Below are 57,671 nucleotides of genomic sequence, written 5' to 3'. Positions count from 1 at the left end.
GTACATCAATGATTTGATGACCGTTATGAAATCGAGACAGCCGGATATTCATGCGGCTCTTTTGCCGGTGCTTGGCTCTCTGGTCCCGCTTTTCGAGGCGTGGCATGATTTGCCCACAGCACTTTGTCAGGGTGATTTCCATCCACTCAATATTCTCTGGCACGGTCGTAGCGTGGGGGCTGTCATGGACTGGGAATTCATGGGAATTCGTCCAGCCCTGTTCGATGTTGCCAACTGTCTGGGATGTGTCGGGATTGAAGAGCCTCACGCCCTGGTCACTGGTCTGGCTCCGGCATTGCTGACCACCTTGCGAAATTCGGACGCTCTGGATGCCGCTGGTTTTCATGTTCTGCCTGAGATGATTCTTGGAATGCGTTTTGCCTGGATGTCTGAATGGCTCAGGAAAAATGATCACGAAATGGTGGCACTGGAAATGAAATATATGCACCTGCTTTCCCGGAGTATCGACACTTTGCTCCCGGCCTGGAAGATCCTGCTGGAGCGATGAATGCGATTTGATACGAGTATTTTGCAGCTGCCCGAGATTTTTTTCAAACGTGTTGCCCCGGTGCCTGTCCGTGATCCATACCTGATCAGGTTGAATCGTCCCCTTGCTGCCGAGCTTGGCCTCGACCTGCCGGAAGATCAGGAAAAACTGGCAGGGCTGTTTTCCGGAAATACCCATTGGTCGGGCAGTGATCCAGTGGCTTTGGCATATGCTGGACACCAATTCGGGCATTTTGTCCCAGAATTAGGTGATGGCCGTGCCGTATTGCTGGGGGAAGTCGTTACTGACCAAGGAGAGCGTTTTGACATCCAACTCAAGGGGGCCGGGCAGACGCCGTTTTCCAGAAATGGAGATGGACGCTCCCCGTTGGGACCGGTTATTCGTGAATATGTGGTCAGCGAGGCCATGCACGCCTTGGGAGTTCCCACCACACGCGCCCTTGCCATGGTCGGGAGCGGCGAGGAGGTGATTCGTGAAACCATCCAGCCGGGTGCTCTTTTTACGCGTGTTGCAGCCAGCCATCTCCGGGTGGGGACTTTTGAATATTGTGCCTCGCGCGGGGACTCTGAGTCCGTGCGGCGACTTGCAGATTACGTCATTGATCGCCATTACCCGGAAGTTCGGACAGCGGCCAATCCCTATGCCGCGCTGTTTGAAGCCGTCTGTCATGCACAGGCGCGTCTCGTGGCCCGATGGATGAGTGTCGGGTTCATTCATGGTGTCATGAATACTGACAATACAACGCTTTCCGGCGAGACCATCGATTTTGGTCCCTGTGCTTTCATGGATGCATACGACCCGACGGCGGTCTTCAGTTCCATCGACCATCAGGGCCGATACGCCTATAATAATCAACCCACCATTGCTCAATGGAATATGGCCTGTCTGGGGGGATGCCTTTTGCCGCTCCTGCATGAGAAAACTGACATGGCTCATGCCGAAGGAGAACGGATTCTCGGAACGTTCGCACCTCTTTTCAAGGACGCCTATGAGGATGGCATGTGTGCCAAGATCGGGGTGGATGCCTTGGATGAAAAGGATTTTGATATGGTGCGCTCTCTGTTGCGGCTCATGCACGCTGATGGCGTTGATTTCACCTTGGCATTCCACCGGTTGACCAATGATGTGCAGGCTTTTGTTCAATTGTTTGCCTCGGGACAGGCAGTGGAATCGTGGCTGGCCGTTCGTGAAAGTCGTTTAGCGGAACACACTCTTTCCAGTGACCGGTCATTGGCGATGATGCGTCAGGCGAATCCCGTGTTCATCCCGCGGAACCATCGGGTGGAGGAAGCCATCCGGGCCGCAGAGGATCATGATGATTTTTCGCTCACTCACAGGTTGATCGAGATTGTCTCCCATCCGTATGGGAGCCAGCCGGAGCATGCCGAGTATATGGACCCACCCCGGCCAGAGGAGCGGGTTCGTCAGACCTTTTGCGGAACCTGAAAAACGGGAAAGGCCGGAGCATGATCATGCTCCGGCCTTTTTCCTATTTGAAGGTTGCTCTATTCCGGTGTGACGACTTCTATACCGCCCATGTAGGGTTTGAGGGCATCGGGGATGACAATAGAACCATCTGCCTGTTGGTAGTTTTCCAGTACGGCAACCAGGCATCGACCCACGGCCAGGCCGGAACCGTTCAAAGTATGAACGAACTGTTTTTTCTTGGAGTCGCGGGGTTGGAATTTGATGTTGGCTCGGCGCGCCTGGAAATCCTCACAGTTGGAGCAGGAGGAAATCTCACGGTATTGATCCTGACCGGGCAGCCAGACTTCAATGTCATACGTCTTGGCCGCGCCAAATCCCATGTCACCGGTGCACAGTTCTATGACACGGTATGGGATGTTGAGCAGTTGCAGAATCCTTTCGGCTGCGGCTGTCATGTCTTCCAGTGCTTCATAGGAGTGCTCGGGGTGGGCGAAGTTGACCATTTCAACTTTGTTGAACTGGTGCTGTCGAATCAGTCCCTTGGTGTCCTTGCCATATGATCCTGCTTCGGAGCGGAAGCAAGGGGTGTGAGCGCAAAATTTAACGGGGAGCTTTTCCTCGTCGATCACTTCCCCGGCGTAGATATTGGTCAGTGGCACTTCAGCTGTGGGGATCAGATAAAATTCACGATCATCATTGAGCTTGAAGAGATCTTCCTCGAATTTGGGCAATTGACCGGTGCCGGTCATTGTCTTGCGATTGACGATGACTGGTGGAATGACTTCGGTATATCCGTGCAGACTCGTTTGGGTATCCAGCATCAATTGCGCCAGGGCTCGTTCCAGCCGGGCACACCAGCCATAGCTGATGGAAAAACGCGCTCCGGCAAGTTTGGCCGCGCATTCGAAATCCAAGCCGCCCAGGTTGGTTCCCAATTCCCAGTGCTCTTTGGGAGCAAAATCCAGTTCGGGTTTTCCACCCCAGTATCGCAGGACAGGATTGTCCTCTTCACTTGTCCCTAACGGGACAGATTTATGGGGGATATTCGGCACGGACATCATCCAGTCCTTCTGCGCCGATTCAACTTGAGTCAACTCACTGTCGAGTTCCTTGGTGCGGGCAGAGACCTGTCCCATCTTGGCCAACAGATCCGAAGCATCTTCTCCGGCTTTTTTGCGCTTGGCTATTTCCGGTCCCACGGCATTTTTTTCAGCCTTGAGGGATTCAACTTCGCCAATTAACGCCTTCCTGCGCGTATCAAGATCAATAAATTCCTGAACATCTATTTTCGAGCCACGTTTTTCCAGGCTCTCCCGAACCACGTCCGGATTTTTCTGCATCAACTTAAGATCAAGCATGAATATGTCTCCTTGCTACATTCGCTTCTCGTACTAAAGGAAAAGGGCGGAGATGAAAAGCCCGGTTTCCAGGATGCCAGTCACGGTTTTATCCTGCCGGTCCCTGGCGCGTTCCAACCTTGACCTTTGCTGCTGTTCGGCTTGAGGGAGAACGTGTACGCACATGTTTTTCATTTTAGCCACATGTCTGCTTGTATTTATAGAGTATATACTTGCGGGCGAGGAATGAGAATCTTTGCCGGGGTGGTCAAGGGAGACAGATACATGTATGGTGAGTGAATGTGTGGACGATTTGCTCTTGGGATTCCCAAAAAACAGTTGGCTGAGGCTTTGGAGGTTCAGGTTCCAGAGAACTATGACCCCCGTTTGAATGTGGCTCCGGGGCAGGAAATTCATACCCTGGCCAACATGGGTGGGAAAAGATGTTGGTCAACCCGCTGGTGGGGATTGGTCCCTCACCGGGCTGAAGAAAAAAAAGCCGGATACACCATGATTAATATCAGGGCGGAAACCCTTTTTGACAAACCGTCATTTGGGGAGTCTGTCCAGCATGGAAGATGTCTCGTGCCTGCGCAGGCTTTTTACGAGTGGCAGCGGTTGGGCCATGGGAAGCAACCCTATGCCGTGGGGTTGCTTGATAACGAAGTTTTCTGCATGGCAGCTCTTTCCGCGAGTTGGCAGGATGCAAAGATCGGCGAGGTTGTCGATTCCGTCGCTATTCTGACCTGTGAAGCCAATGCGGTCATGAGTCCTCTTCATGAAAGAATGCCGGTGATCGTGCCCCATGAAAAATGGGATCAATGGCTCGATCCGGAAAATATTTGGCCGGAAACGCTACGGGATATGCTTGTTCCATATCAGGGGAATGATATGCGTGCTTGGCTGGTTTCCTATGCGGTGAATGATCCTGGTCATGAGAGTGAGGACCTGCTCGACTCGATTTCAGCGCCGAGACAGGGAAGGCTGCTCTAGTTTTTTTCTAGAGTTGTGTGCATGTTGAAAAGCGTGGCTCGAACCCTCTGTGGCCTTGACTATCTTGCGTTTCTGGCTTAACAAACCCCCTCTTTGCCCACGCTGGATGGGTATTTTGCGCGTGGACACCGATAGATTTTAGGGAGATAGGACACTTGTTCGAAAGCCTGCAAGAAAGACTTGGCAATGCCTTTCAAAAATTCAAGGGCCAGAAGCAACTCACCGAAGACAATGTCAAGGAAGGGTTGCGTGAGGTCCGTTTGGCGTTGCTTGAGGCGGATGTCAATTTCAAGGTCGTCAAAGGCTTTGTCGATCAAGTAAAAGATCGAGCTTTGGGCGAAGAGGTCATGAAAGGCCTCGATCCGGGGCAACAGATCATCAAGATCGTCAATGACGAATTGATCGAACTGCTCGGCGGAGAGCAACAGGGCCTTGATATCAAGGCCAAGCCGCTCAAGCTGATGATGGTTGGCCTTCAAGGGTCGGGTAAGACCACCAGTTCAGGTAAACTCGCGCTCTATTTGCGCAAGCAGTATGACAAGAAGCCGTACCTTGTTCCTGCTGATGTTTACCGCCCTGCCGCCATTGATCAGTTGACGACGTTGGCCCGGCAGCTTGATGTGCCTGTCTATCCGTCTACCACGGATATGAATCCGGTGGATATTTGTCGGGATGCGCTGGCTCAGGCCGAAGAGATGGGATGTGATCTCATCCTTTTCGATACAGCGGGTCGTCTGCATATCGATGAAGGGTTGATGGACGAGCTTGAGAATATCAAGAACGCCTGTACCCCCCAGGAAATTTTGTTTGTGGCCGATGCCATGACCGGCCAGGACGCGGTGACCGTTGCCGAAGCTTTCAATGAGAAGCTGGAGATTTCCGGTGTCGTTCTGACCAAGATGGATGGTGACGCCCGTGGTGGTGCAGCGCTGTCCATCAAGACCGTGACCGGTAAATCCGTCAAATTTGTCGGTGTTGGTGAAAAACTTTCCGAATTGGAACTGTTTCACCCGGATCGTATCGCCTCTCGCATCCTCGGAATGGGCGACATGATGACGCTTATCGAGAAGGCACAGAGCGAAATTGACGAGGATGAAGCCAAGGCCATGGCAGAGAAGATGGCCAAGGCCGAATTTGATTTTGAAGATTTTCGCAGTCATATGCGCAAGATCAAAAAACTCGGTTCCATGGAAGGCTTGCTCAAGATGATTCCCGGTATGGGGAACATCATGAAGCAGATGGGGCAGGACGCCCTGCCGGAAGATGAAATGAAGCGCACTGAGGCGATCATTTCCTCCATGACCATGAAAGAGCGTCGTCAACCCAAGCTCATCAACCAGAGTCGCAAAGAGCGTATCGCTAAAGGTTCTGGCGTGAAGGTGGCGGATGTCAACGCGCTGATGAAGAATTTCAAGCAGATGAGCAAGGTCATGCAGGCCATGATGGGCGGCGGTAAAAAGAAAGGCAAATTCGGTTTGCCCAAGTTACCCGGTCTTGGTGGTGGCATGCCTGATCTGAGCGCACTGGGTGGCATGGACGGTATGCCCGGCATGCCTCCCGGAATGGGAATGCCCGGTATGGGAGAGGAAGAAGGCACCAAGCGCACCATCTCGAAGAAAACCCTCAAGGCCCGCAACAAGAAAAAGTTGAACAAGCAGGCCAAGAAGAAGAAAAAGAAGAAAAAGTAGCGGTGTAAAGTTTGCCCGGCCCCAGGCAGGGGCATGACCGGTGATCTTTATAATAGATATCAACTTGCCAAGTAGTGTGCAAAAACGTATTAAACAATTATTGGGAGTATAAGTACCATGGCTATGAAAATCAGACTGACCCGGATGGGTTCCAAGAAGCGTCCCTTCTACCGCGTCGTGGCTCTCGACAGCGCCACACGTCGTGATGGACGTCCTGTTGAGTTCCTCGGACATTACAATCCGATGGTCGAACCTAACGACATCGTGCTCGATATGGAAAAGATTGAAAAGTGGCTGGCACAAGGCGCCGAGCCTAGTAATACTGTTCGTTCCCTGCTGAAAAAGGCCGGCAAGCAAGCATAGTGCTTTCAAGGTCCGGTTTTTCGTTTGGCAGCTCAAGTTCACGGCGCGCGACGACGCGTCGACACCGGAGGTAGACGTCATGCTGAAAGAGATGATTGAGTACATTGCCAAGTCCCTGGTGGACAACCCGGATGAAGTGCACGTGTCTGAAGTCGAAGGCGAACAGACCTCGGTTATTGAGCTGAAGGTGGCCAAGGAAGACCTTGGCAAGGTGATCGGCAAACAGGGCCGCACGGCTCGGGCCATGCGTACCTTGCTTGGCGCAGCCTCCACCAAAGCACGCAAGCGCTCCGTTTTGGAGATTCTTGAATAACATCTGAGCTTAATGACAACACGCCGTACCGACGGGTTTATCCAAGTTGGCGGAGTGGCGAAGCCGCACGGAATTCGCGGGGAGTTCTGCATAAAGAGTTATGCGGACTCCCCGTCGCTTTTCGGGAGCGTGGCTGCGCTGTTCCTTCAGGATGGCAATAAACCGCCAAAACCGTTTGTTCTCCGTTCCTGGCGAGAGCACAAGGGGCTTGTCCTCTTGAAGTGCCAGGGAGTGGATGATCGCGATGAGGCTGAAGCCTTGCGCGGCTTTGCCGTGCTCGTGCATGAGGACGATCTGCCTGCACCCGAAGAAGGTCAGCATTATCTCTATGAGATGCTTGGCTGCCGGGTGCGTTTGCAGGATGGGGCAGACCTCGGCACTCTGGAACAGTTCTTCGAAACAGCCGAGCAGGATACCTGGGTTATCATCACTGATGATGGCAAGGAGATTCTTCTGCCTGCGGTTCCCGAGTTTGTTCTTGATGTGGATTTGGATGAAGAAGTGATTCTCGTTGATCCGCCCGAAGGGTTGATCGATCTTTATCTCAATCCAGAGCCACCCCAAAAAAAGAAACCGCGACGCCGGACTTCGAAGAAAAAACCGCGTCCGCCCAAGACGCCTCAGGCAGAGTGATCATGAATTTTCACCTTGTCTCCATATTTCCTCATTATTTCGAGTCTCCGTTTGCTTCGGGGCTGATGGGAAAAGCCGTTGAAAACGGCTTGGTGGCCTTCGACCATGTCGATGTGCGCCATTTTGCCGGGGGTATCCACAAGTCTGTGGATGATCGGCCATTTGGCGGTGGGCCGGGGATGTTGCTCAAGCTTGATCCCATGGCCAAGGCGCTGGATTCCATCGAGTCACCGGGGCGCATCCTGATGCTTTCTCCGCGCGGCAAGCCTCTGACCCAAGCTCGAGCCCGCGAATTATCCGCCGAAGAGGATTTAACCCTTATCTGTGGGCGATACGAAGGGATTGATGAGCGCCTGCTCGATCTTTATCCCATCGAGATGGTCAGTGTGGGCGATTTTGTTCTCAATGGAGGGGAGGCCGGGGCCGTCTGTCTCGTAGAGGCCGTGGCACGGTTGCTTCCCGATTTCATGGGGCATACCGATTCCGGCGAGGAAGAATCTTTTTCCGCAGGATTGCTGGAGTATCCGCACTATACGCGACCTGATGACTATCAGGGACTTGTGGTGCCTGAAGTGTTGCGGGGCGGCAACCATGGCAAGATTGAGGAGTGGCGGCGGGAGTGCTCCCTTGAGAGCACCTTGAATGACCGCCCCGATGTACTGCCCGAGGCAAGCCTGACTGTTGAGGATATCGATTTTTTGCGAACCCTGTCGCGAACTCGCTTGGGGCGTAATCTCTACATTGCCTTGTGCCATTATCCCGTGGTCAATAAATTTGGAGAAAAGGTAGCCGTCTCCGTCACCAATCTCGATTTGCATGATATGTCTCGCGTAGCAAGGAGCTACGGTCTGGGCGGATTTTATGCCACCACCCCCATCGAGGATCAGAAAGCCCTGGCAGAGCAGCTGCTCAATCACTGGAAAAAGGGGGCAGGAAGTATCGCCAACCCCGATCGGGCCGAAGCTTTTTCCAAGGTCAAGGTTTTTGACGATATAGAGGCAGCGGTCCTTGACATTGAAACGCAAACAGGGCAATGTCCCCGCCTCGCGGCTACGTCTGCACGACTTGATCGCCGCAAGCACGCTGAACCGGCTCTCACCTATGCTGATGTGAGAAAATGGTTAGAAATTTCGCCGGTTTTACTTGTATTTGGAACCGGTCATGGCCTTGCCGAGGAAGTTCTCGCAAAGGCAGAGGGGATTCTGCGCCCCATCCGATTTTTGGACGACTATAACCATCTGTCCGTGAGAAGTGCGGTCGCCATCATAGTGGATCGGCTCATAGCAGATGAATATTAGAATAGTTTTTGAGGATTAAGGAGATTATCATGAGCATCATCAAGAAGATCGAAGCCGAACACATTCGTCTCGACGTTCCCGCATTCAAGGCCGGTGACACCGTCAAGGTTCACTATCGTATCATCGAAGGCGAGAAAGAACGCATCCAGGTTTTCCAGGGTGCTGTCCTGCGTCGCCGTCGCGGTACGACCAACGCTACTTTCACTGTTCGCAAGATTTCCGATGGAATCGGTGTCGAGCGCGTGTTCCCCATGAACTCCCCCTTCATTGATCGCGTCGAAGTGGTCTCTGAAGGAAAGGTTCGCCGGAGCCGCATCTACTACCTGCGTAACCTGCGCGGTAAGGCTGCTCGCATCAAGTCCAAGCAGATTTGGGAATAGTTTCGGATCAGCGACGCCCTGTCCTGTCTTCAGTTGTCGGATTCATTGTGTGATGTGAATCATCGTGGTCCAGTTTTGAAGTGAGACAACAGATCGTCATTGACTGAAGATTTTCAATCTTCTCGTGGGAATATTTGCCCGGAGCGTTCAACGCTCCGGGCTTTTGTGGTGTGTGCTATGGTGAACATGTCGATGGGGACAGTTCCCTTTGATGTGGATATCGTGCAGGGTTGGTCAGGGAGGAAGAATGAGCCAGGGAAGTCTTTTTTGTGCCAGCGGATATCGAGTCACCGAGATTGCGGGGGTTGACGAAGCCGGGCGAGGATGCCTGGCCGGGCCTGTCGTGGCTGGGGCGTGTATTTTGCCAGCCGAGTATGACCTGCCCGGCCTGACGGATTCCAAACAATTGACAGCTGCCAAGCGAGCAGTCCTTTACGACCAGATACGGCAACAGGCTGTCTGCTGGGCTGTTGGTGTTGCCTGGGCACCGGAAATTGATGCCATCAATATTCTTGAGGCTACGTATCAAGCCATGGCGCGGGCAGTACGCTCGCTTAAGGAAAAGCCCCTGTTCCTCCGTATTGACGGCAACAAGACTATCCCCTCCTATGCACTCCAACAAGATATTGCCCAGGAATATGTCATCAAGGGCGACGGGAGTGTGCCTGCCATCTCTGCTGCGTCAGTCATGGCCAAAACCTTTCGGGATAGGCTGATGATCAAACTGGCCAAACGGTATCCGGGCTATGGGATCACCAAACACATGGGATATGGAACCAAAGTCCATATGCAGGCTCTTCGGGAACTTGGTCCAAGCAGGATTCATCGTCTCACTTTTCGCGGTGTCAAAGAGGAGCAGCCCATACAGAAACAAGGCAGCCTCTTCTAGCCGCACCTGCCTTCATCCAGGAGCAAAGGGGGGATGCTGTACCAGTCCTGAAAACATACCACTCGAGAATCAATTGATCTCCTGCCAAAGAGTTTCGCGGCGAGAACTTTCCACACATGCTTCAATGAAGCGAATGCCTCGAAGTCCATCTTCACCATCGGGAAAGTCCGGCTTTTCCCCATACTCTATGGTGGCGCAGAATGATTTGTAGAGATTGGCGAATGCGAGGAGCCAGCCCTCCGGGTGACCGGGTGGGGTGTGGGAAAATCTTTGTGCCCCCGGCAGCATGGCTGGAGACCCGCGAACAATGCGTTGAGTCGATTCATTCAGAGGCATGTAATACAGATGGTCAGGCTCCTCCTGAAACCATTCCAGCCCACCTTTGTCGCCAAAAATTCTGAGTTTCAACCCGTTGACCGTGCCTGTGGCGGCTTGAGAATACCAATACATGCCTCGTGCCCCGGTATTGTATTCGGTGAGAATAGTTCCGTTGTCGTCCAGTTCGCGCCCCTCGACCAGAGTATCCAGTCGGGCAGCCAGCCGGGTGACAACCAGGCCGGTGACGTGGGGAACGAGGTGCTCGATATGACTTCCCACGTCTCCAAGAGAGAGAATGCCACCGCTTCGCTCAGGGTCCGCCCGCCATTCAGCTTGCGGGTGTCCCGTTGTTTCGACCGCTTCTGCCAGCCAGCCCTGAGGATATTCACAATTGATGAATCGGATTGTCCCGATGTCACCTCGTTCGATCATCTCCCGAGCCTGCCTGATCATGGGGTAACCTGCATAGGTGTATGATATTCCAAGGTGCAAGCCCTTGTCTCGTGCCATTTCCACCAGTTCAACCGCTTGGTGAGAGGTGTGCGTGAACGGCTTGTCACACATGACATGGATGGAGTTCTCCAGGCATGTTTTTACATTGGGGTAGTGGGCTTCATTGGAGGTGACGACCACGGCGAAATCGACATCGCCGGCTTCAAGCCGGGTCAATTCTTCCGGCGTGGCGTAAAGCCGGTCTTCATCCAGTCCCAGCTCCAGGCCAAGGCGTTTTGTTTTCTCCAGGTCGCGGGAAAAACAGCCTGCCACTAATTTCGCCTGTCCGTTCAGGGCTAAAGCGCGTCTATGGACTTGACCGACAAATGCGCCGGGACCACCGCCGATCATGGCATATTTGAGCATGATATTTCCTCCATGCTTCAGACTATCGTATTGGGCTGTCGGGGGGAAGGGGGAAGCCTTGCTATGGCTTCTCAATCTCCCCTGTGATATCACCTCAAGCCATGGGATTGATTTCGAAGATCATACCGACCAGACGACGTGGAGATCTGGGCGAACAGGCTGCTGCGCGGTTTCTGCTGGCCAAGGGCTTTCGCATACTGGAACGGAATTGGCGCTACCGGCAGTGGGAGCTGGACCTTGTATGCCGGGATGGTGATACTATCGTCTTCGTCGAGGTCAAGACGCGGCGAGCTGGGACCATGACGACTCCGGCCGATGGGCTGAATCGGAAAAAACAGACCCGGCTGGTCAAGGCTGCCAGTCACTATCTGACGAAAAACGATCTGTGGGACGAGCCGTGCCGATTTGATCTGGCGGCAGTGATCGACACCGGCCATGGTCTGGATGTCGAGCATATGGAAAACGCATTTGATGTGAGCGGGATGAATATATGAGCAATGGGAAACTGTGGGTGGTGGCGACACCACTGGGTAATGCGGGTGATTTGTCGCCTCGCGCCCGCACCATCCTTATGGATGCGGATATCATTTTGGCTGAGGATACGCGTCGGGCCGGGCTGCTTTTCAAACGTCTGGAGTTGGAGCGTCATGGTCGTCTAATTTCATTTTTTGAGCACAACGAAGACAGGCGGATTCCCAAGGTACTGGCTCTTTTGGAAGAAGGGCAGAGCGTGGCTTTGGTCTCCGACGCAGGCACCCCGTTGCTGTCTGATCCGGGGTTTACCCTGGTTCGTTCATGTCGGGAGGAGGGGTATGACGTGTCTCCCGTGCCTGGTCCCAGTGCGCCTGTGACTGCTTTGTCCGCTTGCGGTTTGCCACCGCTTCCATATACCTTTTTGGGCTTTACGCCTCGCAAGAAGTCGCAGACGGAGCGTCTTTTCAGGCAGCATGGGGCAACAGGAGCGACGCTGGTCTTTTTTGAGCGCAAGTCCCGGCTGCCTGGAACGCTCGAAATCGCCAGTGAGGTCTTGGGCAACCGTGAATTCTGTGTGGCTCGGGAATTGACCAAGGACTATGAGGAATTTCTGCGTGGCGAGTTGGGGCGGCTTGATGTCTTTGATTGCGATCTGCGCGGGGAGTTGACTGTTATCATTGCTCCTGCGGGTGATGAGGGGCAGACCTCAGACTCTGTCCTGGCCGGAATTATTGACGAGGAAAGGGCTGTCGGCGGCAAACCCAAGGACGTCGCCCGTCGGGTGGCTGACAGGGTCAATGGCTGGACAGCCAAGGAAGTGTATGCTTTTATGCGCTTCTCATGAGCCTGAAAGCCATTTATCGCAAGGCCCTCGCCGGAACCAGTCTTGCCGAATCCGATATTCGCTACATCCAGCATCTTCCTGACGACCGGCTTGGGGAACTGCTTGAGTATGCCCATTCCATCAGAACAGCCTGCTTTGATTCGACGGTTGGTTTGTGTGCCATAGTCAATGCTAAATCCGGCACCTGTTCCGAAGACTGTGCATTCTGTGCCCAATCCGGGCATCATGGAGGGGAAAGCCCGGAATACCCTCTCCTGCCGCCCGAACAGATAGCAGCTGCCGGGTTGGCTGCCAAACGTCATGGCGTGACGCGGTTCGGCGTGGTCGCCAGTGGCAAGATGGTTGGAGAAAGTGATCTTGCCGGGTATGCCGAGGCTGTGCGAAGAGTGGCGGCTCAGGGACTCAAGCCTGATCTCTCTCCAGGAATTCTAGATTGTTCTCAGTTGAAAGCACTCAAGGCCGAAGGGCTTGAAGGGTATCACCATAATCTGGAAACATCGGCCAGTTATTTCCCGAAAATCTGTACGACCCATGCCTACGAAGAGGATATCCGTGCCGTCAGAGCCGGATTGAAAGCCGGGTTGTATGTCTGTTCCGGTGGCATCTTCGGCATCGGGGAGAGTTGGGATGATCGGGTTGAGTTGGCGCTGCTGCTTCGTGAGTTGGGCGTGCCTTCCGTGCCCATGAATTTTTTGCATCCTATTCCAGGCACTCCTCTTGAGGGCAAGGAGGTGCTTTCGCCCGAGGAAGCTCTCAGAATTGTGGCCTTGTTTCGTTTTCTGCTGCCTGATCGAGCCTTGCGCATCTGTGGCGGGCGGGTGACTGTCTTTGGTGAAAAGCGGAAACGGGAACTCCTGCGTTCGGGGGCCAATGGATTGATGGTCGGGGATTATCTGACGACCAGAGGAAGTGATGTCGTTTCCGACCTGACTGAGATCGACCAGGCCGACCTTGTGCCGGAATGTTCTGTCGGGAAAAGGGAGAGCGGATTATGACACACAATTCTTTGACGGATTTGCACAGACTTATTTGGACTTCGCTCATGGCCGCTTCCATTGGGGTCGGAGCCTATCTCATCGTGCCCATCGGCCCGGTTCCTGTTTCTATGCAACCTTTTTTTGTCTTTTTGACCGGGTACGTGCTCGGTCCACGGCGCGGTGTGATGGCTGTGGGGCTTTATCTCTTGGCCGGGATCATCGGCTTGCCTGTCTTTGCTGGAGGACGATCTGGCCTGGGGCATCTTTTCGGCCCTACCGGGGGCTATCTCTTCGCATGGACGTTGGGGGCATGGTTTTGTGGGCTGGCCAGAAAAAACAACTTTGTTATTCCATGGTTGAGAGGGGTTGCCTTCGGCGTCGCAGGGCTTATCTCCATATATCTCGTGGGTGCGGTCTGGCTCAAATTCGCCTTGTCCATCGATTGGGGCAAGGCGGTGATAGTCGGTGTGGTTCCGTTCATTGCCTGGGATGCCATCAAGATCGTCTTGGCACTCCTGGTCAGCCGGTATCTCTCCTCCCACGGGTTGTTGCCCGGCCAACGGTGAGTTTGATCGGGCTTTATTGACAGGCAACACGGAATACGGAAGGCATCGCAGATTATGCAAAAGGCACCGTCCTCAGCCAGAGAGAGCCATACAATGGCATTCGTGCGCAGCTTCATGCGTTGCTATCTGGCCGGGGCCGGGTTCAATACTCGGGGAATGCAGAACCTGGGGTTGATATATGCCATGCTTCCTGGGTTGATCGCGATCCACCGTGAGCCCAAGATGCTCCGGGCTGCACAAAAACGGTATGTCAGGCATTACCAGTCCCATCCGTTCTGGCTTCCATGTCTGGTGGGGATCTACCTCAATGTCGAGGGTGCTATTGCGGCCAACAGATTTCCTCCGAAGATGCTGGCAAAGGTGAAGGATACCACGGCATACACCTTATCCGCCATTGGTGATTCCGTCTTTGCCGGAAGTCTGCTCATTTTCTGGGCATTGTTGAGTGTCTGTCTGGTCTTGTCGGGACAAACAACGGCAGCTCTTGTTCTTGGCGTCATTTTTTTTGTCGGTCTGCAGGGCTTCAAGGCGTACACCTATGTTTGTGGTTTGCGTCAGGGGTTCAAATTTCTCGATCGACTCAAGCGCTGGGACCTCATCAACTGGGGGCGGCGTATCAAGTATGTCAATGCCGCCCTGATTATCTGGCTCTGGGCCTTGATCTGGCCTCGGCCGGTGGACTGGTGGGAATGGTTGCTCGGCGTGGGAATGTTGATGGTGCTCGGGCGTTTTGTCCGATTCGGCGTGATGTCCAGAGTCTTTGCCGCCGCCGCATTTGTCGAGCTTATTGATGAGTTCCCTTTGGTTGAAGAGTGGATAAAAAGTTTCCTTTAACTTGTTATTTTCGTAAAAATAGACATATAAACGGCTGGAAGAGTAGGTATACATGACGTTTGACAATCAAACCCCTGGTGCAGAGAGTGGAAAAACGGAATCACGCCAGGTTGTTGTTGCCAACGAGCACGGGTTGCATGCCCGGCCCGCTGGAAAGCTGGCGCAGAAGGCGCAGGCTTTTCAGGCAGACATTCTCATTGTACATGATGAACAGGTTGTGGATGCCAAATCCATTCTTGATGTGCTAACGTTGGCCGCAGGACCGGGCGAAGTACTCGAAATTCGTGCTACGGGTAGTGACGCCGCAGAAGCGGCTGATGTTCTTGAGGCGTTGTTCAAAAACAACTTTGAAGAGTAATCATGGCGGACAAGATTCTCACAGGTATATCGGTTGCCACGGGTATTGCCATTGGCAAGGCCTTTTTTATCAACCGAAATCATAAGGCCCATCTGCCCCGGCAGATCGTGGCCGCGAGTCTCGTTCCCCGCGAGATTGACAAGCTTCATGAAGCTTTTACCGCCGTGGAATCGGAATTGTCCGCGACCAGAGAGCATGTCCCGGCAGAACTCAAGGATTACGGACTGCTCATTGAAACACATATTCTCATGCTCAAGGACCCCAAATTATCCGGGGCGGCGGCAGACTATATCAAGACCCTGGGGTTGAACGCGGCATGGGCTTTGGAAAAAGCCGTATCTGATCAGGAAGACGCTTTCGGGGCGATCAACGATCCTTACATCAGGGAACGCATGCAGGATGTTCGAGTTGTGGCTGACAAGGTTCAGGCCAAGCTCATCGGCAAGGAAACCGATCTGACCGGCATGTCCGGTCGGGCCATTATCATGGCGCATGACTTGACCCCGGCTGACACAGTCGAACTTCAGGTGGACAAGATCATGGGATTTGCCACGGTCTGCGGCGGCAAGACGTCACATACAGGCATCATGGCTCGCTCCCTTGGTATCCCTGCCCTTGTAGGGGCTGACAGGCTGGAGGACAGCGTCCGGGACGGTGACCTCGTCGTGATTGACGGGTTGTCAGGAAAGATTGTTGTCAACCCCACTGAAGCCGAACTGGAAGATTACAACGAGCGTGCCGCCTTTTTTGAAGAGTATTCGCGCAAGATCAAGCGACAGTGCCAGTTGCCAGCCGAGACCTTTGACGGGTCCAGGGTTCAGGTCATGGCGAATATCGAGTTGGTGGAAGAGGTCGCCTCGGTCATCGACAACGGTGGCGAGGGGATTGGTCTGTACCGGACAGAGTATGCGTACCTGAACCGGACAGATCTGCCGGATGAGGAAGAGCTGGCTGAAAAATATATTGATTTGGCGTCGGTCATGTCTCCGCGCAAGGTCGTGTTCCGCTCCCTGGACCTGGGGGCGGACAAGTTTATCTCGGCTTATGGCGAGTTGAATGAGACCAATCCGGCCATGGGCCTTCGGGCAATCCGTTTTTGCCTCAAGAATCCCCAGTTGTTCAAAATACAGCTCCGGGCCATTTTGCGGGCTTCAGCGTACGGAAATGTTTCACTGATGTTCCCCATGATTTCCGGGGTCAAGGAAGTCCGTCAGGCCAAAGCGTGGCTGGCTCAGGCCAAAGCAGAGCTGCGTCGTGAAGGCGTGGCCTATGACCCGGATATGCCTGTGGGTATCATGATCGAACTGCCTGCCGCAGTGATGATTGCCGAGTATCTGGCTCATGAGGTGGATTTCTTTTCCATCGGGACCAATGATCTGATCCAGTACTCTATAGGGGTGGATCGGACCAATCATCATGTCTCCTATCTGTACCAGCCTTTGCATCCAGCCACTTTGCGGATGATAAAACTGGTAGTTGACGCCGCCCATCAGGCGGGCATAGAAGTTTCGTTGTGCGGTGAAGTGGCCAGTGATCCGTTCTGCGTGCCGATCCTGCTGGGCATGGGGATTGATTCCATTTCGCTCACGCCGCAGGCCATCCCCGGCATCAAGCGCATTATCCGGCAGACCAACATGCACGACTGCCGAAATCTGCTCAATGAGGTCCTGGCGTGCAGGACAGTCAGTCGGATCAACAACTTGGTGATGGAAAACATTTTTAAGTATTTCCCTGACGAGGTGACTTTTTTCACCTCTCTTCTTGAAAACGACGAAGCCGCCTCCTAGGGCACCCCATACCTATATATCATGGCAAAGAAGAAACAGAAGAAGGTGTCGTCCAATACCATCGGCACCAATAAGAAAGCCCGGCACCTCTATGAAATCCTCGAAATATTCGAGGCGGGCATTTCCCTGCTCGGCTCCGAGGTGAAATCCCTTCGAGGCGGGCATGTGTCGTTCAAGGACGGGTACATCAGCTTTCATGATGGTTCCGCGTTTCTTGTGGGCGTGCACATCGCACCCTATGATCAGACCGGTATGTACGACCAGCATGACCCGGAACGGAGGCGACAGTTGCTCTTGCACAAGAGTGAAATTGAAGTGCTGCAATCCAAAGTGGACCAGAAAGGGCTGACCGTGGTTCCCATGAAAATGTATTTTTTGCGGGGCAAGGTCAAATTGCAGATCGGCCTTGGGCGGGGCAAGAATGTCCATTCGAAAAAGCAGGATTTGAAGGATCGCGATATCGCCCGCGATACAGCCCGGCAATTGTCGGCATACAAATAATAGTTTCGGGAATAAACCACTCGCACAGTGGTTTTTCGTGAGTATCATGCTGCGTACATATGAAGAACTCATTGAAGCCTGTCTGGAAACGGGGCATCCTCATCATATTCTGTATGTCTATGTGAAGATGACGGACGCCCTCCCTGCTGAGGATATGAAATTGCTGTTCCCGGATCAGGATATCGGGGATGTCAGCAGCCTCAGTTCCATTGTTTTCGATGCCCATGAGCCAGTGCATGCTGGCTTGACCTTTGAGGGGATGGTTCGCAACGCCGACGGGTTCTGCCCTGAATGGGATGTCGTTTTCATCATGACTGCTCGCAATGCCTATGATTCCCCGATCACGGAAAAGCAGGCCAAGGGTTTCCTAAAAGACATGCGAGGGAAAATAGCATCAGGGACTTTCCCGAAGGGCGCTCCCATTTTTGACCGATCCGGGACGCTGAAAGGTATTGACCGAGCTGAACCGCTTCACACCCGAGGCATGGGGCAGACGATCAACTGACCTGTGCAACTGGTGCAGCCCATTGACACTCTTTGTTCCGGGTCGTACTTTCTGCCAATGACCACCTATGCCGAATCTCTGACCAGAGCGCACGAACGTTTTCTGTCCGGGCTTTTTCCGGGCGATGACTGTCTGCTCGCACCGGAAGCCCTGGTGCCCTTTTCCGCTGATGCCAGCCAGGAACGGGCCATGCCATGGGCCGTGGTGCGTCCTGAAACGCGAGAACAGGTTGAGGAATTGCTCCGATGGGCCGATACCGAACGACTTCCCGTCTACGGACGTGCTCGGGGGACCGGTCGGGTCGGAAACGCGGTGCCGACCTGTGGCGGTGTGGTCGTTTCCATGCTCAAGATGGACGCGATCATTGATATTGACGAGAATGATTTTGTGGCTGTGACCCAACCCGGTATTATCACTGCGGCATTGCAGGCCAAATGCGCCGAGAAAAATCTTTTTTACCCTCCTGATCCCGCCAGCGTTCGCATTTCCTCTGTGGGGGGCAATATAGCGACCTGCGCCGGAGGACTCAAGGCAGTCAAATACGGTGTGACCCGTGACTGGGTGCTGGGTCTGGAAGCCGTCTTGCCCGGAGGCGATGTCCTACGGGCGGGCGGACGGTCTCACAAGGACGTCGTCGGTCTGGATCTGATCCGACTTTTTGTCGGTTCCAATGGCAAGCTGGGCTTGATGACCGAGGTCACTGTCAAGCTTATTCCCATGCCGGAGACGTCCGCTTCGGTGCTGGTGGGATTTGGCGATTTGCGGTCATCCCTTCAGGGAGCTGGCGCGGTTTTTCGGGCAGGGGTGCTGCCTGCTGCCTGCGAGTTTATGGATAAGGTCACACTGGAAGCGGTTCGTCGGGGTGGGGAGGCCATCCCCATTGCTCCTTCGGCAGAAGCCGCTCTTCTCTTTCGTGTTGACGGAACGGAACAGGGTGTTGCCGCTGAAGTTCGACAATTGACCAGTGCTTTGTCTCCCTTGCGCCCCGTCTCTGTGGAGATAGGGCGAGGCGCGGATGAGGAGCGCATTTGGGACGTGCGTCGCGGTATTTCTCCCGCAGCATTTCGGATCAGGCCGAACAAGGTGTCCGAAGATATCTCCGTGCCTCGAAGCATGGTCCCCGACGCTGTGGAAGGTGCCCATGCCATTGGAAAGAAACATGGGTTGACCGTGCTTTGTTTCGGGCACCTGGGCGACGGGAATATCCATGTGAACATCATGCATGATGGCGACGTGGAGGCCGATGTGCTGGCTGCTCATCGAGCCAAGGATGACATATTTCGCCTGGCCATGACCCTCGGTGGGACCATCTCAGGTGAACATGGCACCGGTCTGACGAAGGCTTCTTTTGTGCCGGAGCAGCTCTCGCCTTTGCAAATGAATTTGATGGATTCAATCAAGAAAGTCTTTGACCCACACAATATCATGAATCCCGGTAAGGGATGGTAAGGGGCGGAAAGGTCGGAACAATCATGACTCGTCAATGTATTCTGTGCGGCAAGTGCCTTGAGGTCTGTCCGCTTCTCAACGCCACTAGAAGAGAGGAACTCGGACCACGTGCCAAGACCGAGCTTTCGGCCATGTTGCGTGATGACGAGTTGTTGCTGAGCGGAGAAGACGTCACCCGGCTGGCCGGTCTGTGCCTTGGGTGCCATCGCTGCCGAAAAGCATGCTCGCATGGCGTGGATGCTCCGGGTATGGTGTCAGCGTTGCGTGGGGCACATCCTGATTTCAAACGATGGCTTTGGAAAACATGGCTCACCAATGCCGGTTCTCTCTGGTCTTCGGGGTCCACTGTTGCCAAGCTTATCCCAAAGAAGTTTCAACCGGAAAAACTCGGCAGACATCTTAAGATGCTGGCTGGTTTGAAGGGGGGAGTCGGGCTTGAGCCGTGCCTGTCGGTGCGGGCGTTCCCGAAGACATATGAGGAAACGCCGGTTCTTCTGTTTGCCGGATGCACGGCCAATCATGTGCAAAAAGATTGGTTGGCTTCTGCCCGCTTTCTACTGGAAGGGCTTGGAGTCCATCTTCTCCCTGATGATTTCAAATGCTGCGGGAGCGGCTTAAGGGCTGCGGGGTGCCCGCATGAGGCCGAGGACGTAGCCCGGCACAACATCCAAATCTGGCGGGCGGCCGGGAGGCCCAAGGTGCTGGTCTTTTGCGCATCATGTCTTGCGGGATTGTCGGACTATGACGATTTTTCCAATGAACCGGAGAAGAATCTTTGGCAAGCCTCGTTGACTCCCCTTGCCGGTTGGATAGGGGATGTGGATTTTTTGATTGCCGATGATGCTCCGGCGAGTCTGGGATATCATCGCCCGTGCCATCATGATGCTGCGGATTCGGATTTCATGTTCCTGAAGCGCATCCTCGGCGGACGACTGGAAACGGCTTCAGACAAGGAGTGTTGCGGTTTTGGCGGTGTGATGGGGTTGGGCGCCCCGGAATTGGCCGATCAGGTCACCAGTCAGTGTTGGGATCGGCTTGGGGCCATGCCCGTGGTCGTGACAGGTTGCTCGGCGTGTGCGGCCCGGCTGGGGGCGACCGCACCGGAAAGAGTCCGAGTCGGACATTGGTTGGAAATGATCAATCGGGGATCAGGTGGCCGTGTTTCGTCACAGACGTGAAACATTCGTCATGTTCGGCTTTGCCCGTCAGGGGCTTTGTGGTACCTGAGATTGCCTCGTGGAAGATGATGGACCTTGAAATGACCGTATTCGGAGTGACATGAAAAAGATTTTTTCCACTGTGGATGTCAGCCGTCAGACCCTGGGCCGTCTGGCCGAGCGGTGGCGTGATATCCTGCCGCTGGCCGGTGTACTTTTTCTCCTGTTCGGTTTGGCGAATACGATGCGTGGGATTTTCCCTGGCGTCTATGTGTTTGATCCCTTTGATCAGGGGTGGCTTCTTCTCCCGGAAGCGATGGTTTTTGGTCCGGTACTGGCTTTCCTGCATTATCGTATTCTTGCGCCTGGGACTGATTTTGCATGGTCTGTCGAGAATCTGCTCGTCAAGCTCGGCAAGGCTGCTGCCTATTATTATGTCCTGATACTGCTCTTCAAGCTTGGGAGTTTCTTTGCCACACAAGTTGTTCCGTCCCTGATAGGCTTTGTATTCGGTACGGCTGCGGCAGTCCTGTTTCCACTAATAGTCGGCATCGGGTTTATTCTGTTCCTGTTGGTTTATATCCGGCTGGTTTTCGTGTATTCGGCCCTGACAGGCACGGAACGGGAGCCTCTTGTGGCTTCCATCAGTCTGACCAGGGGGAAAGGACGACAAATCGTTTCCAGCCTCTTGCTTCTGGCCGCTCCCGTGCTTATTCCTTGGATCGGTGCCACTGTGTATGGTGGCGATATGCTGGACCCCACACAAGGGCAGGATATCCCCCTGGTGCCGATACTCGCGCGCTCTTTTCTACAAAGTATGGGCGCAATCATATTATCAACAGGGCTTTGCGTCATGTTTGAAGCCCTTGTCGCTGCTGACGGCGACAGCGATCAAGATACCTAGGAGTCTCAATGCTCAAGTTTCTCTTCGGTTCCAAGAACGACCGATACCTGAAAAAACTTCAACCCGTCGTCGATGCGATCAATAGTTTTGAATCGAAGATGGAAGCTCTTTCCGATGAAGATTTTCCCGCCACCATAGCCATGTGGAGAGGGCAGGTTGAATCCGGCGTCAAGACCCTGGATGATCTGCTTCCCGAGTGCTTTGCCCTGGTGCGTGAAGCAGGCAGGAGAGCCTTTGACCCACCCATGCGTCATTTCGACGCCCAGCTCATTGGCGGGTATGTCCTGCATCAGGGCAAAATAGCCGAGATGAAGACCGGTGAAGGAAAGACCCTGGTCGCAACCCTGCCGGTTGTCCTTAATGCCCTGTCCGGCAAGGGTGTTCATGTCATTACGGTCAATGACTATCTTGCTTCGCGTGATGCCGAATGGATGAACCAGCTCTATTCTTTCCTGGGACTTTCCGTCGGTGTTATCGTCCACGGCCTGTCCGACCAGGAGCGGCAACAGGCCTATGGCGCAGACATTACCTACGGAACCAATAATGAATTCGGTTTTGACTATCTGCGCGACAACATGAAATTCTACAAGGAGCAGTTGGTTCAGCGGCCGCTGAATTTTGCTATCGTCGATGAAGTCGATTCCATCCTCATTGATGAAGCGCGAACCCCGCTGATCATTTCCGGTCCGGGTGAAAAATCCTCGGGCCTGTACCGCCGGGTGGATGCCATTATTCCCAGCCTGACCAAGTCTTCGCCCATGGACCCTGAAGACAAGGACGCCGTGCCTGACGGGGACTTTGTGCTTGATGAGAAAACCAAGTCCGTGACTTTGTCCGATGAAGGGGTGGAAAAGGTCGAGGCCATGCTCGGAGTGGATAACCTGTTTGATCCACAACATATTTCTCTTCAGCACCATGTGCTTCAGGCCTTAAAGGCGCATCATTGTTTCCAGAATGATGTCGAGTACATCATCAAGGATGATCAGGTTGTGCTGGTCGATGAATTTACCGGTCGTCTGATGCCGGGCCGTCGGCTCTCGGATGGACTGCATCAAGCCATTGAGGCCAAGGAGAACGTCAAGGTTGAAGCGGAGAATCAGACTCTCGCTTCCATTACGTTCCAGAATTATTTTCGCATGTACGACAAGCTCGCGGGCATGACGGGAACAGCGGATACGGAAGCTGTCGAATTTTCCCAGATCTACAATCTCGAGGTCGTGGTCATTCCGACCAATCGTCCTATGGTGCGAAAGGACAACCCGGATTCCATCTACAAGACGCAGGAGCAGAAATACGAGGCCATTGCCGAGGATATTGCCGACTGCTATCGCCGGGGCCAGCCGACATTGGTTGGTACCGTCTCCATTGAAAAATCGGAAGTGCTGTCCGCATTACTCAAAAAGAAAAAGGTTCCCCATAATGTGCTCAATGCCAAACAGCACGAAAAGGAAGCCGAAATAGTGGCCGAAGCCGGACATCAGAAAAGAGTGACCATTGCTACCAACATGGCTGGTCGCGGAACGGATATCAAACTCGGCGAAGGCGTCCGGGAACTGGGTGGACTGCATATCATCGGAACTGAACGGCATGAATCCCGGCGCATCGATAATCAGTTGCGCGGGCGCTCCGGTCGTCAGGGTGATCCCGGCTCTTCCAGGTTCTACCTTGCCTTGGACGATGATCTCATGCGGTTGTTCGGTTCTGACCGACTGCAGGGCATCATGGACAAGCTGGGGTTGGAAGATGGCATGGCTATCGAAAACAAGATGGTTTCAAGTGCCATTGAGAAATCGCAAACCCGTGTGGAAGCCCATCACTTTGAAATCCGTAAACAGCTTTTGGAATATGATGATGTCATGAACCAGCAGCGCGAGGTTATCTACACCTTGCGTCGGGATTTGATGCAGGCTGAAACCGTGGAAGACATTGCCCGCGAATACGCCATTGATCTGCTGGAGGAAATTCTGGAGCCTGCTTTGGATATGAAAGATGTTGACCAGGAGACCGTGGACTCTGTTCGCGTTCGTTTGGAAGAGGTCTTCAATTTCGAGCGGTTTGAGACATGGCAGGACGTGACCCTGCCGGATCGCGAGCAGGCTGAAGCCTGGGTGGACGAAATCTTTGCTTATTTGCGGACTGCCACCACCACTCATTTCCAGGAAATATTGCGTTATTTTCTACTCGATTCACTGGATCGGAACTGGAAAGAGCATTTGCTCAATATGGATCACCTGCGTGATGGTATCGGACTGCGTGGATATGGTCAGAAAGATCCGAAGCAGGAGTACAAACGGGAAGGATTCGAGCTTTTTTCCGAGCTGGTTTACACCATCAAGGAAAGTGTCATGCGTGCTTTTTCCCATCTGCGTATCGAGGCCGAGGTCAAGGACGAGGAGTTCCAACACGAGCAGTCCGAAGAGTTGGAATACACCGACCACGAGTCTTCGCAAGAGAAAAAGAAAGAGCCGGTCAAACGGTCTGCGCCCAAGGTTTCCCGCAATGCTCCCTGTCCCTGCGGTTCCGGCAAGAAATACAAGAAATGCTGCGGTTCCTGATTCCGGGGCAGTCTGCTGCCGGTGACATGAAATATTCTGGCCCGACCCCGGATTTCCGGGCTTGGGCCTTTTTTTCGCCCAAAGCGCAGCATGAAGTTTGCGAAGACAGAAGCGAGTCGATACCAAGGGCACCCATGCGTGGATACTGTGTCATTTTGAGTCTCATTCTGATCTGGAATACATCAGCTTTTGCCGGAGCTGCTGGTCTGAATCCGACGCCGGGGTTCATGTTCTCGCCATCCACCACTGTTTCCGAGACGATTCGCCTGAAAGCGGATACCAGTTTTGTCGGGGCTGCCGGGTTTTCCGACGGTGCGGGTGGCGTCTCTGTCCTGCGATCTTCCATTGATGTTGATTATTCCATTTTCAGGTTTTCATACGGCGTGTCCCATTTTATGTGGGATAATGTGAAATCCGTCAGTTTCGCCACTGGCAGCGCGGCTCCCTGGACAGATCTGCATGATGTGACACTTCAGGCTCGACTGTTTGACAATGTGTTCTTGGATGATTGGCGGTATTGGGTGAACGGCCAGATATCCTCGTCATTTGAAGCGGACTTTCCTGGCGCGGTGGGAGCCGGTTTTGATGGTGGGATTGCGTATGATTTGTGGAATGGATGGATGGTGGGGCTGACAGGGAAGACCATCGCACTCAATCCCTTGAGTCAGGATCTGTTCGGTGATGTAGAATTTGGCTTAGTGTTGGCTGTTTCGCAGAGCACGCTCCATGACATACTTCTTACCATGGGGGTGCTTGATAAGGAAAAGAATCGGGATGATGTGGTCGGATTCAGTCTTGCCTTGACCGGTTCAGACAAAACGTATCGCCTCTCCCCGGACAGTCCGGTACGGAGCAACGGATATGTGGGGATCGTCCGATCCACACTCGGAGCATACCTTGATTATGTTCCAGATAAACACTGGAGTTTTTCCCTCGGCCCTGAGTATCATTATGCCAGGAAATATAAACTGTATGATTCCTCGGGGAAATTCCATTCATCCCATTCGGTGAGAGATGCTTTTGGCGGCTATTTTCGTGGGCGATACGCGTTTTGATTCTCATACAGCGGGAAACGAGCGCCGGGGGGAGGCACTCGTTTCCAACCACTTTCCTCGGGCCATTCCCGAGTAATCATGAAAATTTGAGTGAGCCTTTGCCGGACGAACTGGAGGGGGCGAAGGAGTGAGTGCTCTCAGTGAGCATCACGGTGCTCATGGTCCAGGCTTCTGATATTTCGCCCGTGGTCAGGTCATACCCTCTCGAAGTGATATAGTGTTCCAGAGTTGTCTGGTCGGTGATCTTCATGGCTTCCGCCAGCATGGCTGGGTCATCCAGAACATCGCCGACCAATCGGGAAAGTTCTTCCTTGCTCATGATTCCCTCCCTGGCTGCGCCTGTCCCGGAGTTGATGTTTCCGTTCTCGTATTCCCTCTTGCCTCAAAGTGGAGGCCGAGGAGAATGGCTGAGCCGATTATTGAACCTTGACGACAGTCACGCTGTTTTTGGGTGACCCTTCAACCACTCTGTCGCTGTAAACCATGTAGATGAGAACATCGCGCTTCTTGTCATAGAAACGAATGACCTGCATGGACTTGAAGACCAGTGAGGTCGCCTTCTTGAAGACTCTTTCACCATCTTTCTTGCCGGACAAGACGGATTGAGGGACTTCGATAGGCCCGGTGCGAACACATTCGATGGATGCATCCGACGGGTCTTCGGCCAGACCGATCATTCCTTTGACACCCCCTTTGCGAGCGCGGCTCAAGTAGCAGGTCACACCCGGTATGTCGGGATCATCAAAGGCTTCCACCACGATGTCGTCATCGCGGGAAAACATGTGAAAGACAGTATCGACAGTCCCTATGACTTCGGAAGCAACAGGAGAGGGGGAGAGAGTGCACAGAAGGAGTGCGAGAAAGAACACGCGGAAAATATGGCCGAAAGGCGAACGCCGCTTTGTTGAGAAAAAATCTAGAGATTGCATAGATACCATCTAACAAGGGTTTTCAATGTTGGCAAGGGGGGGAGGTATTATTTTCCGGAATCTTGACCTTCCCGAAAAGATGATGTGAACTGCCATTCCCATGCCTTTGCAAGCTGGAAAATCGGCCACGTCGGGGATGTGCTGCGAAGAAAGCTGTAATACGGTTCTTCTCTCCGTTCTTGCCTGGAGCGCAAATTTCTTCTCAAGGAGAATCGCCCCCCCCGTAGGACGTTCTGGCAGGAGCTTGTCCGGCGGGATTTGATGGCTAAAATCCTCGACTTACCGTGGTGGCTCGTGCTACTGATCGCGCAAAAAAGAAGGGGGCTTTTCGGTTTCTTTCCTTTTTTCCCGCCCGGCTACCCTGACTATGTTGGTCAAGGCCATTTCCCACCGGGCGGTTTTTTACATTGTATACACGGGAGATTCTTATGGACAAATATCAGAAACAGGCTTTGCAGGTCGCCAAAGAAGTGGTGATCAAGTTTATCGAGGTGGGGCGGATTTCTCCCAGCAATTTTGGTCAGAATTTTGATGTCATTTATAAGGATGTCATGCGGACCATCACCGGAGAGACTGCCGGGGACGGGTCGCGAGCAGAAGAATTGGCCGCACAAGAGAGTGCGGGACAGGGCGAATAGATGACCAGGTCTGAAGTCCGGTCCGCAACGGGGGCCACGACACATGATGAGCACGGGAAACGTGTGTCCGATATGTTTGGCCGTATCGCCGGGTGGTATGATTTTCTTAACCATGCTCTGTCCGGGTGTCAGGATATCTACTGGCGTTACCGGCTGGCCAAAGCAGCCCGTCCGGCTCCGGGAGAGACTGTGCTGGACCTGGCCGCCGGAACCATGGATGTTTCCGTCGAATTGCTGAGACAATACCCGCAGAGTTCGATTGCGGCCCTTGATTTTTCCCTGCCCATGCTGGAAAACGGCAAGGCAAAAAAACTCAAGGACGGCCGTGAAAAAAAGATTTTCCCGGTTCAGGCCGACGGGCGCGCACTCCCCTTGCCGGACAACTGCATGGGCGCAGCAACCATTGCCTTTGGCATCCGTAATATTCTGCCCCGCGAGGACGCGTACAGTGAGTTTTTCCGGGTGCTCAAGCCCGGTGCCCGATTATGCATTCTGGAGTTCGGTACCGGGAGCAAGCGGGTCTGGAAGGGCTTTTACAATTTTTATCTCGATAAATTGTTACCGTTTATCGGTGATCGTATTTCCGGCGATCCCGGAGCCTATCGATATCTTGCCGAAAGTATCAAGACGTTCCCTGACGAGCGTTCTCTGGCAGAAGAAATGATGCAAGCCGGATTTGCACGGGTTTATCACGTCCCCATGATGTCGGGTATTGTTTATCTGCACGTTGGGGAAAAGCCGGGACAGGTGTCATCGGCTGCCGAAGATGCCTTCGGGAGTGAACAAAGAACTCTTGAAAAGAAGAAAGCAGCAGGAAGCGCGGCAAAGAAGAGCGCTGGAAAAGGTGCGAAAAAAAGAAGTCGGACCGCAGGAAAGTGACCGCGAAGATCCGTTCTCTGAACTTAGAGAGTCAGGGAGCGGCCCAGAGAAATGACGAGCAGGCCAAGTATCATGGCGGCAAGTCCTATGAAGCGAAGGAATTTGGGCGGTTGTTCCGCCAGTTTGAGCAGGACGAGCGGCATACGCTCGGCGAACAGAAAATAGGGAATCCCCTCGAAGACGAGGGCAAGCCCGACAGCGATGATGAGGAGCGACCAGTCAATGTTCATGCGGCGAAGGATAGCCGGGAACAGAGATTGTGTCCACCTGAACGGGAAACCGGAGAATATATCTGATGAACATGATTCACTTTGATCAGCTCAAGAAAAAGGAAGACGCCATCGCGGTCGTTGGTCTCGGTTATGTGGGGCTGCCCTTGGCCGTGGCTTTGGGCCGTCATTTCAAGGTTGTCGGTGTGGATGTATCGCAAAAACGTGTGGACGAACTCAATTCCCGCATCGATCGCACCGGGGAAGTGGATTTCGAGACAGTGGGAGAGGATGTCGATCTGGTTTTCAGTGCCGATCTTGCCGATCTCGAGAAGACCCGTTTCGTGATCGTGGCCGTGCCGACTCCCATCGATGAATACCATTCGCCGGATCTGCGGCCCGTGCTGGGTGCCAGCGGTTCCGTCGGCAAGCATCTTCAGCCCGGTTCTGTCGTTGTCTATGAATCCACGGTTTTTCCGGGGCTGACAGAAGAGATGTGTGTCCCGATTCTCGAAAAGGAATCCGGCCTGAAGAATGGGGAAGAGTTCTGGGTGGGGTATTCGCCGGAACGGATCAACCCCGGTGACAAGGTGCACAGGTTGGAAACAATCGTCAAAGTGGTTTCCGGGCAGGATCAAGCCTCCGGCAAGCTGTTGGAAGACGTTTACGGCACTATTATCGAGGCCGGAACGCATCTGGCTGCGGATATCAGAACAGCCGAAGCTGCCAAGGTCATCGAGAATACCCAGCGTGATCTGAATATTGCCCTGATGAACGAACTGGCTATCATCTTCGACCGTATGGGGATTGATACTCTGGACGTGCTTGAAGCCTCCGGAACAAAGTGGAATTTCCTTCCCTTCCGGCCCGGTCTGGTGGGCGGCCACTGCATTGGCGTTGACCCGTATTATCTGACCTTCAAAGCCGAGGCCGAGGGCTTTCATCCCCATGTCATTCTGGCCGGACGCGAGATCAACGACGGCATGGGCAAGTTTATTGCCGAGTCAACGGTCAAGCTGATGATCAAGAACGATTGTAAAATCAAGGGTGCCCGTGTCGGAGTGCTCGGGGTGACCTTTAAGGAAAATGTTCCGGATCTGCGCAATACACGGGTTGTGGATATTTTGGAAGAGCTTGACGATTATGGTGCGGACACCTTGGTGCATGATGCCATGGCCGATCATGAGGAAGCTCGGGAGGAATTGGGGATTGATCTCTGCTCCTTGGAGGAAATGCGAGATCTGGATGCCTTGATCCTCGCAGTGCCGCATGATGAGTACAAGAGTATTTCCGTCGCTGCCTTGAAACAATGGTTCTCCACCCCGGAGACAGCGCTGATCATTGATGTGAAATGTTTTTTCGATCGTGCGGAACTTGAAACCGAAAATGTCGCCTACTGGCGTCTCTAGGAGCGCAACATGATTATCGTCGCCACTGCCACGGCCAAGGAAATGAAGGCTGCTCTGGGTTTTGCCCAGGCTCCTGCCGTGGAACAGGGAGAAGCGTTGGAGTTTTCCCTTGGCGACCATTCTCTGCTTCTGGCTGTTACCGGAGTCGGGTTGGTCAATTCCGCTCTGGCCATCGGTCGTTTCCTCGGTCGCCCCGGAGTTACCGGAGTCGTCAATCTCGGTATTGCCGGGGCCTATGATCTGGAAGAGTTCCCCATGTGCAGCGTAACCTATGCATGGCAGGAAACATGGCCGGAGTATGGCGTGCTGGATCAGGATGGCCGGGTCGATCCCAAGGCTCTTGGTTTTGCCCAGGGACATATAGACGGAGAACCTGTCTGGAATCGGGTCAAGCTGGTGCCTGTCAATGATGCGGAAGCCATGGGGGTGCGACTTGGCGAAAAATGGGGGAGGGCTGCGGCTCTCTCGGTCAATTCGGTGACAAGTATGGCCGATCGGGCGGGATGGCTCAAAACTGCATACAACTCGGATATAGAGAATATGGAAGGGTTTTCCCTGGCTTTTGCGGCCAAGCAAAAAGGGATGCCATTTTTGGAAGTGCGGACCATATCGAATCTGGTGGGATCGAGGGACGTCGAGGACTGGGACCTCAAGGGGGCCTTTGGCGCGCTGGGGAAGTGCGCTCAATATCTTTTTACGGGGAAGTAGAGACCTTTACTCCCTCCCCGCAACCTGACATAGTGACCGGACATGAACGAATTACTTCGCTATTTTCAGCGGGAACTTCCCGCGATCAATGAATTTCTCGACACCGAGGCCAACCAGCTTAACGGACTGGTCAAGGATGTCGCCAAGCATATCATCGGATCGGGCGGCAAACGCATTCGCCCTATCCTGACGCTGCTTTTCGCCCGGGCACAGGGTTATACCGGCACGGATTATCACGCCATAGCCTGCTCGCTGGAATTATTGCATTCCGCGACGCTGCTCCATGACGATTTTCTTGACGACGCGGAATTGCGACGCGGCAAGGCTGCCTCGCATCTTGTCTTTGGTCGGACAGAGACGATCCTGGCCGGTGACGCCTTGCTGGCACTCGCCAACGAGATGGGAGCCCGCTATGGCAAGGCCCGCCTTTCATGGCTGCTGGCCCGTGGCATCATGGAGACGGCAGTGGGCGAGATCGAGGAGATTGAATTTTCCAAGAATCCGTCTCTGGATCGAGACAGGTATATGGAGATAATCATCGGCAAGACTGCCAAGCTTATCGAGTGTGCCTGCCGCTGTGGTGCGGCCTTGGCCGGAGCAACTTCGGAGCAGGAAGACGCTGCCGGCGCCTTCGGTCTCAATCTCGGCATCGCTTTCCAGTTGGTGGACGATGCGCTTGATTATGCCTCCCCGACTTCGGAGACAGGCAAGCCCGAAGGTGGCGATCTCAAGGAAGGGAAAGTAACCCTGCCCCTGATCCTGCTCATGGAAGAGGACGCGACCCTGGATCGTGAGTCCCTGCTCCGAGGATTGAAGGAAGGGTCTCTGTCCGAAAGTGAATGTCACACCATTTTGACTCGTGTCCGAGAAGGGCGATTCTCTGAAAAGACCCGCGACGAGGCCGCTGCCTATGTCGAGAAGGCCAAGGCCTGTCTGGATGGACTGGCTCCGGGCGAACCGGTCGTCGTGCTTAAACAGGCTGCGGATTTCGTACTGACCAGAACCAAATAATTTCAGGCCGGTCCCTCTGATGAGGTGACCGGCTTTCTGCTATATTGAGAGAGAGGAGAATTCAACATGCTATGTCGTGTCATCGTCGGTCTGAAAGAGGGTGTCCGTGATGTGGTGGGTGAAAAGTTCGCCCGCAAGATCAAGAGTGAACTCGATGTGCAGGTGCGTGATGTTCGCATCGCCAGTGTTTTTACTTTGGAGGGATTGACACAGGAGCAGGTGGACCTGGCTATCGAACGTGCAGCCCTGCATGATCCGGTCTTGCATGAAGTGGCCCTTGCACCTCTGGCCCGTGATTTCGACTGGATTCTCGAAGTCGGATTTCGCCCCGGTGTCACGGACAACGAAGGGCGGACCGCTCGCGAAACCCTTGGGGTGACACTCGGATTATCCAAGCAGGACATGGAATCCGTGAAGGTCTACACCTCCAAGCAATATATCATCACTGCCGATATGGATGAAGCCGGTATTCAACATGTGGCCAAGGATTTGTTGGCCAATGAGTTGATCCAGCGTTACGAGTACAAATCGGCCGCGACCTGGGCTGAGGCTCCCGGTTTTGAGGCCAAGGCGGCGCGAGTGACCGGCCAGGCCAGTGATGAAGTGGCGATCATCCCGCTTTCCACCATGAGTGATGACGAGATGATGGCTTTTTCCCGTGCTAACACCCTGGCCCTTTCGCTCAAAGAACTGCATATCATCCGGGATTATTATGCCGATCCGGCGGTGCAGAAGGAACGGGCAGCCATGGGGCTGGATGTGAATCCGACAGATGCGGAGATCGAAGTGTTGGCTCAGACATGGTCGGAACACTGCAAACACAAGATTTTTAGTGCCAGGATCACGTATGAGAATAAGGAAAACGGTACGATCTCGGAGTTTTCCAGCCTTTACAAGACCTTTATTCAAGGATCAACCAAACAGATTCGTCAGCGCAATGCCGAGACCAGAGACGGCGGTGATTATTGTCTGTCCGTTTTCAAGGACAATGCCGGGGTCATCGCTTTTTCCGAGACGCTCAATGTTTGTGTCAAGATGGAGACGCATAATTCACCGTCCGCCCTTGATCCTTACGGCGGAGCGCTGACCGGTATTGTGGGCGTCAATCGTGACCCCATGGGCACCGGGATCGGCGCAAACCTTTTGTGTAATACCGATGTCTTTTGTTTTGCTTCTCCTTTCCACGAAGGGGAGTTGCCTCCGAGACTGCTGCATCCTCGTCGCGTCTTCGAGGGAGTGCGTGAGGGTGTCGAACATGGAGGCAATAAATCCGGTATTCCCACGGTGAACGGGTCCATTGTTTTTGATGAGCGTTATCTTGGCAAACCACTGGTCTACTGCGGCACCATCGGCACCATGCCAGTGGAGGTCGCCGGACGTCCTTCGCATGAAAAATGCGCACTTCCCGGTGATTACATTGTCATGTCAGGCGGTCGTATCGGTGCCGACGGCATCCATGGTGCAACGTTCTCTTCCGAAGAACTGCACGAGGGCAGCCCTGCCACGGCGGTTCAGATTGGAGATCCCATTACCCAGCGCAAAATGTATGATTTTCTGATGCGCGCCCGTGATCGCGGATTATACAACGCCATCACCGATAATGGTGCTGGAGGCCTGTCCTCTTCTGTCGGGGAAATGGCTGAGGATTCCGGCGGATTCCTGATGGATTTGGCTAAGGCTCCGTTGAAGTATGACGGTTTGAAGCCGTGGGAAATTCTTATTTCCGAAGCACAGGAACGGATGACCATGGCTGTGCCGCCTGAGAAGCTGGATGCCTTCATGGCTTTGTCTGACGAGATGGATGTGGAATCCACGGTCCTTGGCAATTTTAACGAATCGGGCAAGTACCATGTCACCTATGGGGAGAAGGTCGTCACCTGCCTTGATATGGAATTCCTGCACAACGGTGTCCCGCAGATGGAGCTGGCTGCTGTCTGGGAACGTCCGGTTATCACGGATGAATCCATTCCGGCCCCCTTGGATCAGAATGGTCTGCTCAAGGATATGCTCGGTCGTCTGAATATTTGCTCCAAGGAATATGTCGTTCGTCAGTACGACCATGAAGTTCAGGGACGCAGCGCCGTCAAACCCATGGTCGGCATCAAGGCGGACGGCCCTTCCGATGCTGGTGTGGTCCGGCCGGAATTGGGCAGTGAACGTGGTCTTGTTGTCTCCCACGGTATTTGTCCTGAGTATTCTGATATCGATACTTATTGGATGATGGCCAATGCCATTGACGAGGCGATTCGTAATGCCGTGGCTGTTGGCGGCGATGTCGATTATATGGCCGGGTGTGATAATTTCTGCTGGTGCGACCCGGTCCAGTCCGAGTCTACCCCGGATGGACAGTACAAGCTCGCCCAGTTGGTTCGCGCAAATCAGGCTCTGGCCCATTATTGCCTTGGGTTCGGTGTGCCATGCGTTTCGGGCAAGGATTCCATGAAAAACGATTACAAGGGTGGTGGGCAGAAGATTTCCATTCCGCCGACCGTCCTTTTTTCAGTCATCGGAGTCATTCCTGACGTGAACAAGTGCCTGACCTCCGACTTCAAGAAAACTGGTGATCTTGTCTATGTGCTCGGTATGACCAAGCCGGAATTCGGTGGCAGTGAAATCAGTCAGCAGCTCGATTTTTCAGATAGTCGAGTGCCTCAGGTGGACCTTGTGTCGGCCAAGACGCGGTATCAGAGTATGTTTACAGCCAGTCAGGCCGGGCTCATCTCTGCCTGTCATGATTGTTCCGATGGCGGCTTTGGCGTGGCTCTTGCCGAAATGTGTATTGGTGGCCGCCTTGGAGCTGATGTTGATCTCGCCATGCTTCCTGTCACAGGAGAATTGGATGCGACTGGGAGACTGTATGCCGAATCCGCCAGTCGCTTGGTCGTTTCGGTCCCGGCGGACAAGCGGCAGGCTTTTGAGTCTGTTTTTTCCGGACAAATAATGGCATGCGTTGGTTCGGTAACAGAGAGCAAACGGTTGGTTGTCAGGAACGGAGATACCGATATCCTTGATATCACTGTCTCTGATCTGGCCAGTTCCTTCAAGGCAACCCTTGACTGGTAAGAAGGGAAAGTGGATGTAAAAGAGAATGTAACGTCTTTACCTCCATGGAAAAACCATCTATAGCCTTGTAAAGGCTAGTAAGCAATATACTTCGTATTGCTTATGTTGGTTTCGATCTGTTGATGGGGGTTGGTCCATGCTTTTTCAATCTGTTTGGTCAAAAGGCTGCCTGATGGTATTCATGGTGGCCTTTTTTGTTGCCGTGGGTATGACGTCCCAGGGGAGGACGAATTCGGGGCAGTACGTCGGTTCCGAAGCGTGCGCTGAATGTCATGAAAAAGAGTACAACAATTACAAGAAGTACTCCAAGAAAGCACATTCTGGTGAATCTGTAAAAATGATGGCTGGGGATTTGACCCGCCAGGAATTGGAAGAATGTTTTGAATGTCACATGACCGGTTTCGGCAAGCCAGGTGGATTTGTAGGTTTTACCGAAACGCCGCAAATGGCCGAAGCGGGGTGTGAGACATGCCATGGACCAGGCTATGACCATATTGAGGCAGGTGGAGACCCCGAATTGATTAAGGCGAAATTGGAACTCGCCGACTGTGAACGGTGTCACAACCCGGAACGGGTTGCCGCGTTTGACTTCAAGCCGCTGCTTTTCGGCGGGGCGCACTAGGAGGCTGCCATGAAATTCATCAGACAGTCCCTCGGAGTCAAGGTCATCCTGCTCTCTTCGCTGCTGACCATTGTCGCGTTCACCGGACTCTTCATATACAATTCCTATACGACCTATTCCCTGACACTGCATGAGGTGAAAGCCGCCTCGGTGCGCGAAGCGGATATGCTCTATATGGCTATCGAAGACCCTATGGCTGTGGGGGATAATGAAGGAACCGCGCAAAAATTTACCGAAATGGCTGAGCGCTATGGAAATATCCACGCTTATCTCACTGATTATAGCGGAGAGATAACCTATTCCACCAAAAAAGGCGTGGTTCGAAAATCCATCTTTGATGTTCGTGGTGAGAACGGTTTGCCAGATCTCGTCAAGCGGGGAATCAAGGAGAATATTGCTGAAGGCGAACTCATGAAGATCGACGGCAGATTGCAGTTTGCCGAAGTCAAAAGTATTGCCAATCAGAAGTCATGTCACCACTGTCATGGCCGGACGCGGAAAATCCTGGGCACCATGGTCATGACCGTGGATGTCAATCCGCAGTTTGCCAGTCTCAAAAACAGTCAGATAAAAGCCGCCGCCATTTCCGTGCTTGGAGTTGTGGCGCTGCTGGCCGCACTGATTCTTTTCATGCGCAAGTCCGTCGTCAATCGGATTACCAGCATTGCCGCAACCACCGAAGAAGTGAGCAAAGGAAACCTGAATGCCCGTTTCACGGTAGAAGGGGCGGATGAACTCGGTTCCCTTTCTCGATATCTCGGTGAAATGGTCGAGCAGATTAAGGATCAACTTCAGTACAATAAAAGTGTTCTCGACGGGATTGTTGTGCCGCTTTTTGTGACTGACTCCGAAGAAAGGCTGCAATTCATCAATCCGCCACTCAGAACGATTCTGGGATTAACTGAAGATGAGGTCAAAGGACGTCCTGTCTCATCCATTTTTGAATGTGACCCAGGAGATGATACCTGTGATGCGGCCCATGTCATTGCGAGCGGTATCCCCATTTCCGGTAATTTCAACTATCGCCGTGCGGATGGGACCACGTTCCCGCTGCATTTCGAGGCCTCGCCTCTTGAAGACGCCGAAGGGGATACGGTTGGGGCCATTTGTGTGCTGATCGACCTCACTCGTGAGGAAGAGGATAAAAAGAATATTGAAGCGCAACGGCAGAATCTTCTGGTCGTGGCCAATGAAGTGACAGAGGTTGCCGACAAATTGAATAAGGCATCGGATGCCTTGATGGAACAGATGGACAGGTTGGCAAAAGGGGTAGATACCACTGCCGATCAGACGAGTCAGGTCGCAACGGCCATGGAAGAAATGAACGCAACTGTTCTCGAAGTCGCCAAAAATGCTTCAGAGACAGCGGATGCCTCGAACAAGGCAAATACCGTTGCGGCAGATGGTGGCATTGTGGTCAACAAGACCGTGGCCGAGATCAATTCGGTGGCTGAGATAACGGAACATCTGGCAGAGGCTCTCGGATCGTTGTCCAGTCGTGCCGAAAATATTGGCAAGGTCATGGCGGTCATCAATGATATTGCTGATCAGACCAATCTGCTGGCGCTTAATGCCGCCATCGAAGCAGCACGAGCTGGGGAAGCCGGGCGCGGGTTTGCAGTTGTGGCGGATGAGGTTCGCAAGCTCGCCGAAAAGACCATGGATGCCACCAAGGAAGTGGAAGGAGCCATTCTGCTTATTCAGCAATCCACCACGGATGTCGTCAAGGAAATGGATACGGCGAAAAAGAGTGTCGTTAATACCTCGTCCATGGCGCAAGAAGCGGGTGGTGTCCTGGAAAAGATCGTTTTGCATTCCGACTCCATCGCAGATATGGTCCGCGGTATTGCCACGGCAGCGGAGCAACAATCCGCTACTTCAGATGAGATCAACAACAGCGTCACGCATATCAATAATTTGTCACAGGATGTCCTGCGGGGGATCAAGGAATCCAACGACGGTATTCGTGAAGTCTCGGAAATGGCGGGCCATCTTAGTGAATTGGTGGCCAAGTTCCGAAATTGAGAGACATGCAGTCATGTCCGGGGCGGTTCGATACATAATCGAGTCGCCCCGGCTTGTTTTGTGGAGCATGGGCTCAAAATGGTCAATGCATAGTCTGTATTCGAAAGAGGGAGTCGTTCAGCTTTAAATCTGAAAAGGCACAAATTGCCTGGGGGAACACGTCCGTGTTGGCAATTATCTTGTATAACACTTTGAATGTATTGCCGTAGAAGGCTTTACAGACACAACCGGCGGGGGGTCTTGACAAAAAGGTCAAGACGGAATAGTAATTATTGCTATAAAGATTTTGGGAGGTAGCCTATGGCTTCCGAAATGGGATTTAGACTTTCCAAACAGCGGAAAGTGATACTGGAAGAGTTGCAAAAGGTGAATTCTCACCCCACAGCCGATGAAGTGTACGATATGGTCCGCAAGATCATCCCTCGTATCAGCCTTGGAACTGTGTACCGCAATCTCGAGTTTCTGAGTAGTAAAGGTCTTGTCCTCAAGCTGGGGGCGCCCGGAGCTCAGAAGCGGTTTGACGGTGTGGCAGAACCGCATCCTCATATACGGTGTGCGGTGTGTACTCAAGTTGCCGATGTCGAGTGCGATGTCGAAATCCCGATAATTCCTGATTCCTGTACGAGCGGCTACACGATTCTTAACACCAATGTTGAATTCGTGGGTGTCTGCCCCAAGTGCCAGAAGACTCAGCAGTAGTCTGTCAGAGAGATTTTCGAAAAGACCAAGCAGTTTCGACTGCTTGGTCTTTTCGTTTTTTTTATAAAGCTTCCGATTCCGGCTTGACAGAGTTTGGCAAAGTAAATAGTAATAATTCCTAGATTGGTCATAAAAGTCTTATTTTATGAAAAGAAATCAGTTTTCATCTGCCATGTCACCACTGGTGAAAATAATACGCCAGTTTTTGCCAGGAGGTGTACATTCCGAACGGATATGGTAAACAGGTGTCGCAAAGTGAATTTTGCATCAATTCAAATTCTACATTCATGTCAGGAGGACTGTATGTCACTTAAAGGAACCCAGACCGAAAAGAACATTTTGACAGCATTCTGTGGCGAATCCCAAGCTCGCAACAGATACACCTATTTTGCCAGTGTGGCTAAAAAGGAAGGATACGTTCAGATATCCAAGATTTTTGAAGAGACCGCCAATCATGAGAAAGAGCATGCCAAACGCCTGTTCAAGTTTCTTGAAGGTGGCGATGCAGAAATCGTTGCCTCTTTCCCTGCGGGAAAGATAGGAACGACTCTGGAAAATCTGAAGGCTTCTGCTGCTGGCGAGCATGAAGAGTACTCTGAGATGTACCCTGAATTTGCGAAGGTCGCGCGTCAGGAGGGATTCGATGAAATCGCCGATGTCATGGAGCACATCGCCATTGCCGAGACCTACCACGAAGAACGATACAATAAGTTGATCGAAAATATCGAAAATGGCACTGTTTTCGCCAAGGAAGAGAAAATCACCTGGCGGTGCCAGAACTGTGGATACAACCACACAGGAGCCAGTGCCCCGGACGAATGTCCTGCCTGTGCGCACCCCAAGGCCCATTTCGAGATGAGAGACTACAACTGGTAAACCTCAACCTTACAAGGAGACGACTCAATGGCTATCAAACTTGGTGAAGTTTACAAATGCAATGCCTGTGGCAACATCGTTATGGCGATTCATGCAGGCGGCGGCGATCTGGTCTGTTGCGGCGAAGAGATGGTGCTGATGACTGAAAATACTGTTGACGCAGCCGTCGAAAAGCATATCCCCGTCATTGAAAAAGATGGAGACAAAGTCACCGTGAAGGTCGGTTCTACTGCCCACCCCATGGAAGAAAAGCATTACATCGAATGGATAGAACTGTGCGTCGGCGATACTGTGCTGACAAAGATACTCAAGCCAGGCGATGCTCCCGTGGCAGAATTCTGTGTCAGCGGACTGACCGGTGACATCACCGCTCGGGAATATTGCAATATTCATGGCTTGTGGGCCGGTAAATAGGCGTTTGCGATCACGATAGATTCCTGTTTGTTCCGCGTTTGTACGCGACAAGGCCGGGGCGCTTCCCCGGAGTGGATGTCATCGGGAATTCTGTCAGCCAGACTCAAATCATAAGGGGCAGGGCGACTGCCCCTTCATGGTCCCCGTGTATGCTGTTTCCAAAAAAAACGGCATTTGGTATTCCTCCCCTTGGCCGAGGTGAGAAGGAACGTTACGGGCATAAAGTGTCCCTGTTCAGTTTTGAACCGGGACGGGAACAGTGGAGGAACGCGATGGCGAAGCCAGAAGACATGTGGCAGTGCCAAACCGTGAACTGCGGATATATTTACAACCCTGACAAAGGGGACCGAAGAGGAAAAATTTCCAAAGGTACCTTGTTTCAGGAATTGCCCGATGAGTGGCGATGCCCGATTTGTGGCGGTTCGAAGAAATGCTTCAGACCGTTGGCCGGAGCAGGCTCGACTCAGGCGGACTGTGAACTCCCGGTGGAAACCGATTCGCAGAAGTTGACAGCCGCCCCCACTACTGCAACAGTATCAGACCAAAAGGAGAATCAGATGCAGAAATACGTATGCGAAATTTGCGGCTATGTTTACGATCCAGAAGTTGGAGATGCCGACAATGATATCCCGGCTGGCACCAGTTTCGAGGATCTGCCCGATGATTGGACCTGCCCTATTTGTGGTGCAACCAAGGACAGTTTTGTTCCTGAAGACTAGAAAAAATCGCCCGACATCGCGGGATGAAGCGCGTGCCACGGCTCGCGCTTCTTTTTGCCCTTTTGGTTGATTGACCATTCAATGCGGAGAAAAAGATGAAACCAGTTGAAATAAAGGAAGGCGTGTTTTGGACCGGTGTCGTGGACTGGAATCGTAGAAACTTCCATGGCTACTCCATCGCGCACAAAGGAACCACCTATAATAACTTCCTGATCAAGGATGAGAAGACAGTCCTGATCGATACAGTGGCTGCCGAATTTTGGGATACCCTCAAATGCAATCTGGCCCATGCCTTGGGACCGGATGGAAAGATTGACTACTTCGTCATCAACCATCTGGAACCCGATCATGCAGGCTGCCTGGAGTATGCTTTCGAGAAGTACCGCCCTGAGAAGATCTATACGTCTCCCATGGGTGAAAAAGCTATGAAGGCTCATTTCCATTACACCGATTGGCCTGTGGAAGTCGTGCCTACCGGCACCGAGATTGCCCTCGGCAAGCGGACATTGCAGTTTGTGGAAACCCGTATGCTGCATTGGCCCGATGCCATGCTGACATACTGCCCAGAGGAAAAGATTGCCTTTACCAACGACGCGTTTGGCCAGAACTGGGCAACCAGTGAGCGCTGGGCAGATGAGGTCAATCGGTCAACTTTGGAAGAGTTGATGGGAGCATACTATGCTAACATCGTCCTGCCGTACTCCCCTGTCGTGTTGAAGACCCTCAAGGCTCTGGGCGAAATGAATCTTGATATCGAGATGATTTGTCCTGATCATGGTCTCATGTTCCGTGGCAAGGAAGACATTCAGTGGGTTTTTGACAAATATACCGAATTCGCCGAGCAGAAACCCAAGAACAAGGCTGTCATCGTCTATGACACGATGTGGCATTCAACAGAGAGAATGGCCAATGCCGTTGCCTCTGGATTGGCGGATGAAGGTGTCTCCGTGCGCGTCATGTCCATGAAGTCAAACGATCATTCCGATGTTATGACAGAAGTTTTTGATGCCGCAGCGGTTGTTGTCGGGTCACCGACGCATAACAACGGGATTCTGCCGTTGATGGCTGACATGCTGACCTACATGAAAGGATTGCGCCCCCAGAATAAAATTGGTTCAGCCATTGGCTCCTTTGGGTGGTCTGGAGAATGCGTCAAGATTCTCAACGGGTGGTTGGAAGATATGGGGATGGAAGTCCTTGATCCGGTCAAGGTCAAGCATGTCCCGACCCATGATACGCTCGCGGAATGCTATAATCAGGGAAAAGCCCTGGCTGCCGCCATTAAGGAAAAAATTGGTTAGCCATTGATTGATATTAAATAAGAAAGGCCCGGTCTCTTTTGAGACCGGGCCTTTCTTATTTGACGCCCGGAGGCACGAGGAGTCTGGCAGAATGGCAGTTAGAAGAGCATGGGCTTTCTTCTCTTTTATGGTACTTTGTTGTCGGATTTTTCCTGAGAAATATATGCTTAATAAAATCATTCCATGACTGAAGGGTACCTGTAATAAGGAGTGTATAAGGTGTGCGGTGGAATGAGTTCTTGAACGTTTTCAGCTCCAACAGAGAGCTTTTCCCCCCAGAGTGGTCCACAGAGTCTTTGCATTGTTTCAAAGTGAGGCACGAAGTATGTCATTCTTTTTTGGTGTCAAGAAAAAGCTCATGATTCTGACAGTCTTGACGCTTGTCCCCTTTTTTACCACAGGCACAGGGCTGACAACATTTTTTATGCTTCGTGAGCAGGTACAGCAGCAGCATCAGGAAGAGAAGGTTCTGTTGAGATCGGCAAAGGGCTTTTTACAGAATAGAATCAACATTGCCCGATCTGACATTCTCTTCCTTGTGGATGCCATGCGACCGTACCTGGCAAAAGATCTGAAGACGAATTCCTTGTCGTCGGAGAATCGTGATGCACTCTACGATTTCATGTCAAACTTCCTGGAATCAAAAAAAATATATGGACAGCTGCGAATTATCGATCTGGTTGGATTTGAAAGAGGGCGTGTTGATTATATCAGCGGGCGTTCAAAGATTGTGAGCGAGAAGAATCTCCAGAAAAAAAGTAATCGATATTACTATAAGGAAGCCTTGGCAGTAGGGAAAGGCGAGGTCTACATCTCGCAACTTGATCTGAATATGGAAAATAATCGGATTGAGCTTCCGTACAATCCGATGCTCAGGTTTATTTCCCCAATCTACAGAGGGGACGACAAGATCGGGTTGGTCATTCTCAACTATTATGGAAATGAACTCATAGACGATCTGGTCAGCACCATGCCTGAAAGTCGTGGGTTTTGGATGATCGTCAATAATGACGGAACCTATATTTATAATGAGAAATCCCCGGAAAAGATATGGGGCATGGTTGATCCTGATTCTCGAACGGGTATTTTCACTGATTTTCCGGAACATTCCAAATCATTGATGGATAACTCGCAAACAACGTTAGCCATTGAAGGAACGCAGTGGGATGCAACACCCATTCAGATGGAGATTGGTTCGAGTCGGAAGATTTTGACACTTATTCATCTCGTTCGAGCTCCGTCTGTGGTTTCAATTCTCAGGAGTCTCTCATGGTTCGTGTTTCTGATTCCTTTGGGGGCATTGATTAGCGGGCTGTGCATTGCCATGTACGGTGGGATCGTCATTACTCGACCGATTCAGGAGTTGAGTCGAACCATGACGGGGTATGCGGCTGGCAAGAGGGAGTTGCGTGTCCAGTCCATCAACGATGATGAATTCGGGACTCTTTCCAGAATATTCAATGATATGGCAAACAAATTGAGTGATCTTTACGCAAATCTTGAAAGTCAGGTGGCGAAACGGACCAAAGAACTGGAGATGGCAAACCATCAGTTGGAACGAAGTGAAGCGATCAATGCTGCCATCATTGATAATACGCTGGAAGGGATAGTCAGTGCGGATATTCAAGGGAATATTTTGGGATTCAACAAGGCCGCAGAGGGGATTTTCGGGTATAAGGCCTCGGAAGTCGTCGGGAGAAGCGTGACCATGCTCCAGCCCTCCCCTTATCGTGAGGAGCACGCATCATACGTGGACAGATATCTGCTGACAGGGGAACGGAAAATAATGGGCGAGGGGCGTGAGGCTTTTGGGCTGCGCAAGGATGGGTCAAAATTTCCTGTGCACCTGGGAGTCAGTGAAGTTGTGGTTGGCAGAGAGCGCTTTTTCACTGCGACACTGAGGGATTTGACCGAAATACGGAAGGCTGAAAAGGCTGCTCAGATCAGCCAGGCGCGCTTTCGGGCCACTTTTGATCAGGCGGCAGTCGGGCTTGCCCACGTGGGATTGGATGGTTCCTGGATTCGAATTAATGACAAGCTTTGTGAGATTGTCGGATACCCGAGGAGTGAATTGATCCACAAGACCTTTCAGGACATCACTCATCCCGATGACCTGGCAACGGATCTGGAGTTGGTCGGCAAAGTGATTTCCGGCGAGATTCAGAACTACCGAATGGAAAAACGGTACTGGACCAAGGACGGAGGTCTGGTTTGGGTCAATCTCACAGTCTCGCTCATGAGAGACATAGATGGTGAACCAATCCATTTCATTTCAGTGATAGAGGATATTTCTAAAAGAAAGCAAATGGATGAAGCCTTACGGCGAACCCGCCTTTCTGTGGATCGATCTCGAGAGGGGATTTATTGGGTACGGCCGGATGGTTCCATTTTCGATGTCAATGATGGTGCGGTCAGGCAGATAGGGAGGGAGAAGGATGCATTGTTGACCCTTTCCATCAACGAAATTCTTCCTGATCTTGATTCGGAACATTTGACAGAAGTTTTCGAACGGGCACGCAAACTCGAAGGAGTGAGTTTTGAAACGATGCTGCGGCGCAGTGATGGAACCCGGCTTGCCGTCGAATTGGTAACCTATTTTCTGATCGCTGAAGAGACTCATTTCATGTGTTGTTTTATTTCGGATATTACAGAGCGCAAACGGTCTGAGCAAAGCCTCATCGACGCACGTAATGAGGCTCAGACTGCCCAGGAAATCGCGGAAGCGGCCAGTCAGGCAAAGTCGAATTTTCTGGCGAGCATGAGTCATGAATTACGGACTCCACTCAACGCGGTTATCGGTTTTGCAGAAGTACTTCAGGATAAATACTTTGGACCGCTGACAGAGAAACAGGACGAATATATCGTCGATATCCTGCAAAGCGGGCAGCACCTTCTGGCACTGATCAATGATGTTCTTGATCTCTCCAAGATTGAAGCAGGCAAAATGGAAATCCAGCTTTCCCAATTTGATCTGGATATGCTTTTGAGCACAAGTCTCATTTATATCAGGGAAAAGGCAAAAAAACACAATATAGAGTTGGTGACGGATTTTCCAGAAGATATAGGGATGGTGAGTGCTGATGAACGGAAGATCAAGCAGGTTTTGTTCAATCTCCTTTCCAATGCCTCCAAGTTTACACCGGATGGCGGACAAATAACTCTTGCTGCAAGTCGGCTTGATTTTGGTTCGGTACGGGAGAAGGTCCCAGAGACACTTTGGGGAGAATTGGCTTCAGATCAATCTGATTGGCTTCTCGTCTCGATCACGGATACGGGTATCGGGATTGACGAATCGCAACTTTTCAAGATTTTTGATTCCTTTTATCAGGTCAAATCGGGCAAAATCGATAAAACTCCGGGGACAGGTCTGGGACTTCCCCTTTCTGCCCAGCTTTTGCGATTACAGGGCGGCACCATATGGGCTGAGAGTTCAGGTGAAGATCAGGGCAGTCGGTTTGTTTTCGTGTTTCCCGGTCAGCAATCCACGAATCCTCGACCGGAAAATCAGGAGTAGCACTCATGTCGAAAAAAGTTCTTGTTGTTGAGGATGATCCCCGTAGCCTGAAGTTGGTAAGAGACCTTGTGGAAGCGTTGGGTTACCAGGCCCTGGAGGCAATGAACGGGCTGGACGGGGTCATCATGGCCGAAGAACAGCATCCTGATCTTATTTTCATGGACATTCAGATGCCGGTGATGGATGGGTTGGAAGCTATCAAGCGAATACGAGCATTGCCCTCCAACAATTCCATCCCCATAATTGTTCTCACGGCGTATTCTCTTCCGACTGAGGAAAGCGAGATTCGTGCTTCCGGCTGTAATGATCTGATGACAAAACCGATAGATACGCGTCGATTGGTTGCGCTTCTGCATGAATATCTCGGGGCAGCCTGATGGGTATTCTGCAAAGAATTTCCTCACGAGGTCTTTTTTTCGGTTTTGAGGCCCCTCTTTTCGTCACCTTGTGGGGACGGTTGATTCTGTCCATCTCCATCGTCTTTCTGGGAATTTTTTTTATCGTTGATATGGAACGACGATATGATGAGCATCTTGATGCAGAGATTAGGGCTTTACTGGTGATGAGCGATCTTCGATATTTCGAAGAAAAACTCCATACGGCCATAGTGAATTCGGGAGAAATGAAAGAGGGAGAGCAGTCCCCTTCCATAGCCCGGTTGCAAGCGAGCATGGTGAATGTTTTGGCTCAGATCGAGAAAATTCCCGTGGCGGAACAGGGGATTTTGCATGATGTCGTCACATCCTTCAGACAGCTTGAGGAGTTGGAAGTTTCTCTCTTGAATGGTTCTTCTGTGGGGTCTGCTTTTGCGTCATTTCTTGTTTCCGATGAGTACAAGAGTCTCAGGGAGCGGTTTAAGCTCGCTGTTGAAATGTCACAAAATCACCTTTCACGGGTACATGACGGTGATGAGAATTCGGGTCATCATATCCAGAGGAATGCCCTGTTGGGGGGGGGGATTTTATTTTTGCTCGGCATCTGGAATGGTGTTTTTTATCGTGAACACCGCCATGTTCAGGTGCTGGCCGACGCTAATAAAGAGCTGAAAGCCGCACAGGAAGAAGCGGAGTCCGCCATTCAGGTCAAAGCCCTGTTCCTAGCCAGTGTCAGTCACGAGTTCAGGACACCGCTCAATTCGATATTGGGTTTTTCACAAATACTGACGGACAGATACTACGGGGAGCTGAATGAAAAACAGCGAGGGTATGTCAAGGATATCGAACAGAGCGCACAGCTTCTCAATGAAATGGTCAATGAGATTCTTGCGCTGGCCCGAGTGGAAGCAGGGCGGTTATCACTAGATTGCCGCCCGGTGCTGCCTGATGAGATCGTGAGTCGGGTTCTTTCCCTGGTCAAGGAGCGCGCGTTACAATGTGGGATTATCTTGAGTTCCGATCTTGAAAGATTACCGATGATGGCACTTGATCAAAACAAGATTCACCAATCCATATTGTATTTGATCGATACTTCCATTCGTATGGCCTCGGAGGGTGCTCATCTTCATGTGAATTTGGAGTCCTCCCTGCCTCCGGCTGAATTTTTGGCGGAACAAGATAGTCGGGATTGGCTGTCTCTGACCGTGACCCTTTCGAAGACGGATGTGAGCCATTTGGCGTGTTCGGATATTACCGAACCTTTTTCGGGAATTCATTACGGGGCCGGTCCCGGATTGGGAATTGGCCCGGTTTTGGCCAAAAAATATGCAGAACTTCATGATGGACGGGTTTGGTGCGAAAAAAATGAGGCTGATGCAAGTTTCGGCTTTCATATGGCAGTTCCTTTGTCAGGAACATGTCGCCCCACAGGTGAGGGGAGAGAGGAGATGAAAAATGTCTGACGGGCCACTTATCCTGGTTGTCGATGATGAGGACCGCAACCGCCGACTTCTGGAGGCATTGCTTATACCTGAAGGGTATTCCGTGAAACTTGCCAAGGATGGGTACGAAGGGGTCGAGTTCTCTGTGAAATATTCCCCGGCTGTCATTCTCATGGATGTCATGATGCCGGGGATCAGCGGGTTTGTTGCGACAAAGCAGATCAAGGAAAACCCTCAAACCGGTATCATTCCCGTGGTCATGGTCACCAGCCTGGATGATGTGTCCGACAGAGTGCAGGCCCTGGAGTCCGGAGCCGATGATTTTCTGACAAAACCGGTGGACAGGACTGAACTGCTGGCACGAGTCAGGACTCTCGTCAAGTTGAAGGATTATTCAGAACAGTTGATACATTATCATCAAGAGCTTGAGCGAGAGGTCGAACGCAAGACAGCACAGCTTTCCAAGGCTCTCGAAAAGCTTCGTTCCTCTTCACTCCAGACGATCTTTCGTCTCTCCAGGACAGCTGAATTCAAGGATGAGGATACAGGGGCGCATATTCAGCGCATGAGTCATTACTCTGCGGCTATCGCGCTCGAGATGGGCCTTTCCGATACGGTTGCCGAGCATATCCTGTATGCCGCGCCACTGCATGATATCGGCAAGATCGGTATTCCTGATAGAATCCTGCTCAAGCCGGGCAAACTGGACCCGGACGAATGGGAAATCATGAAAAGACACACCACTATCGGTGCCCGTATTCTTGAGGGTGATCCTTCCGGTATTTTGAGGCTCGGAGAGGTTATCGCCCTTAACCACCATGAACGGTGGGATGGGAAAGGCTACCCCCGAGGGCTGGCGGGCCGGAAGATTCCTCTTGCAGCACGGATTGTCTCCATTGCCGATGTCTTTGATGCACTGCTGTCTCCCAGACCCTATAAGGAGGCATTCTCGGTGGATAAAACATTGGAAATCATGGCAGGGATGCGTGGAACCAATTTCGACCCAGATGTCTCGGACGCGTTTATGAGAATTTTAGATAAAATAATGCATATCAAGGACACCTTTTTGGATGAGGAATGCCATGGCCTTTATTGCTTCGAAGGGGATTCCATGGCCTGACCCCTTTCATCCCATCGCGTTTATCTACAAAACCGTATTGTTTGTGACATGTAACGTCACGAACAATGCGGTTTTTGATTATAATGGCAGTGCACTTCTCATATCAACTATAAAGGAGTATGCGTAAAAATTTTTAAAGTGCCATCTTTTTTTGCAATGGAGCCATCAAGCCAGGATACCCCATGAAAACACTCACTTTTGGAATACGTCTTGATATCACCATCCTCAGTTTCCTGATAAACCTTTTGAGTCTGGCGGTCCCGATCGTCCTGCTTCAGGTCTATGATCGCATTCTGCCAAATTCCGCCCTCAGTACGGCCGCATTGCTCTTTCTCGGGGCCATTGTGGCACTGGTTATCGAAGGAATATTCCGGTTCATGCGAACATATATACTCTCCCTTTACGGGGAATTTTTTGAGTATTCATCAGCGCTGCTGGCCATGCGCAAGCTCTTTGAGTGCGATCTGGCCCAGGCGTTGAATATGGGAAGTGGGGCACTCAAACAGCGACTTGCCGATATTGCGAGTATGCGTGAACACTATTCCGGGCAGACCCTTCTGGTCATGTTCGACTTGCCTTTTACTCTGCTTTTCCTCGGGGCGATATGGTATATCGGAGGGAACCTTGTTTTTGTTCCACTGACAATCTATGTGGTGGCCATTCTCTCGACAATGATAGCGGGAAGAAGCCTGCGAACGGCGTCACGGAAGACAAGTGAGACCGATGACGACAGGATGAATTTCATAACTAATATTCTCAATACGCTTTCCTCCATCAAATGCCTGGGAGGTGAGCGATTGATGCTGCGTATTTTCCGTCATAAATCACAGAGCCTGATTGTGGAACGCACTCGGCTCGACAGGCTAGGACATACTATTTCCGATTGTATTTCGCTCCTTGGCGGACTGACCACCATCGCGACCGTGGTAGTGGGAGCCTTATTCGTTATGGACGGCCAATTGACCACAGGCGGGCTTGCTGCCTGTACTATCCTCGCAGGGCGGAGTCTTAGCCCGGTCGTCGCTCTGATGGGGCTTTGGCCACATCTGCAACGAATTTGGGTGGCACGGGACCGCGTGGATGAATTCTGGGAACTCGAAGAAGATCATACCTTTTCTGTTGATTCCGAATTGGCCCCTGAAGACGGTTCCATAGTCATGAAGGATGCACAGGTTTCTCGGGGGGATAATCTGTATACATTCAACATGGATATTCCTTCTGGGAGCAAGTTCATGTTGAGTAATTCCATGGGGGCGAGCCTTCCGATGTTCATGGGCTTGCTTATCGGGAGCCGTCAGCCTGACAAGGGACAGGTGTTGGTCGGCAATTATCCTCTGCCCAATTATGCCCGAAATACCTATCGCCGCGCCGTGGCATTCGTGACGCGCCGAAGTCAGGTGTTCCGAGGCTCCATTATGGACAATCTGACGTTGTATCAGCCTTCCAGGGAGTTGAAGGCCATTGAGCTTTCTCATCAGGTCGGATTGACAAAATTTATCCATTCCATGCCTAACGGCTTTCGAACCCAGGTCGGTGATGTCGTGGGTGGACCGCTCGAAATGGGGACCATCCAACGCATGGCAATAGTTCGGGCTTTGACTCAGGACCCAGTCCTGCTTTTCCTCAATGAAGCAGATGAAGGGATAGACCTTGCAGGAAAACAGTTGCTTGCCCAGATGCTCCAAAAGGTGGAAGGGCCGACAATCCTTCTGCTTCCGACAGATTCAACCTTACGAACAGTGTTCGAACACTCACTGAAGCTTGATGAACATTGTACGGTTACCGTCAAATCAGAAGCAATGGAGGTGGTGGCATGAGTTTACGCTTCCATCAAATGCACCCTCTGGAGTTTTGCGAAGATGAAATATCCTGTCAGGGAAACTTTTTCTTTGCCCTGGAAAATGCAAATCTGCCACCTTCGCCTTATCTTGATGCACTGGTCAGCGTTCTTGCTTCGATCTGCTGGCACGGATCGGCCAAGGAGTTCTTGTCCGCCTTGCCGCTAGGGACGCCACTCGGCTTTGAAGACCTTCGGGATATTCTTGCCAGGCTCGGGTATGATACTGAAGTCCTTTCCGCAAAGGAAATAGGTGACTTGAGTACTCCAGCCATCCATGTGACCGGGGAGACTGTGACCGTTTTGACCCCGGAAAGCGATCCGCCTCGTTCTGGCGTTGTCATCCTGGTTTTTCCCAAAGTCGATCTGGCTTCAGGAGCCGCTCAAGGTTCCTGGCTTTCCTGGACAGTCTCCGGTCTCTGGAGTCAGGTTTCCGGGGCTGTCATCGCGAGTTTCTTCATTAATGTTGTTGGATTGGCACTCCCGTTCTTCACGCGCTATGTCTATGACAGAGCCATCCCGGCCCATTCTTCAACCGGTTTGCTTTACCTTGGCGGTGGTGTGTCGATAGCCGTAATCTTCGGCATGGTTTTTCGGCTGGTCCGGTCCCGTTTGCTGACATACGCCGGAGGACGCCTGGCCTATCTCTCAGGGGTAGAATCCTTCGGGAAGATTCTCAGTCTACCAACAACTATTCTGACAAAAAGCAGTACGGATGCGCACCTTTTGCGTCTCCGTGACCTGGAACGGGTTCGGGAATTTGTTTCGGGAAACTTTGCCACAACGCTACTGGATGCACCTTTTATCCTTTTGTATCTCGGTGCCGTGGGGGTCATGGGCGGACGCCTGGCTCTGGTGCCTCTGACAGCATTGATCCTCTACTGCATGACGATCCCCTTTCTGAGTATGCTTGAAGACAGGGCTATGCGAAAGGCAGCCAAGCTCAACAGTGAAAGGAGCGCTATTCAGCAGGATACCATTGATAAATTAAGAGGTCTGATTGGTGTTGGTCTGGAAGAGCGGTGGATTGATAATTATTCCAGGGTAATGGCTCGGTCCGCAGTTGCAAACAGAAATTACGCCCTGATTTCCGCGAGCTTCCGCATCCTTTCCAGGATTATGTCATCGGGTACGGCGCTGGCGACACTGGCCGTGGCAATGTGGTTGGTTCTTGAGGGTTCCATCACGCCTGGAGCGATGATCGGGTCAATGATGTTCATCTGGCGGATCACCGGTCCGACCCAGACTCTGGGGACTGCGTTCAGCCGTTATTTCCAACTCCGGCATTCCGCCCGGCAGATGGATAGGCTCATGGAACTTCAGGGAGAGAATCTTGATGCGTCTCTGGTTTCTCCATTGCAGGATCTTCCGCCGACAGTTGCTCTCAACCGGGTTGTGTTCCGGCATACCTCAAATGGCGAACCCGCTCTTGCCGGTGTTTCAATCCAGATAGAGGAGGGAGAGGTCATTGGTGTGACCGGTCCCAATGGAGCGGGAAAGACCACTCTCCTGCAAACCGTTGCTGGTCTTATTCAGCCACAGGGTGGCAGTGTCCTGATCGGCGGGCGAGACCTTCGGCAGTTCCATCCCGAAGATGTCCGCTCCTGGCTCGGGTTTTTGCCTGAAAACGATATCCCGTTCCGAGGAACGTTGCGGAGTAATCTTCTCATAGCCAAGTCTGACGCCACGGAAGAGGAACTCTTGCACGCTCTGGAGAAAGCGGGAGCAGGATCACTTGTCAATACCCTTCCGGAAGGGCTTGACTCCTTCATGTATCTGGATCGCGGTATCCGGGTGGGACACGATATGCAGCAGGCAATTTGCATTGCCAGGGCACTTCTCAAGAATCCCAGAATATTGCTTTTGGATGAACCCATTTTCCATAATCCCAGATACCAGGAAAATTTTTACAAGCTGCTCGATGAGTTCCGAGGTGAGAAGACTGTCCTGATTTCCTCCCACGATCGAGATGTCTTGGCTCGGTGTGACAAGGTCCTGCTTCTGGACCAGGGGATGCCGATCAGCTTTGGCAAACCGACACCGCCACCCGCTCCCAAGACCACATCCGCCACTATCACTACTTCGCAGGAGTCCAACTAATGAGCAAGCACAAGAGTATGTTTCGAGAACGAGCTATCATGCCGCATCGTCGCCCCTCTCCGGTGCGTGGTGTCGCATGGTTGGTGGCCCTCCTTATCCTGTCGCTTTTGGCCTGGTCTTTTGTGGCCAAGATTCCGGAGGTCGCCAGAACCCGTGGACAAGTGGAACCCCACGGGAAGATTTCACTGGTACAGAGTCTGGAGGGTGGTCAGATAGTTGATATCCTTATCAAGGAAGGGCAGTCCGTTGAAAAAGGGGAACCTCTTATCCGTTTTGAACCATTGCAAACCGAGACTGATGTCAATCAGCTCCAGTCCCGGATGGTGTTTCTGGAGTTGGAAGCAGAACGTCTCAAAGCTTTTGTCAATGAGCGCGATCCTGATTTCTCGCAGTGGATAGAGAATTATCCGCTTTTTGTTGAGCAGCAGATGGAGATTCTTATTGCCCAACGAGCCGAACTCAGGGCGGAAGTGCGAGCCTGGCATGAACAGTATGAACAGAAACAACAATCCCTGAATGCGGTCAGGAAGAAACTCCCGGTTCTTGAAAGGCAGCTCAAGGCCTCCTCTGAGATTTCCGAAATGTACAGAAAACTCAAGGAGAAAGGTGTTGCTTCACGGGTTGAATTGCTCGGGGCTCAGCAGCGTGAATCTGAATTTCAAAAGGAAATGGCTGAGTTGCGAGGGATGCGGCAGGTTCTTCGCAAGGAGATTCGTGAGGTTCGTGAGAATCAGGAGCGGGTTCGCCAAAACCTTTTCACGGCAGCTCAGACAAAACGAGCACAGATGTTGTCCGAACTTGCTGAGAATCGGCAGCGGTTGAATGAACGTCAGACCTCGCTTGATCGTCTGCTCATTTCCTCTCCCACAAAGGGCATCGTCAAGTCGTTGATGTTTACCAGTCCGGGAGCAGTGGTCAATCCGAGTGAGGTCATTGCGGAGATTGTTCCGCTGGATGTGGACCTTGTTGTCCAGGTCCAAGTTTCTCCGCGAGATATCGGTTTTGTTCATGCCGGGCAGTCTGTGAATATCAGGGTCGATACTTATGATTACTCCAGATATGGCGTTTTGGAAGGCACTTTGACCAAGCTCAGTCCATCTACTTTTACGGGTCCCAACGGGGAATTGTATTATGTTGGAGAGGTGACGCCTGTACGATCATATCTTGGCAGCATACCGGGGAAAAGTATGTTGCTTCCCGGCATGACCGCCGAGGTTGATATTATTACGGGAGAAAAAACTGTTTTCCAATACTTGCTGAAGCCGGTCTTTACGATGGCCAGCAAGGGATTTCAGGAAAGATAACAAACGAGGTTTGCCATGGCCGATGATAACGTCAACGATATCCCCATTCCGGATGGTGACGAAGAAAGCCTGCGAGAACAACAGGATGAGCAGGCAGCTGAAGGGGCGCGCCAGGCCTCGGAAGATGCCGAAAAGCTCAGGGCCGAAGAATTCCCTCAACAAGGGTTGTTGACCGGTGACGACGAACAACCTTTTGGCAGTCGCAAGGATGACGAGTCGCTTCTCTCCGAGGGGGAAGGCGCTGCCGCTGATACGGCTCCAGGGACTGATCCCATTGCCGTGAACAGAGTGGAAACTCCTGAAAGCCAGGCAGCCCCTGCTCCTGAAGCCGATGCAGTTCAACCAGGAGATGCGGCAGCTCCTCCCGAAGCTCAAGCGGCACCGGGCGGAGCCACACAGGCCGCGCCATCTTCCTCATCATCAGTGCTCAGGAATGAAGGTACTGATCCTGACGTGAGTTTGGCTGCACCAGATGGAGAGACCGAAGAGAGCGCTCCGGAGGCTCCCCCTGCGGATGTCATTGTGACCGAGGGTGAAGATCCGATCATTACCACTGCCCAGGCTCCGGCTCTCAACGTGGAATTGGCTCAGGTCAATGAGGATGGCACGGTCCCCTTGATTATTGAAGCGACTCTTCAGGACACAGACCAGGGCGGGGAGACGCTTTCCATTCTGATTTCCGGTCTGCCGGAAGGAGCGGTTCTTTCAGCAGGAACAGATCTTGGTGATGGTGTTTGGGAGTTGACAGCCGAGGACCTTGACGGACTGACCTTGAGTCCTCCTCCTGATTCAAATGTAGACTTCACATTGAGCGTGACAGCGACCAGTACGGGGAGTGATGGCTCCACGGCGTCAGTTGAACAAGACTTGCCGGTCGATGTCATCGGTGTGGCCGATGAAGCGGACTTCACGGCGAGCCTTGGCGAGGCGACGGAAGACCAGAATATGCCGTTTGATATTTCCGGTAGCCTGACGGATACGGATGGCTCGGAGACGCTGACCTATGTTGTTTCGGACATTCCCGACGGGTTCAGCCTGACAGCGGGGACGGACAACGGCGACGGCACCTGGACCCTGACTTCGGACGAGGCGTCCGGGCTGGAACTGGTTCCCCCGGCGGATTTCTCGGGTGACGTGGATCTGACCGTCACGGCCATTACCACGGAATCCGACGGCAGCACGGCCTCGAGCACCAGCTCGGTGAGCGGCTCCTTCACGCCGGTGGCAGATGCCCCGGACGTGACCGTGTCCGATGCCACTGGCAGCGAAGACGGCAGCATTGCCCTTGATATTTCGGCAGCCCTGACCGACACGGACGGCTCGGAAACCATCAGCGTGGTGGTGAGCAACATCCCGGACGGCTCGACACTCTCCTCAGGCACGGACAACGGCGACGGCACCTGGACCCTGACCGCCGAAGAACTCACCGACCTGACGATCACGCCGCCGGAGCACTTTTCCGGTTCACTTAATTTGACAGTCGCGGCCACCAGTACTGATGCCAATGGTGATACGGCTACGACTTCGGCTCCATTACGGGTGGATGTCGCGGCTGTGGTTGATGCGCCGACATTGAGCACCAGTGCGGCTGTGGGCAGCGAAGATGTTCCTGTTCAACTCGATATAGCTTCCAGTCTTGTGGATACGGACGGTTCGGAAACGCTTTCCCTCAACCTCTCCGGGATTCCTGACGGGATATCTCTGAGCGCAGGGACCGATAACGGCGATGGCTCATGGACGCTTACGTCACCGCAGCTTTCCGGGCTGACCATGACCATGCCTCGTGATTACAAGGGAAATTTCGATATTACGGTGGAAGCGACCAGTACGGAGAGCGTGGGGGGAGAGACCGCCGTCGTGACCGCTGTGGTTCCTGTGACCGTGAATGCCGTGGCTGACACCCCTGCTCTGACCGTGATTCCTGCCGTATCCAGTGAAGATACGAGCATGGCGTTGACGATTGAAACCAGTGTCACTGATACGAGCGGAACCGAGAGTATTACCGATGTTGTTGTGTCAGGACTTCCCGCAGGCGCGACGCTTTCAGCAGGAACAGACAATGGAGATGGCTCGTGGTCTTTGGCTCCTGCGGATCTGGAAGGCTTGATCCTTTCACCGCCTGCGGACAGCAATGTTGACTTCACCTTGACCGTGACATCGACAGCTCGTGAACCCAACGGAAGTACCGCGCAGAGTGTGGCGATGCTTCCTGTGAGTATCACCGGAGTTGCCGACACGCCAACAGTGACCACCATTGATGCCGAAGGCAACGAAGACAGCTGGATTCAGGTTCAGGCAGGAGGAGCGTTGACAGATACGGATTCTTCGGAGTCCCTTTCCTTCTCGATTACCGATCTGCCGACAGGGGCAAGTCTCAATGTTGGGACACAGAACCCGGATGGTTCATGGGATGTTTCTTCCGAAGATATCGGGAATCTGTATGTTCGTCCGCCTTCCAATTACAGTGGCACTTTCGACATCACAGTCACCTCCCTCGCTACTGAAAACGATGGAGATATAGCCACTGCCTCGGAGCCGGTCAGCGTGACGGTCAATGCTGTTGCTGATGCGGCGCGAAGCCGTGCAAGGGATGTGTCAGGGGATGAAGACAATGATGTGCCTCTCGATTTATCAGCTTCGGTGAGAGATGACTCTGAAGTCATTGAGAGTGTTGTGATTACTGGTGTTCCTGAAGGCTTTTCCATTGTCGGCGGGACTGATTTGGGCGGTGATTGGTCAGTCCCGGCTGAGAGCCTGGACAGTTTGTCAATCCGAGCGCCGCAGGATTATTCGGGAACAGTGAATTTGGGCTTTGACGTGACCACGTTGGAACCGGAGAACGGGAGCACCAGAACGACCTCTCGCAGTTTTGATGTCACCTTTGAGGCTGTCGCGGATGCGCCGATCATTACGGCGAACAACGTGACGACCCTTGAAGATACTCCCGTGCAACTCGATCTTCTTGCCCAACTGACGGATACTGATCTTTCCGAAACATTGGAGGTCACGGTATCAGGTGTGCCTGCCGGGGCATCCCTTTCGAGTGGGACCGATAACGGTGATGGTTCATGGACCATTGACCCGGCTGATCTCGGAACAGTGACCTTGACGCCGCCACAGCATTTTTCCGGGGAAATAGCGCTGGAATTTACCGCGACGTCCACGGAATCATCCAATAACGACACGGTTTCTCGTACTGCCGGATTCACCGTCGGTGTTACCGGGGTAGCGGATATCCCCGAAATCACGGTGGTTGATGTTCAAGGAACAGAAGATACGGAAATTGCACTGACTGTGCGTGCCGAATTGGAGGATGCGGATGGTTCGGAGAGTCTGTATGTCGAATTCTCGGGAGTGCCTGAGGGAGCAACGTTCTCTGCCGGAACCATGCTTGATAACGGGAACTGGTTGATTCCTTCCGGTGATCTCGATTCTCTGACAATGACACCTCCACCTGATTCCAACGTCGACTTTACCCTGACGGCCCGGTCCCTGGCTATCGAGGCCGATGGCGACAGAGTGTATTCCGTTCCGCAAGACATCAATGTTTCTCTGCAAGGTGATCCTGATGTTCCGATCGTGACCATGGAGGGAGCGCGGGGGGATGAAGACACGAGCATCTCACTCAATTTTACGGCAGAATCCACTGACACCGATGGTTCCGAGACAATCAGCTATGTTGTGAGTAATATTCCCGCCGGAGCGAGTCTGAGTGCCGGTACTTTTATCGGCAATGGTCGTTGGGCTGTTTCCGCTGAAGACATGCCGACTCTGTCTGTGACTCCTCCGAGCGATTATTCCGGTACTTTTGACCTGAGTGTGACAGTTGTCGTTCAGGAAGATGACGGACGACAATCGCAGGAAGAGTATAGCGTTCCGGTGACGGTCGATCCGGTTGTGGACCAGACCGATCGCGGTAGTGTCGGCGGTTCGGCATCCTATGGAACTGCCGGAGGGCTTGAAGATACCGCCATTGCGCTCAATGTAGACCCAGGGCTGACTGATGCAGATGGTTCGGAGACGGTCTTGTGGGTCGATGTTTCCGGGCTGCCCGTGGGGGCGACTCTTTCTGCCGGAACGGAAGACCCGGATAATCCCGGTGTCTTCAGAATACTTCCCAGTGAATTTGCGGGCTTGACGGTCACTCCGCCAGAGAACTCGGATGTTGATTTCGATTTGACGGTCCAGGCGACCATTCAGGAGTCGGGCGGTGCCACGGTTGTCTCTGAAGGACAATTGCATGTTGAAGTTCATGCTGTGGCTGACGCGCCTCTTCTGGAAACAACCAGTCTGTTGGGGCTTGTGAACCTTGGTGCAGAGGCTTCTTTGACAGACACCGATGGTTCTGAGTCTCTCTCATTCATTCTTTCAGGATTTCTAGGATTGAATGTAGCACCGTCGGCAGGCATCAACCTTGGTAACGGTTCCTATCTGTTGACCGAGGATCAACTCGACGGTTTGAGCCTGTCTTCTGATACTCTCGCGTTGGGCACAACTTTGTTGGCCACGCTCCACGCGGTTTCCACCGAGGCGGAAAACGGAGATACTGCCGTGACTTCCGAGAGTGTGCTCTTACAGGTTTCGGCGTCGATCGATTTGGGTGGTGATCTTTTGGGCGGCGGCTTGCCGGATCCGGGAACCATTATTGATGGAAGTATAATCGGAACCCCCATGACGCTTGAGGTCAACCAGCCGACCGGGTCCGAAGATTCGCCTTTTGCCGTGGATATTTCGGCTGATTTCGGGACAGGTGGCAGCCAGTATGGCGTCATCATCAGCAATCTCCCGGAAGGGGCGCGGCCGAATACCGGCTACTATGATCCAGTTAACGATCAGTGGGTTATCTCTGGCGATGATCCCTCCTTGCTGGAGAATCTTGAAATAACGCCACCCGCTGATTTTGCCGGTGCGCTTGATTTTACTGTTTCCATAGCCAAGACCGGTGAAGATGGCCTGACACAACAGACCAGTACCGTTGTGACTGCCACCCTCGACCCGGTTGTTGATAGTCCTCAGATCAGCTTGGGGAATCCGGAAGGTACTGAAGATACACCATTCCTTTTGGACCTCAATGTCAATGTGACGGACGGATCGGAACAGATAACCTCGGTCGTCATTAGCAATCTGCCTTCGGGGGCGACGATTCTCGGGGCCACAGATTTGGGTGACGGGCGGTTTGAGGTGGGACCGGATCAATTGGATCAAGTTCAGTTTTCGCCGCCTGAAAATGCGCATGGGGATTTCTCGTTCACCGTGGACGCCGTGGTTGAGGAGTCCGACGGAACGCAATCCTCATTTTCCAGTGATCTCGGTGTCAGCATACAGGCCGTGGCTGATCCGGCAAGTATCTCGGTGACGGATGCATCCGGTCTCGAAGATACTGCCATTCCATTGAATATTGATGTTGATCTTGTGGATACCGATGGGTCGGAGACAACGTCGTTAACGCTTTCAGGTGTCCCGACTGACAGTCTTTTTTCTGCTGGTATCAACAATGGAGACGGAT

50 protein-coding genes and 1 pseudogene (2 of these 51 running past the window's edge) are annotated in these 57,671 nt (G+C 52.6%); 46 read left to right on the top strand and 5 right to left on the bottom strand.

Going from position 1 to position 57,671, the window contains the following annotated elements; genetic code table 11:
- On the top strand, nucleotides 1-508 hold the 3' portion of the coding sequence (locus BN4_RS08545; RefSeq protein WP_015414983.1) for a phosphotransferase enzyme family protein. The gene continues 434 nt to the left of window position 1, outside the view; only the last 508 of its 942 coding nucleotides appear in the window; its start codon lies beyond the left edge, outside the window; its stop codon occupies nucleotides 506-508.
- Complete coding sequence (locus BN4_RS08540) at nucleotides 509-1,954, top strand: protein adenylyltransferase SelO (protein WP_015414982.1); 1,446 nt, start codon at nucleotides 509-511, stop codon at nucleotides 1,952-1,954. It begins immediately after the preceding gene.
- Between the two features lie 59 nt (nucleotides 1,955-2,013).
- Here the strand turns inward: BN4_RS08540 and serS are convergent, their stop codons facing one another.
- A complete protein-coding gene (gene serS, locus BN4_RS08535; RefSeq protein ID WP_015414981.1) occupies nucleotides 2,014-3,294 on the bottom strand; it encodes a serine--tRNA ligase in 1,281 nt (426 codons plus the stop codon).
- A 279-nt stretch (nucleotides 3,295-3,573) separates the two neighbouring features.
- Here serS and BN4_RS08530 point away from each other — a divergent pair, with 279 nt between their 5' ends.
- From BN4_RS08530 to BN4_RS08495, 8 genes are all read left to right on the top strand, one after another.
- Nucleotides 3,574-4,266, top strand: a complete 693-nt coding sequence (locus tag BN4_RS08530) for an SOS response-associated peptidase (protein ID WP_015414980.1) — start codon at nucleotides 3,574-3,576, stop codon at nucleotides 4,264-4,266.
- Between the two features lie 155 nt (nucleotides 4,267-4,421).
- Entirely contained in the window at nucleotides 4,422-5,954 is a 1,533-nt protein-coding gene (gene ffh, locus BN4_RS08525) for a signal recognition particle protein (RefSeq protein WP_015414979.1), read from the top strand.
- A 117-nt stretch (nucleotides 5,955-6,071) separates the two neighbouring features.
- Nucleotides 6,072-6,317, top strand: a complete 246-nt coding sequence (rpsP, locus tag BN4_RS08520) for a 30S ribosomal protein S16 (RefSeq protein WP_015414978.1) — start codon at nucleotides 6,072-6,074, stop codon at nucleotides 6,315-6,317.
- A 79-nt stretch (nucleotides 6,318-6,396) separates the two neighbouring features.
- Nucleotides 6,397-6,630: a KH domain-containing protein gene (locus BN4_RS08515; RefSeq protein WP_015414977.1), complete on the top strand. Its 234-nt coding sequence runs from the start codon at nucleotides 6,397-6,399 to the stop codon at nucleotides 6,628-6,630.
- A gap of 12 nt (nucleotides 6,631-6,642) precedes the next feature.
- Complete coding sequence (rimM, locus tag BN4_RS08510; RefSeq protein ID WP_015414976.1) at nucleotides 6,643-7,263, top strand: ribosome maturation factor RimM; 621 nt, start codon at nucleotides 6,643-6,645, stop codon at nucleotides 7,261-7,263.
- A gap of 2 nt (nucleotides 7,264-7,265) precedes the next feature.
- Complete coding sequence (trmD, locus tag BN4_RS08505; protein WP_015414975.1) at nucleotides 7,266-8,561, top strand: tRNA (guanosine(37)-N1)-methyltransferase TrmD; 1,296 nt, start codon at nucleotides 7,266-7,268, stop codon at nucleotides 8,559-8,561.
- Nucleotides 8,562-8,590: 29 nt separating this feature from the next.
- Nucleotides 8,591-8,941, top strand: coding sequence for a 50S ribosomal protein L19 (rplS, locus tag BN4_RS08500; RefSeq protein WP_015414974.1), 351 nt, complete (start codon nucleotides 8,591-8,593; stop codon nucleotides 8,939-8,941).
- A gap of 247 nt (nucleotides 8,942-9,188) precedes the next feature.
- Nucleotides 9,189-9,830: a ribonuclease HII gene (locus BN4_RS08495; RefSeq protein ID WP_015414973.1), complete on the top strand. Its 642-nt coding sequence runs from the start codon at nucleotides 9,189-9,191 to the stop codon at nucleotides 9,828-9,830.
- 69 nt (nucleotides 9,831-9,899) lie between these two features.
- On the opposite strand, the gene BN4_RS08490 is transcribed toward BN4_RS08495, so the two are convergent.
- Nucleotides 9,900-11,006, bottom strand: coding sequence for a Gfo/Idh/MocA family protein (locus BN4_RS08490; protein ID WP_015414972.1), 1,107 nt, complete (start codon nucleotides 11,004-11,006; stop codon nucleotides 9,900-9,902).
- Nucleotides 11,007-11,107: 101 nt separating this feature from the next.
- Here BN4_RS08490 and BN4_RS08485 point away from each other — a divergent pair, with 101 nt between their 5' ends.
- The 14 genes from BN4_RS08485 (at nucleotide 11,108) to BN4_RS08420 (ending at nucleotide 24,972) form a co-directional block, all read left to right on the top strand.
- A complete protein-coding gene (locus BN4_RS08485) occupies nucleotides 11,108-11,500 on the top strand; it encodes a YraN family protein (RefSeq protein WP_015414971.1) in 393 nt (130 codons plus the stop codon).
- Nucleotides 11,497-12,324, top strand: a complete 828-nt coding sequence (rsmI, locus tag BN4_RS08480; protein WP_015414970.1) for a 16S rRNA (cytidine(1402)-2'-O)-methyltransferase — start codon at nucleotides 11,497-11,499, stop codon at nucleotides 12,322-12,324. The genes BN4_RS08485 and rsmI overlap by 4 nt, the downstream gene beginning before the upstream one ends.
- Nucleotides 12,321-13,319: a biotin synthase BioB gene (gene bioB, locus BN4_RS08475; RefSeq protein WP_015414969.1), complete on the top strand. Its 999-nt coding sequence runs from the start codon at nucleotides 12,321-12,323 to the stop codon at nucleotides 13,317-13,319. Before rsmI ends, bioB begins: the two co-directional genes overlap by 4 nt.
- Nucleotides 13,316-13,867, top strand: coding sequence for a biotin transporter BioY (locus BN4_RS08470; RefSeq protein ID WP_015414968.1), 552 nt, complete (start codon nucleotides 13,316-13,318; stop codon nucleotides 13,865-13,867). Before bioB ends, BN4_RS08470 begins: the two co-directional genes overlap by 4 nt.
- Before the next feature lie 93 nt (nucleotides 13,868-13,960).
- Nucleotides 13,961-14,701, top strand: a complete 741-nt coding sequence (locus BN4_RS08465) for a PTS system mannose/fructose/sorbose family transporter subunit IID (RefSeq protein WP_015414967.1) — start codon at nucleotides 13,961-13,963, stop codon at nucleotides 14,699-14,701.
- Between the two features lie 52 nt (nucleotides 14,702-14,753).
- Nucleotides 14,754-15,059, top strand: a complete 306-nt coding sequence (locus tag BN4_RS08460; RefSeq protein WP_015414966.1) for an HPr family phosphocarrier protein — start codon at nucleotides 14,754-14,756, stop codon at nucleotides 15,057-15,059.
- Nucleotides 15,060-15,061: 2 nt separating this feature from the next.
- Nucleotides 15,062-16,846 carry a phosphoenolpyruvate--protein phosphotransferase gene (ptsP, locus tag BN4_RS08455; protein WP_015414965.1) on the top strand — a complete coding sequence of 595 codons (1,785 nt, stop codon included), beginning with the start codon at nucleotides 15,062-15,064 and terminating at the stop codon, nucleotides 16,844-16,846.
- 21 nt (nucleotides 16,847-16,867) lie between these two features.
- Entirely contained in the window at nucleotides 16,868-17,347 is a 480-nt protein-coding gene (smpB, locus tag BN4_RS08450; RefSeq protein WP_015414964.1) for an SsrA-binding protein SmpB, read from the top strand.
- 46 nt (nucleotides 17,348-17,393) lie between these two features.
- Entirely contained in the window at nucleotides 17,394-17,852 is a 459-nt protein-coding gene (locus BN4_RS08445) for a hypothetical protein (protein WP_015414963.1), read from the top strand.
- Nucleotides 17,853-17,909: 57 nt separating this feature from the next.
- Nucleotides 17,910-19,301, top strand: coding sequence for an FAD-binding oxidoreductase (locus BN4_RS08440; protein WP_041720857.1), 1,392 nt, complete (start codon nucleotides 17,910-17,912; stop codon nucleotides 19,299-19,301).
- A gap of 23 nt (nucleotides 19,302-19,324) precedes the next feature.
- Complete coding sequence (locus tag BN4_RS08435; protein WP_157871318.1) at nucleotides 19,325-20,479, top strand: (Fe-S)-binding protein; 1,155 nt, start codon at nucleotides 19,325-19,327, stop codon at nucleotides 20,477-20,479.
- 100 nt (nucleotides 20,480-20,579) lie between these two features.
- Entirely contained in the window at nucleotides 20,580-21,362 is a 783-nt protein-coding gene (locus BN4_RS08430) for a hypothetical protein (protein WP_015414960.1), read from the top strand.
- 8 nt (nucleotides 21,363-21,370) lie between these two features.
- Nucleotides 21,371-23,917, top strand: a complete 2,547-nt coding sequence (gene secA, locus BN4_RS08425; protein WP_015414959.1) for a preprotein translocase subunit SecA — start codon at nucleotides 21,371-21,373, stop codon at nucleotides 23,915-23,917.
- Nucleotides 23,902-24,972 (top strand): hypothetical protein, encoded by a 1,071-nt coding sequence (locus BN4_RS08420; protein WP_015414958.1) that lies wholly within the window; start codon nucleotides 23,902-23,904, stop codon nucleotides 24,970-24,972. Before secA ends, BN4_RS08420 begins: the two co-directional genes overlap by 16 nt.
- 76 nt (nucleotides 24,973-25,048) lie before the next feature.
- On the opposite strand, the gene BN4_RS08415 is transcribed toward BN4_RS08420, so the two are convergent.
- Complete coding sequence (locus BN4_RS08415; protein WP_015414957.1) at nucleotides 25,049-25,291, bottom strand: hypothetical protein; 243 nt, start codon at nucleotides 25,289-25,291, stop codon at nucleotides 25,049-25,051.
- 97 nt (nucleotides 25,292-25,388) lie between these two features.
- A complete protein-coding gene (locus tag BN4_RS08410; RefSeq protein ID WP_015414956.1) occupies nucleotides 25,389-25,901 on the bottom strand; it encodes a CreA family protein in 513 nt (170 codons plus the stop codon).
- A 428-nt stretch (nucleotides 25,902-26,329) separates the two neighbouring features.
- On the opposite strand from BN4_RS08410, the gene BN4_RS08405 reads away from it, so the two are divergent.
- Both BN4_RS08405 and BN4_RS08400 read left to right on the top strand, forming a co-directional pair.
- Nucleotides 26,330-26,539: a hypothetical protein gene (locus tag BN4_RS08405; protein WP_015414955.1), complete on the top strand. Its 210-nt coding sequence runs from the start codon at nucleotides 26,330-26,332 to the stop codon at nucleotides 26,537-26,539.
- On the top strand, nucleotides 26,540-27,418 hold the full coding sequence (locus tag BN4_RS08400; protein ID WP_015414954.1) for a ubiquinone/menaquinone biosynthesis methyltransferase: 879 nt from the start codon (nucleotides 26,540-26,542) through the stop codon (nucleotides 27,416-27,418).
- A 23-nt stretch (nucleotides 27,419-27,441) separates the two neighbouring features.
- Here the strand turns inward: BN4_RS08400 and BN4_RS08395 are convergent, their stop codons facing one another.
- Nucleotides 27,442-27,648: a DUF2065 domain-containing protein gene (locus tag BN4_RS08395; RefSeq protein WP_015414953.1), complete on the bottom strand. Its 207-nt coding sequence runs from the start codon at nucleotides 27,646-27,648 to the stop codon at nucleotides 27,442-27,444.
- A gap of 65 nt (nucleotides 27,649-27,713) precedes the next feature.
- Here BN4_RS08395 and BN4_RS08390 point away from each other — a divergent pair, with 65 nt between their 5' ends.
- From BN4_RS08390 to BN4_RS08300, 20 genes and pseudogenes are all read left to right on the top strand, one after another.
- Complete coding sequence (locus BN4_RS08390; RefSeq protein WP_015414952.1) at nucleotides 27,714-29,036, top strand: nucleotide sugar dehydrogenase; 1,323 nt, start codon at nucleotides 27,714-27,716, stop codon at nucleotides 29,034-29,036.
- A gap of 9 nt (nucleotides 29,037-29,045) precedes the next feature.
- Nucleotides 29,046-29,744, top strand: a complete 699-nt coding sequence (mqnB, locus tag BN4_RS08385) for a futalosine hydrolase (protein WP_015414951.1) — start codon at nucleotides 29,046-29,048, stop codon at nucleotides 29,742-29,744.
- Nucleotides 29,745-29,786: 42 nt separating this feature from the next.
- Nucleotides 29,787-30,755 (top strand): polyprenyl synthetase family protein, encoded by a 969-nt coding sequence (locus BN4_RS08380; RefSeq protein ID WP_015414950.1) that lies wholly within the window; start codon nucleotides 29,787-29,789, stop codon nucleotides 30,753-30,755.
- A 66-nt stretch (nucleotides 30,756-30,821) separates the two neighbouring features.
- Nucleotides 30,822-33,818, top strand: coding sequence for an AIR synthase-related protein (locus BN4_RS08375; RefSeq protein ID WP_015414949.1), 2,997 nt, complete (start codon nucleotides 30,822-30,824; stop codon nucleotides 33,816-33,818).
- Nucleotides 33,819-33,999: 181 nt separating this feature from the next.
- Nucleotides 34,000-34,440, top strand: a complete 441-nt coding sequence (locus BN4_RS08370; protein WP_231856618.1) for a cytochrome c family protein — start codon at nucleotides 34,000-34,002, stop codon at nucleotides 34,438-34,440.
- 9 nt (nucleotides 34,441-34,449) lie between these two features.
- Complete coding sequence (locus tag BN4_RS08365; protein ID WP_015414947.1) at nucleotides 34,450-36,465, top strand: methyl-accepting chemotaxis protein; 2,016 nt, start codon at nucleotides 34,450-34,452, stop codon at nucleotides 36,463-36,465.
- Nucleotides 36,466-36,765: 300 nt separating this feature from the next.
- Nucleotides 36,766-37,164, top strand: a complete 399-nt coding sequence (locus BN4_RS08360; RefSeq protein WP_015414945.1) for a Fur family transcriptional regulator — start codon at nucleotides 36,766-36,768, stop codon at nucleotides 37,162-37,164.
- A 303-nt stretch (nucleotides 37,165-37,467) separates the two neighbouring features.
- Entirely contained in the window at nucleotides 37,468-38,040 is a 573-nt protein-coding gene (rbr, locus tag BN4_RS08355; protein WP_015414944.1) for a rubrerythrin, read from the top strand.
- Nucleotides 38,041-38,067: 27 nt separating this feature from the next.
- Nucleotides 38,068-38,454, top strand: a complete 387-nt coding sequence (locus BN4_RS08350) for a desulfoferrodoxin (RefSeq protein WP_015414943.1) — start codon at nucleotides 38,068-38,070, stop codon at nucleotides 38,452-38,454.
- A gap of 272 nt (nucleotides 38,455-38,726) precedes the next feature.
- Nucleotides 38,727-38,939: pseudogene (locus BN4_RS18260) on the top strand (rubredoxin); the annotation flags it as partial.
- A gap of 72 nt (nucleotides 38,940-39,011) precedes the next feature.
- Nucleotides 39,012-39,173: a rubredoxin gene (gene rd / locus BN4_RS18135; RefSeq protein WP_231856617.1), complete on the top strand. Its 162-nt coding sequence runs from the start codon at nucleotides 39,012-39,014 to the stop codon at nucleotides 39,171-39,173.
- Between the two features lie 95 nt (nucleotides 39,174-39,268).
- Nucleotides 39,269-40,474 (top strand): FprA family A-type flavoprotein, encoded by a 1,206-nt coding sequence (locus BN4_RS08340; RefSeq protein ID WP_015414942.1) that lies wholly within the window; start codon nucleotides 39,269-39,271, stop codon nucleotides 40,472-40,474.
- A 325-nt stretch (nucleotides 40,475-40,799) separates the two neighbouring features.
- Nucleotides 40,800-43,988 carry a PAS domain S-box protein gene (locus BN4_RS17170; protein WP_015414941.1) on the top strand — a complete coding sequence of 1,063 codons (3,189 nt, stop codon included), beginning with the start codon at nucleotides 40,800-40,802 and terminating at the stop codon, nucleotides 43,986-43,988.
- 5 nt (nucleotides 43,989-43,993) lie between these two features.
- A complete protein-coding gene (locus tag BN4_RS08330; protein WP_015414940.1) occupies nucleotides 43,994-44,365 on the top strand; it encodes a response regulator in 372 nt (123 codons plus the stop codon).
- Nucleotides 44,365-45,825 (top strand): sensor histidine kinase, encoded by a 1,461-nt coding sequence (locus tag BN4_RS08325; RefSeq protein ID WP_015414939.1) that lies wholly within the window; start codon nucleotides 44,365-44,367, stop codon nucleotides 45,823-45,825. The genes BN4_RS08330 and BN4_RS08325 overlap by 1 nt, the downstream gene beginning before the upstream one ends.
- Nucleotides 45,818-46,924, top strand: a complete 1,107-nt coding sequence (locus BN4_RS08320) for an HD domain-containing phosphohydrolase (protein ID WP_015414938.1) — start codon at nucleotides 45,818-45,820, stop codon at nucleotides 46,922-46,924. The genes BN4_RS08325 and BN4_RS08320 overlap by 8 nt, the downstream gene beginning before the upstream one ends.
- Before the next feature lie 182 nt (nucleotides 46,925-47,106).
- A complete protein-coding gene (locus tag BN4_RS08315) occupies nucleotides 47,107-48,741 on the top strand; it encodes an ABC transporter transmembrane domain-containing protein (RefSeq protein ID WP_015414937.1) in 1,635 nt (544 codons plus the stop codon).
- On the top strand, nucleotides 48,738-50,861 hold the full coding sequence (locus BN4_RS08310) for a peptidase domain-containing ABC transporter (RefSeq protein WP_015414936.1): 2,124 nt from the start codon (nucleotides 48,738-48,740) through the stop codon (nucleotides 50,859-50,861). Before BN4_RS08315 ends, BN4_RS08310 begins: the two co-directional genes overlap by 4 nt.
- Nucleotides 50,861-52,165, top strand: a complete 1,305-nt coding sequence (locus BN4_RS08305; RefSeq protein WP_015414935.1) for an HlyD family type I secretion periplasmic adaptor subunit — start codon at nucleotides 50,861-50,863, stop codon at nucleotides 52,163-52,165. Before BN4_RS08310 ends, BN4_RS08305 begins: the two co-directional genes overlap by 1 nt.
- A 15-nt stretch (nucleotides 52,166-52,180) precedes the next feature.
- A protein-coding gene (locus BN4_RS08300; RefSeq protein WP_015414934.1) for an Ig-like domain-containing protein crosses the window boundary here: on the top strand, nucleotides 52,181-57,671 show its 5' portion. Its footprint extends 2,696 nt past the window's final position; the window shows 5,491 of its 8,187 coding nt (coding positions 1-5,491); the start codon lies at nucleotides 52,181-52,183; the stop codon falls past the right edge of the window.

The organism is Pseudodesulfovibrio piezophilus C1TLV30, from assembly GCF_000341895.1.
Taxonomy (GTDB): Bacteria; Desulfobacterota; Desulfovibrionia; order Desulfovibrionales; family Desulfovibrionaceae; genus Pseudodesulfovibrio; species Pseudodesulfovibrio piezophilus.
The sequence above is the reverse complement of the archived record's forward strand: the minus strand, read 5'-3'. Positions and strand labels throughout refer to the sequence as shown.

Bases quoted from the DNA above. Each gene is read 5' to 3' on its own strand.
- BN4_RS08540 (WP_015414982.1), top strand. From the start codon at position 509: ATGCGATTTGATACGAGTATTTTGCAGCTGCCCGAGATTTTTTTCAAA.
- serS (WP_015414981.1), bottom strand. From the start codon at position 3,294: ATGCTTGATCTTAAGTTGATGCAGAAAAATCCGGACGTGGTTCGGGAG.
- BN4_RS08530 (WP_015414980.1), top strand. From the start codon at position 3,574: ATGTGTGGACGATTTGCTCTTGGGATTCCCAAAAAACAGTTGGCTGAG.
- rpsP (WP_015414978.1), top strand. From the start codon at position 6,072: ATGGCTATGAAAATCAGACTGACCCGGATGGGTTCCAAGAAGCGTCCC.
- BN4_RS08515 (WP_015414977.1), top strand. From the start codon at position 6,397: ATGCTGAAAGAGATGATTGAGTACATTGCCAAGTCCCTGGTGGACAAC.
- rimM (WP_015414976.1), top strand. From the start codon at position 6,643: ATGACAACACGCCGTACCGACGGGTTTATCCAAGTTGGCGGAGTGGCG.
- trmD (WP_015414975.1), top strand. From the start codon at position 7,266: ATGAATTTTCACCTTGTCTCCATATTTCCTCATTATTTCGAGTCTCCG.
- rplS (WP_015414974.1), top strand. From the start codon at position 8,591: ATGAGCATCATCAAGAAGATCGAAGCCGAACACATTCGTCTCGACGTT.
- BN4_RS08495 (WP_015414973.1), top strand. From the start codon at position 9,189: ATGAGCCAGGGAAGTCTTTTTTGTGCCAGCGGATATCGAGTCACCGAG.
- BN4_RS08490 (WP_015414972.1), bottom strand. From the start codon at position 11,006: ATGCTCAAATATGCCATGATCGGCGGTGGTCCCGGCGCATTTGTCGGT.
- BN4_RS08485 (WP_015414971.1), top strand. From the start codon at position 11,108: ATGGGATTGATTTCGAAGATCATACCGACCAGACGACGTGGAGATCTG.
- rsmI (WP_015414970.1), top strand. From the start codon at position 11,497: ATGAGCAATGGGAAACTGTGGGTGGTGGCGACACCACTGGGTAATGCG.
- bioB (WP_015414969.1), top strand. From the start codon at position 12,321: ATGAGCCTGAAAGCCATTTATCGCAAGGCCCTCGCCGGAACCAGTCTT.
- BN4_RS08470 (WP_015414968.1), top strand. From the start codon at position 13,316: ATGACACACAATTCTTTGACGGATTTGCACAGACTTATTTGGACTTCG.
- BN4_RS08465 (WP_015414967.1), top strand. From the start codon at position 13,961: ATGGCATTCGTGCGCAGCTTCATGCGTTGCTATCTGGCCGGGGCCGGG.
- BN4_RS08460 (WP_015414966.1), top strand. From the start codon at position 14,754: ATGACGTTTGACAATCAAACCCCTGGTGCAGAGAGTGGAAAAACGGAA.
- ptsP (WP_015414965.1), top strand. From the start codon at position 15,062: ATGGCGGACAAGATTCTCACAGGTATATCGGTTGCCACGGGTATTGCC.
- smpB (WP_015414964.1), top strand. From the start codon at position 16,868: ATGGCAAAGAAGAAACAGAAGAAGGTGTCGTCCAATACCATCGGCACC.
- BN4_RS08445 (WP_015414963.1), top strand. From the start codon at position 17,394: ATGCTGCGTACATATGAAGAACTCATTGAAGCCTGTCTGGAAACGGGG.
- BN4_RS08440 (WP_041720857.1), top strand. From the start codon at position 17,910: ATGACCACCTATGCCGAATCTCTGACCAGAGCGCACGAACGTTTTCTG.
- BN4_RS08435 (WP_157871318.1), top strand. From the start codon at position 19,325: ATGACTCGTCAATGTATTCTGTGCGGCAAGTGCCTTGAGGTCTGTCCG.
- BN4_RS08430 (WP_015414960.1), top strand. From the start codon at position 20,580: ATGAAAAAGATTTTTTCCACTGTGGATGTCAGCCGTCAGACCCTGGGC.
- secA (WP_015414959.1), top strand. From the start codon at position 21,371: ATGCTCAAGTTTCTCTTCGGTTCCAAGAACGACCGATACCTGAAAAAA.
- BN4_RS08420 (WP_015414958.1), top strand. From the start codon at position 23,902: ATGCTGCGGTTCCTGATTCCGGGGCAGTCTGCTGCCGGTGACATGAAA.
- BN4_RS08415 (WP_015414957.1), bottom strand. From the start codon at position 25,291: ATGAGCAAGGAAGAACTTTCCCGATTGGTCGGCGATGTTCTGGATGAC.
- BN4_RS08410 (WP_015414956.1), bottom strand. From the start codon at position 25,901: ATGCAATCTCTAGATTTTTTCTCAACAAAGCGGCGTTCGCCTTTCGGC.
- BN4_RS08405 (WP_015414955.1), top strand. From the start codon at position 26,330: ATGGACAAATATCAGAAACAGGCTTTGCAGGTCGCCAAAGAAGTGGTG.
- BN4_RS08400 (WP_015414954.1), top strand. From the start codon at position 26,540: ATGACCAGGTCTGAAGTCCGGTCCGCAACGGGGGCCACGACACATGAT.
- BN4_RS08395 (WP_015414953.1), bottom strand. From the start codon at position 27,648: ATGAACATTGACTGGTCGCTCCTCATCATCGCTGTCGGGCTTGCCCTC.
- BN4_RS08390 (WP_015414952.1), top strand. From the start codon at position 27,714: ATGAACATGATTCACTTTGATCAGCTCAAGAAAAAGGAAGACGCCATC.
- mqnB (WP_015414951.1), top strand. From the start codon at position 29,046: ATGATTATCGTCGCCACTGCCACGGCCAAGGAAATGAAGGCTGCTCTG.
- BN4_RS08380 (WP_015414950.1), top strand. From the start codon at position 29,787: ATGAACGAATTACTTCGCTATTTTCAGCGGGAACTTCCCGCGATCAAT.
- BN4_RS08375 (WP_015414949.1), top strand. From the start codon at position 30,822: ATGCTATGTCGTGTCATCGTCGGTCTGAAAGAGGGTGTCCGTGATGTG.
- BN4_RS08370 (WP_231856618.1), top strand. From the start codon at position 34,000: ATGGTGGCCTTTTTTGTTGCCGTGGGTATGACGTCCCAGGGGAGGACG.
- BN4_RS08365 (WP_015414947.1), top strand. From the start codon at position 34,450: ATGAAATTCATCAGACAGTCCCTCGGAGTCAAGGTCATCCTGCTCTCT.
- BN4_RS08360 (WP_015414945.1), top strand. From the start codon at position 36,766: ATGGCTTCCGAAATGGGATTTAGACTTTCCAAACAGCGGAAAGTGATA.
- rbr (WP_015414944.1), top strand. From the start codon at position 37,468: ATGTCACTTAAAGGAACCCAGACCGAAAAGAACATTTTGACAGCATTC.
- BN4_RS08350 (WP_015414943.1), top strand. From the start codon at position 38,068: ATGGCTATCAAACTTGGTGAAGTTTACAAATGCAATGCCTGTGGCAAC.
- rd (WP_231856617.1), top strand. From the start codon at position 39,012: ATGCAGAAATACGTATGCGAAATTTGCGGCTATGTTTACGATCCAGAA.
- BN4_RS08340 (WP_015414942.1), top strand. From the start codon at position 39,269: ATGAAACCAGTTGAAATAAAGGAAGGCGTGTTTTGGACCGGTGTCGTG.
- BN4_RS17170 (WP_015414941.1), top strand. From the start codon at position 40,800: ATGTCATTCTTTTTTGGTGTCAAGAAAAAGCTCATGATTCTGACAGTC.
- BN4_RS08330 (WP_015414940.1), top strand. From the start codon at position 43,994: ATGTCGAAAAAAGTTCTTGTTGTTGAGGATGATCCCCGTAGCCTGAAG.
- BN4_RS08325 (WP_015414939.1), top strand. From the start codon at position 44,365: ATGGGTATTCTGCAAAGAATTTCCTCACGAGGTCTTTTTTTCGGTTTT.
- BN4_RS08320 (WP_015414938.1), top strand. From the start codon at position 45,818: ATGTCTGACGGGCCACTTATCCTGGTTGTCGATGATGAGGACCGCAAC.
- BN4_RS08315 (WP_015414937.1), top strand. From the start codon at position 47,107: ATGAAAACACTCACTTTTGGAATACGTCTTGATATCACCATCCTCAGT.
- BN4_RS08310 (WP_015414936.1), top strand. From the start codon at position 48,738: ATGAGTTTACGCTTCCATCAAATGCACCCTCTGGAGTTTTGCGAAGAT.
- BN4_RS08305 (WP_015414935.1), top strand. From the start codon at position 50,861: ATGAGCAAGCACAAGAGTATGTTTCGAGAACGAGCTATCATGCCGCAT.